This window comes from Brevundimonas sp. MYb52 (assembly GCF_002979535.1).
In the GTDB taxonomy this organism is placed as follows: Bacteria; Pseudomonadota; Alphaproteobacteria; order Caulobacterales; family Caulobacteraceae; genus Brevundimonas.
Genome location: NZ_PCPB01000001.1, coordinates 162681 through 220351 on the forward strand (window position 1 = coordinate 162681; position 57671 = coordinate 220351).

The 57671-nt window shown below is 63.2% G+C and carries 52 protein-coding genes and 3 pseudogenes (2 of these 55 cut by a window edge); 39 read left to right on the forward strand and 16 right to left on the reverse strand.

Annotation, left to right across the window (positions count from 1 at the left end; translation table 11 throughout):
- The 3 genes from CQ039_RS00900 to CQ039_RS00910 all read right to left on the reverse strand — a co-directional run.
- A protein-coding gene (locus tag CQ039_RS00900) for a TonB-dependent receptor (protein ID WP_105564802.1) crosses the window boundary here: on the reverse strand, positions 1–422 show its 5' portion. It extends 2536 nt beyond the left edge of the window; the window shows 422 of its 2958 coding nt (coding positions 1–422); its start codon is at positions 420–422; the stop codon falls past the left edge of the window.
- 93 nt (positions 423–515) lie between these two features.
- A complete protein-coding gene (locus CQ039_RS00905; RefSeq protein WP_105564803.1) occupies positions 516–1496 on the reverse strand; it encodes a FecR domain-containing protein in 981 nt (326 codons plus the stop codon).
- Positions 1497–1501: 5 nt separating this feature from the next.
- Positions 1502–1993, reverse strand: coding sequence for an RNA polymerase sigma factor (locus tag CQ039_RS00910; protein ID WP_105564809.1), 492 nt, complete (start codon positions 1991–1993; stop codon positions 1502–1504).
- Between the two features lie 476 nt (positions 1994–2469).
- Here CQ039_RS00910 and CQ039_RS00915 point away from each other — a divergent pair, with 476 nt between their 5' ends.
- Positions 2470–2712, forward strand: coding sequence for a response regulator transcription factor (locus tag CQ039_RS00915; RefSeq protein WP_105564804.1), 243 nt, complete (start codon positions 2470–2472; stop codon positions 2710–2712).
- A gap of 334 nt (positions 2713–3046) precedes the next feature.
- Here the strand turns inward: CQ039_RS00915 and CQ039_RS00920 are convergent, their stop codons facing one another.
- Positions 3047–3622 carry a hypothetical protein gene (locus CQ039_RS00920; protein ID WP_199183522.1) on the reverse strand — a complete coding sequence of 192 codons (576 nt, stop codon included), beginning with the start codon at positions 3620–3622 and terminating at the stop codon, positions 3047–3049.
- Between the two features lie 396 nt (positions 3623–4018).
- Between CQ039_RS00920 and CQ039_RS00925 the strand changes: the two genes are divergently transcribed.
- On the forward strand, positions 4019–4333 hold the full coding sequence (locus CQ039_RS00925; RefSeq protein WP_105564805.1) for a helix-turn-helix transcriptional regulator: 315 nt from the start codon (positions 4019–4021) through the stop codon (positions 4331–4333).
- A gap of 47 nt (positions 4334–4380) precedes the next feature.
- Complete coding sequence (locus CQ039_RS00930) at positions 4381–4710, forward strand: hypothetical protein (RefSeq protein ID WP_105564806.1); 330 nt, start codon at positions 4381–4383, stop codon at positions 4708–4710.
- A 471-nt stretch (positions 4711–5181) separates the two neighbouring features.
- On the opposite strand, the gene CQ039_RS00935 is transcribed toward CQ039_RS00930, so the two are convergent.
- Positions 5182–6399 carry a restriction endonuclease gene (locus CQ039_RS00935; RefSeq protein ID WP_146112119.1) on the reverse strand — a complete coding sequence of 406 codons (1218 nt, stop codon included), beginning with the start codon at positions 6397–6399 and terminating at the stop codon, positions 5182–5184.
- A 274-nt stretch (positions 6400–6673) separates the two neighbouring features.
- Here CQ039_RS00935 and CQ039_RS00940 point away from each other — a divergent pair, with 274 nt between their 5' ends.
- Together CQ039_RS00940 and CQ039_RS00945 are read left to right on the forward strand one after the other, a co-directional pair.
- Entirely contained in the window at positions 6674–9652 is a 2979-nt protein-coding gene (locus CQ039_RS00940) for an ATP-binding protein (protein ID WP_105568035.1), read from the forward strand.
- The gene (locus CQ039_RS00945) at positions 9649–11409 is read left to right on the forward strand and encodes a response regulator receiver domain (RefSeq protein WP_105562019.1); all 1761 of its coding nucleotides are present in this window, start codon (positions 9649–9651) and stop codon (positions 11407–11409) included. The genes CQ039_RS00940 and CQ039_RS00945 overlap by 4 nt, the downstream gene beginning before the upstream one ends.
- 38 nt (positions 11410–11447) lie before the next feature.
- Here the strand turns inward: CQ039_RS00945 and CQ039_RS00950 are convergent, their stop codons facing one another.
- A complete protein-coding gene (locus CQ039_RS00950) occupies positions 11448–11858 on the reverse strand; it encodes an OB-fold nucleic acid binding domain-containing protein (protein ID WP_105562020.1) in 411 nt (136 codons plus the stop codon).
- A 273-nt stretch (positions 11859–12131) separates the two neighbouring features.
- On the opposite strand from CQ039_RS00950, the gene CQ039_RS16485 reads away from it, so the two are divergent.
- The 5 genes from CQ039_RS16485 to CQ039_RS00975 all read left to right on the forward strand — a co-directional run bounded on the left by CQ039_RS16485 (position 12132) and on the right by CQ039_RS00975 (position 18717).
- Positions 12132–13157 (forward strand): hypothetical protein, encoded by a 1026-nt coding sequence (locus tag CQ039_RS16485; RefSeq protein ID WP_146112118.1) that lies wholly within the window; start codon positions 12132–12134, stop codon positions 13155–13157.
- A 12-nt stretch (positions 13158–13169) separates the two neighbouring features.
- The gene (locus CQ039_RS00960) at positions 13170–14666 is read left to right on the forward strand and encodes a DHA2 family efflux MFS transporter permease subunit (protein WP_105562022.1); all 1497 of its coding nucleotides are present in this window, start codon (positions 13170–13172) and stop codon (positions 14664–14666) included.
- A 194-nt stretch (positions 14667–14860) separates the two neighbouring features.
- Positions 14861–16753: a hypothetical protein gene (locus CQ039_RS16735; protein ID WP_105562023.1), complete on the forward strand. Its 1893-nt coding sequence runs from the start codon at positions 14861–14863 to the stop codon at positions 16751–16753.
- 312 nt (positions 16754–17065) lie between these two features.
- Positions 17066–18142 (forward strand): DNA polymerase IV, encoded by a 1077-nt coding sequence (dinB, locus tag CQ039_RS00970; protein ID WP_199183523.1) that lies wholly within the window; start codon positions 17066–17068, stop codon positions 18140–18142.
- A 5-nt stretch (positions 18143–18147) separates the two neighbouring features.
- On the forward strand, positions 18148–18717 hold the full coding sequence (locus tag CQ039_RS00975; RefSeq protein ID WP_105562025.1) for an alpha-ketoglutarate-dependent dioxygenase AlkB: 570 nt from the start codon (positions 18148–18150) through the stop codon (positions 18715–18717).
- Between the two features lie 9 nt (positions 18718–18726).
- On the opposite strand, the gene CQ039_RS00980 is transcribed toward CQ039_RS00975, so the two are convergent.
- Positions 18727–18972, reverse strand: a complete 246-nt coding sequence (locus tag CQ039_RS00980) for a hypothetical protein (RefSeq protein WP_233192715.1) — start codon at positions 18970–18972, stop codon at positions 18727–18729.
- A 44-nt stretch (positions 18973–19016) separates the two neighbouring features.
- Between CQ039_RS00980 and CQ039_RS00985 the strand changes: the two are divergent.
- From CQ039_RS00985 to CQ039_RS01005, 6 genes and pseudogenes are all read left to right on the forward strand, one after another.
- A pseudogene (locus tag CQ039_RS00985) lies at positions 19017–19169 on the forward strand (integrase); the annotation flags it as partial.
- Positions 19170–19816: 647 nt separating this feature from the next.
- Positions 19817–20230, forward strand: coding sequence for a helix-turn-helix domain-containing protein (locus tag CQ039_RS00990; RefSeq protein ID WP_158255961.1), 414 nt, complete (start codon positions 19817–19819; stop codon positions 20228–20230).
- A 16-nt stretch (positions 20231–20246) separates the two neighbouring features.
- Positions 20247–20408: pseudogene (locus tag CQ039_RS16930) on the forward strand (helix-turn-helix transcriptional regulator); the annotation flags it as partial.
- Positions 20409–20541: 133 nt separating this feature from the next.
- Positions 20542–20802: a hypothetical protein gene (locus CQ039_RS16740; protein ID WP_233190094.1), complete on the forward strand. Its 261-nt coding sequence runs from the start codon at positions 20542–20544 to the stop codon at positions 20800–20802.
- Positions 20803–20895: 93 nt separating this feature from the next.
- Positions 20896–21237: a hypothetical protein gene (locus CQ039_RS01000; RefSeq protein WP_105562028.1), complete on the forward strand. Its 342-nt coding sequence runs from the start codon at positions 20896–20898 to the stop codon at positions 21235–21237.
- Positions 21238–21355: 118 nt separating this feature from the next.
- Positions 21356–21673, forward strand: coding sequence for a hypothetical protein (locus CQ039_RS01005; protein ID WP_105562029.1), 318 nt, complete (start codon positions 21356–21358; stop codon positions 21671–21673).
- 43 nt (positions 21674–21716) lie between these two features.
- Here the strand turns inward: CQ039_RS01005 and CQ039_RS01010 are convergent, their stop codons facing one another.
- From CQ039_RS01010 to CQ039_RS01035, 6 genes are all read right to left on the reverse strand, one after another.
- Positions 21717–22961 carry a radical SAM protein gene (locus CQ039_RS01010; protein ID WP_105562030.1) on the reverse strand — a complete coding sequence of 415 codons (1245 nt, stop codon included), beginning with the start codon at positions 22959–22961 and terminating at the stop codon, positions 21717–21719.
- A 57-nt stretch (positions 22962–23018) separates the two neighbouring features.
- Positions 23019–23270 carry a hypothetical protein gene (locus tag CQ039_RS01015; RefSeq protein ID WP_105562031.1) on the reverse strand — a complete coding sequence of 84 codons (252 nt, stop codon included), beginning with the start codon at positions 23268–23270 and terminating at the stop codon, positions 23019–23021.
- Between the two features lie 73 nt (positions 23271–23343).
- Complete coding sequence (locus tag CQ039_RS01020; protein WP_105562032.1) at positions 23344–25515, reverse strand: peptidase domain-containing ABC transporter; 2172 nt, start codon at positions 25513–25515, stop codon at positions 23344–23346.
- Positions 25515–26831: an HlyD family secretion protein gene (locus CQ039_RS01025; protein WP_105562033.1), complete on the reverse strand. Its 1317-nt coding sequence runs from the start codon at positions 26829–26831 to the stop codon at positions 25515–25517. Before CQ039_RS01025 ends, CQ039_RS01020 begins: the two co-directional genes overlap by 1 nt.
- Complete coding sequence (locus tag CQ039_RS01030; RefSeq protein WP_105562034.1) at positions 26765–28276, reverse strand: hypothetical protein; 1512 nt, start codon at positions 28274–28276, stop codon at positions 26765–26767. The genes CQ039_RS01025 and CQ039_RS01030 overlap by 67 nt, the downstream gene beginning before the upstream one ends.
- A complete protein-coding gene (locus CQ039_RS01035; RefSeq protein ID WP_105562035.1) occupies positions 28269–29048 on the reverse strand; it encodes a helix-turn-helix domain-containing protein in 780 nt (259 codons plus the stop codon). Before CQ039_RS01035 ends, CQ039_RS01030 begins: the two co-directional genes overlap by 8 nt.
- 767 nt (positions 29049–29815) lie before the next feature.
- On the opposite strand from CQ039_RS01035, the gene CQ039_RS01045 reads away from it, so the two are divergent.
- From CQ039_RS01045 to CQ039_RS01065, 5 genes are all read left to right on the forward strand, one after another.
- On the forward strand, positions 29816–31918 hold the full coding sequence (locus CQ039_RS01045) for a TonB-dependent receptor (RefSeq protein WP_233190095.1): 2103 nt from the start codon (positions 29816–29818) through the stop codon (positions 31916–31918).
- Positions 31919–31996: 78 nt separating this feature from the next.
- Entirely contained in the window at positions 31997–32524 is a 528-nt protein-coding gene (locus tag CQ039_RS01050) for an RNA polymerase sigma factor (RefSeq protein WP_158255963.1), read from the forward strand.
- Between the two features lie 67 nt (positions 32525–32591).
- Positions 32592–33527, forward strand: a complete 936-nt coding sequence (locus tag CQ039_RS01055; RefSeq protein ID WP_105562039.1) for a FecR domain-containing protein — start codon at positions 32592–32594, stop codon at positions 33525–33527.
- A gap of 171 nt (positions 33528–33698) precedes the next feature.
- Complete coding sequence (locus tag CQ039_RS01060) at positions 33699–36917, forward strand: TonB-dependent receptor domain-containing protein (protein WP_233190097.1); 3219 nt, start codon at positions 33699–33701, stop codon at positions 36915–36917.
- A gap of 92 nt (positions 36918–37009) precedes the next feature.
- Positions 37010–37528: a hypothetical protein gene (locus tag CQ039_RS01065; RefSeq protein WP_105562041.1), complete on the forward strand. Its 519-nt coding sequence runs from the start codon at positions 37010–37012 to the stop codon at positions 37526–37528.
- A 1215-nt stretch (positions 37529–38743) separates the two neighbouring features.
- On the opposite strand, the gene CQ039_RS01070 is transcribed toward CQ039_RS01065, so the two are convergent.
- Positions 38744–38920 (reverse strand): DUF1328 domain-containing protein, encoded by a 177-nt coding sequence (locus tag CQ039_RS01070; RefSeq protein WP_105562042.1) that lies wholly within the window; start codon positions 38918–38920, stop codon positions 38744–38746.
- Positions 38921–39465: 545 nt separating this feature from the next.
- On the opposite strand from CQ039_RS01070, the gene CQ039_RS01075 reads away from it, so the two are divergent.
- A complete protein-coding gene (locus tag CQ039_RS01075; protein WP_158255964.1) occupies positions 39466–40842 on the forward strand; it encodes a recombinase family protein in 1377 nt (458 codons plus the stop codon).
- Positions 40839–42278, forward strand: a complete 1440-nt coding sequence (locus CQ039_RS01080) for a recombinase family protein (protein WP_105562044.1) — start codon at positions 40839–40841, stop codon at positions 42276–42278. Before CQ039_RS01075 ends, CQ039_RS01080 begins: the two co-directional genes overlap by 4 nt.
- Positions 42279–42970: 692 nt before the next feature.
- Here CQ039_RS01080 and CQ039_RS01085 read toward each other — a convergent pair.
- Positions 42971–43210: a hypothetical protein gene (locus CQ039_RS01085; protein WP_105568001.1), complete on the reverse strand. Its 240-nt coding sequence runs from the start codon at positions 43208–43210 to the stop codon at positions 42971–42973.
- Between the two features lie 68 nt (positions 43211–43278).
- Entirely contained in the window at positions 43279–43554 is a 276-nt protein-coding gene (locus tag CQ039_RS01090; protein ID WP_105562046.1) for a hypothetical protein, read from the reverse strand.
- A 166-nt stretch (positions 43555–43720) separates the two neighbouring features.
- Between CQ039_RS01090 and CQ039_RS16935 the strand changes: the two are divergent.
- The 16 genes and pseudogenes from CQ039_RS16935 to CQ039_RS01165 all read left to right on the forward strand — a co-directional run.
- Positions 43721–43873: pseudogene (locus CQ039_RS16935) on the forward strand (sigma factor-like helix-turn-helix DNA-binding protein); the annotation flags it as partial.
- Between the two features lie 109 nt (positions 43874–43982).
- Complete coding sequence (locus CQ039_RS16745; protein ID WP_233190098.1) at positions 43983–44240, forward strand: hypothetical protein; 258 nt, start codon at positions 43983–43985, stop codon at positions 44238–44240.
- Positions 44241–44384: 144 nt separating this feature from the next.
- Complete coding sequence (locus CQ039_RS01100; RefSeq protein ID WP_105689980.1) at positions 44385–44726, forward strand: hypothetical protein; 342 nt, start codon at positions 44385–44387, stop codon at positions 44724–44726.
- 12 nt (positions 44727–44738) lie between these two features.
- Entirely contained in the window at positions 44739–45185 is a 447-nt protein-coding gene (locus CQ039_RS01105) for a hypothetical protein (protein ID WP_105562049.1), read from the forward strand.
- Between the two features lie 37 nt (positions 45186–45222).
- A complete protein-coding gene (locus CQ039_RS01110; RefSeq protein WP_199183524.1) occupies positions 45223–45570 on the forward strand; it encodes a helix-turn-helix domain-containing protein in 348 nt (115 codons plus the stop codon).
- A gap of 121 nt (positions 45571–45691) precedes the next feature.
- A complete protein-coding gene (locus tag CQ039_RS01115) occupies positions 45692–46054 on the forward strand; it encodes a helix-turn-helix domain-containing protein (RefSeq protein WP_105562050.1) in 363 nt (120 codons plus the stop codon).
- A 128-nt stretch (positions 46055–46182) separates the two neighbouring features.
- On the forward strand, positions 46183–46503 hold the full coding sequence (locus CQ039_RS01120; protein WP_105562051.1) for a hypothetical protein: 321 nt from the start codon (positions 46183–46185) through the stop codon (positions 46501–46503).
- A gap of 438 nt (positions 46504–46941) precedes the next feature.
- Positions 46942–49464 carry a TonB-dependent receptor gene (locus CQ039_RS01125; RefSeq protein ID WP_105562052.1) on the forward strand — a complete coding sequence of 841 codons (2523 nt, stop codon included), beginning with the start codon at positions 46942–46944 and terminating at the stop codon, positions 49462–49464.
- An 11-nt stretch (positions 49465–49475) separates the two neighbouring features.
- On the forward strand, positions 49476–51167 hold the full coding sequence (locus tag CQ039_RS01130; protein WP_105562053.1) for an alkaline phosphatase: 1692 nt from the start codon (positions 49476–49478) through the stop codon (positions 51165–51167).
- Positions 51168–51250: 83 nt separating this feature from the next.
- Positions 51251–51913, forward strand: a complete 663-nt coding sequence (locus tag CQ039_RS01135) for an STN domain-containing protein (RefSeq protein WP_105562054.1) — start codon at positions 51251–51253, stop codon at positions 51911–51913.
- A gap of 81 nt (positions 51914–51994) precedes the next feature.
- The gene (locus CQ039_RS01140; protein WP_105562055.1) at positions 51995–52636 is read left to right on the forward strand and encodes a TonB family protein; all 642 of its coding nucleotides are present in this window, start codon (positions 51995–51997) and stop codon (positions 52634–52636) included.
- Positions 52637–52646: 10 nt separating this feature from the next.
- Complete coding sequence (locus CQ039_RS01145) at positions 52647–53192, forward strand: RNA polymerase sigma factor (protein ID WP_158255965.1); 546 nt, start codon at positions 52647–52649, stop codon at positions 53190–53192.
- A gap of 47 nt (positions 53193–53239) precedes the next feature.
- Positions 53240–54178, forward strand: a complete 939-nt coding sequence (locus CQ039_RS01150) for a FecR domain-containing protein (RefSeq protein ID WP_158255966.1) — start codon at positions 53240–53242, stop codon at positions 54176–54178.
- Between the two features lie 191 nt (positions 54179–54369).
- Positions 54370–55899, forward strand: coding sequence for a ShlB/FhaC/HecB family hemolysin secretion/activation protein (locus tag CQ039_RS01155; RefSeq protein ID WP_233190099.1), 1530 nt, complete (start codon positions 54370–54372; stop codon positions 55897–55899).
- On the forward strand, positions 55899–57626 hold the full coding sequence (locus tag CQ039_RS01160) for a DUF2341 domain-containing protein (RefSeq protein WP_233190100.1): 1728 nt from the start codon (positions 55899–55901) through the stop codon (positions 57624–57626). Before CQ039_RS01155 ends, CQ039_RS01160 begins: the two co-directional genes overlap by 1 nt.
- 14 nt (positions 57627–57640) lie before the next feature.
- On the forward strand, positions 57641–57671 hold the 5' portion of the coding sequence (locus CQ039_RS01165) for a biopolymer transporter ExbD (protein ID WP_105562059.1). The gene runs 380 nt beyond the window's last position; only the first 31 of its 411 coding nucleotides appear in the window; its start codon is at positions 57641–57643; its stop codon lies off the right edge, out of view.

Below are 57671 nucleotides of genomic sequence, written 5' to 3' on the forward strand. Positions count from 1 at the left end.
ATGGTGATTACAGGAGAGGGGCCGTCGCCCACGCCGCGGATCAGGCTGCCAGTAACGACGACGTCGTCCACCACCGTCAGTTCCTGGTCGTCGAGGACTTCGGCGCGCGCCGCCGGGTCGAAAAGGACATAGACGTTGGGCCGGGTCCGACGGAAGCTGAGCCCGGTATCACGCAGAAGGGCGGCCAGGCCAGCTTCGGCACCATACACGCCTTGTAGGCCCGGCGAGGTCCGACCTTCAACCAGGGCCGCCGGATAGAGGATCTGGAGCCGGCTCTGTTCGATGAAGACGGTCAGACTCCGGGCGAGCGGGCCAGCCGGCGCATCATAGCGTCGTACAGCCTCCGCGCCTTGGGCCCAGGCCGGCGCAGCGCATAAAATGAGCGCCGTTGAGAGTGCAGTCGTCCCCAAACCGATACGCATGATCTTCCCCGTTTTCTTCCCCCCACTCGATGCGGGACGGGCATAGACGCCGGGAAGGCGCGGACCCCCTAAGTCCGCGGACAGATTATTTCGTCAGGGCTGCGGTGCCTCGAGAATAATGCCGCCGTCGGCGCTTCTCACGGCGGTCACGCCGTAGAGATCTGACAGGGCGGCGATGAAGGCTTCCGTGTCGCCCGTGTCGAAGGCGCCGCTGACCGGGATGTGCGCGATGCCGGCGTCCTTGAGTTCGATCCTGCGAGTGCTGTAGCGGCTGACCTCGGCGACGGCTTCGCGGATCGGAGTACCGGTGAAGGTGAGACGACCCGTGGTCCAGCTGGTTTCCCGCGAGGCGTCGACCTGGCGGACTTCGGGGCGACGCTGGGCGGTGACGACCTGCTGACCCGGCGCCAGGGACCAGGCCGGCTTCGGCGTGTCTGAGGTTCCTACGTCGACGCGCCCCTCGATCAGAGTGACGCGCGCGCCCTGACCCAGTTTGCGGACGTCGAACTGTGTGCCGACGGCCGTGACGATGGTGTCGCCGGCGGTGACCACGAATGGCCTGCGAGGATCGCCCTCGACGTCGAAGAAGGCCTGACCTGAGACCAGGGTCACGGATCTGCGGTGGGCGCGTAGACGAACATCCATGCGGCTATTGGTGTCGAGGATGACTTTCGAGCCGTCCGCCAGGCGAAGCGTGTGCTGCTCGCCGACGGCGGTGGCGTAGCTGAGCGGGCGGTTCAGCGTCCAGGTCCCGATCAGAGCCAGGGCGGCGAGCGCCGCCGCTCCAGCTGCGAGCGGTTTCCAAAGTCGCGATACCATATGGCGCGCTCGCACCTGGGACGGCGCCTGGCCGAGGGCCTCCGCCGTGAGGGCGGCGATGTCCGGGTCGTCTACAAGCGCCCGGCTTGCATTCCACATCTTCTCGACCCGCTCATAGGCGTGTGCGTTGTCCGGGTCCTTGCGCCAGGCGAAGAAGTCCTGGACGTCCGATGTGGACACCCGCGTCTGGCCAAGCCGGGCGAACCAGGCCGCAGCTTCCCGCCGTCGAATGTCCCCTTCGTTTTCGACCGCCATCCTGCCTATCCGTCCAACTGCGCGACGCAGTGCTGCAACGCCTTCGACATGCGCCACTCAACCGCCTTGACGCTCAGCCCGCGAGCGGCGGCGATTTCAGGATAACTCATACCGGCAAAACGGCTCAGGACGAAAACTTCACGGTAGAGAGCCGGCATAGTCAGCACGACCTGCTTCATCATCAGGATCTCAGCCTGACTGGCCGCTTCGCTGAGTTCGGCGCCTTCGGTGATCGGTTCGGACGGGCCGCGCCTCTTGCGACGGCGGCTTTCGTCGCGAACCACGTTCATGGCGATCCGTAACAGGAAGGCTCGAGGGTGCCGGATCTGGTCGGCAGAATAGGGGGCGGCTCGAAGGTAGGTCTCCTGGACCGCGTCCGCAGCCTGTTCCGGATCGACGTGCGCCCGCAACCGGCCGTTGAGCCACCGCGCATACTGGCGGTAGAGGGCGTTCAGGCCCTCCAGCGCGTCACCTTTCAATTCGTTGGCGTCGCTCACGTCGATCTCCCGCCTCAAGGGCGGGCCGGGAATCCCGTACACCGAGTCAGCCGTGATCATCCGGGCGCAAGGCCTTCGCCCTGCGCCGCGTACGACGACAGCTACGCGCTTCCGCGTTTCTGAACCTGAGTCCGTAAAGGGGATTCCAAGCCCCTGCCGACGCTAAGGTCGACGTCGCAGAATGAATCAAACCGAATCCGGACGCAAGGCGAGGGGTCGGGCGTTGGAATTCTCGCGGAACGAGACCCGCTATTTGCCAACGGAGCGCCGCCTTGCCCCAAAGGGCCCCCGGCTCAAGCTCCGCGCCTGTTTCGCGGCGCCCGACCGCCCAGTCCTAGGCTGACGTCGTTCTAGGTTCAACCGGTGCGTAGGGGTGAAGACCTGCAGAGAAGTTGCGGTCAGACCGCAACTCTAAGGCGTAGAGAATCACCGTTTCTGACGTGTACGGACGATGCCAGCAGCTTGTGGAGGGAGGAATGAACGCCAACCTGAACAGCGAAGGCGGCTGGTGCGCTAAGCCCGACCTTAGCCCGCGTGAACTGGATTGCCTCAGATGGGCGAGCCAGGGCAAGAGTTCGACCGACATCGGGGCGATCCTGGGACTGTCGGCCCGAACGGTCGACAGCTACCTCGAGAAGGCGGCTTCCAAACTGGGGGTTCGAACGCGCATTGAAGCGGTCGTGGTCGGCGTGAGGCGAGGCCTTATCGCCGTGGATTGAGGGGAGGGAGCGGGCCAGGAACTTCTTTACGGAAGCCCGGGGTTTCGGTTCTTGCCGCCGCCGACGTCGAAGCGTCCCCTGGCTCAAAGCAATGACCTATCCGTTCCGGAACCCGCCGCCGTAACATTAGCCTTGGATGCTCGCTTCTGGCGAGTCTGAGGCACCAATGCTCCAGCCCTTCGACTGAACGCTAGTGAGCTCGGGCCAAGTCTGCGCGGTCGGGATACCGTGAAGTCCGGAACGCTGAGATGCCGTCGCGCCCGCTCGCGGCGCGCCGATGACACTGCCTGACTGGGGACAGTAAGCTTCGGAATGGCAAGCCGGACTCGCCGCTCTAGAAGTGGAACGTGTGGGTGCGGACGAGCTCGCCTCGGCGATACTCCTCAACGCCGGCTTCGCCGCTACGATTATCTAGCTCTATCAGCAGACCCACCTCGTACCCGCAGACGTGCTCGGGAAGTGTCTTTCCGTCCGCGCTCCACACGCCATCGTACGACGAGCGTGTCAGGGCAATCAAACGTCTGCGATCCGAGTCTTTCGCCTGGGCTGAGTGAACGGTTTTTTTCATCTCGACCGCGATGAGATTGTCCTTCCCAGGGATTTCTCCCCGGCTATGGACGATTAGATCGCAAGTGATGCTCATGATCTGAAGCTGATCGTCCATCAGCGTTTTGACTTGGCCTCCCTGCTTCCGATTGTATTCGGTGTCTGCGTAGTAGCCACCCCAGCCAGGTCGATTGAGCTCGCTTATGAGTTCGTGGGCGAGGTGGGCGCACAGATTCCGCTCGCTTACGTCATTGCGGATGCTTTGAGCTTCCCGCTTCAAGAATCTCCGGAACGCTAGGTCGAAGCCTTCCCAAAGCGCCTCCGGAGTCGGCGGCCCAAGATTTTCACGCATTTCACCCGACAAGCTCTAGACCTTCCCATGTCTCGCTAGGGCGTCATCTGCCGCTCTTGGGCTGCGCAGTTCAAGGTCTGCTTCGACAGTGGACACTAGGGCATTCCTCGGCGCCGCGCTCCAAGCGCGTGGCCGCTAGCTTCGCCCTCAGACGAGCGCGTAGAACTGGTGATGCGGCCATTGCCGATCGCGGAAGTGGGTAAAGCCTCCGCCGCATCTCGGCCGCAGGGTAGCGCGGCACGATTTCATCGCTGCCTGGTCGGAAGCGTCCGGAGTTCACTGTCCGCTCGGAAAAGAGCGGAGCAAGTCGCGCGCGAGAGAGAGAGAGAGGGAGACTCAAGAAATGATATTTAATCAGTTTACATAACTGATTTTATTTGCGCAGATGTCGTCCCTGGGAGGATCGCAATGAGCTTAGGAAATCGCGTGCGGATGGCGCGGCATCAGCGGGACTGGTCACAGTCCGATTTGGCCGATCGCGTGGGCACATCGCAGACCTGCGTCCATAACTGGGAGGCCGACAACACCTATCCCCGGCCGGCGAACCTGCAGGCGCTAGCTAGCGCGCTCGGCGTGCCGATCCTCTTTCTGGAGGAAGGGGAGGGCGGCATATCCATGGGGCAGACGGTCGACGAGATCCTGGCTGCGGCAAAGATCGAGCTCGCTCGGGTGCTTAAGACCAAACCCGGCAAGATCAAACTCAGCATGCGGGTGGAGTCGTGACCGCAGGCTTCGCATTCAATCTTCGTCATCGGTACTAGGAGCCAAGCATGGGAGACGTCGTTCAGTTTCGGGGGCGCCGGCTGGAAGCCAATCGCGCCGGGCGCGTACCGATCACGGTATGGGTCATCGACGACCATCAGCCGGAGCGCACGCGTTGGAGCGCTCAACTCGAGATCACGTACGCTGCCGGTTTCCGAGCGCTCAAAGGCTTCACGGACAAGAAGGCGCGCAGAGGCGGACGTCATAGGTTCAGCTGTTCGCCGGACCGCCTCAACGACTTTATCTGGGCTGTCGAACCACTGATCGAAGCCGAGAGGATCGGGGTCGAGGTCTCCGGCAAACGCGTGCGCGCGCGCTTGCGTCGAAAGCGGGCATAAGAGACGGGACTGCTCCGGTCTAAGTAGAACCGACAGCCCCTAGGGCAAGGACTTCTCAGGGCGTCGTCCGGCGAAGACGGCTGCCTGCAGCCCGCTGATGATGCGTCCTGCTTTGCGGAGCCTCGGCTCCGAGGCCGAAATGGGTTCGTCCAACTCCGTCCGCGCTTGCGTGATCACGGCTGTGGATTTGCCGGATCCGATGAGGTCGAGCCTGCTCAAACGTCCGTCCGCCGCGAGAAAACGGCGGTAGGCTCGCCGCCGGTAAAGCTTACGGATCGCAAAGTAGGGTACGACGGATCCATCCGGACGCCGCTTCTTTGACGCGCTCCCATTCGGCCTTCAGGACCCACTGTGCTTGGCGCCGACGACCGCCGTCTGCGCTGCTTTGCGATCCTAACATTGGGCCACGCCCACAGCACGCGTGCAGTGCGGTCGACGGAACTCCGCCTGTTAAATGGGCGGCCGGCGGGCCTATTCGTGCAGAATTTCCTCCGGACGTCTTCGCGCCTTCATCGCCTCGAAGTCGGCGTCCAAGGCTTCGAGAAAAGACAGCACCGAAGGATGGCCGGCCTCCTCGGCCAGGACGAAGGTGTTTTCAGCGACCGAATCGCCAGCAACGAGAAGGACAGGATACTCATCTTCGATGACTTCGCGTTGGACCGGTTCCGAAAAATAGCTTGTTGTGACGAACACGCCGAACCAGCCGCGTTTGAGCCTGGCGACTGTGCGCGCGATGTCTTTGCCGTCCACGCCCGACGTCGGCGCGATGCATTTCGCTTGGCCGTAGACGATCTGGCGCACAGCTCCGAACCCCTGGCCGATATCCAAACGAGCGATGAAGTCGGCCCCGCCGTCTCCGCTTCCCGGTGTGATCCAACCCTCGGTGAACCGCCCGGAGACGCCGCTGAGGAGCCGGCGTGTGATCGCGTAGGCCAGACCCTCGAACCTGGCTTTTCGCCCCTCATAGTATTCGTATACCTGCTGAAGGATCTTGGCGTTGCGCGAACCGGGCTCGGGCATCTGCTCTCGGGGCTTCACCACCCGAAGTTTCGATGAATGTCGTCGGTTACGCGGGATCGCCGACGGGCCGTTCGCGATCCAGTTTCGCCACGCGGCAGGTGCGAGAGCTTGTGTCTGTGCCGTTGTCAGACTCGGATCCCGGCGGGCATTGATCCAGCCCCAGTCGAACAACTCGTGCTCCGCCGATTGTGCCAGGACGGCGAAGTCGTAGACATAGTTCGCGAAAGACGCATTCCGGCGTGGATCGAACTGTGTGAGGCGCTCAACCCGCTCTATGACGCCGTACCCCTGGAAAGTGAGATAGCCCTTCTGGACGCCGTTCACTGTCGTTCGGCGATAAAAGACGATCGGGGTTGCTGCGGCCCGTTCTGCTGGCTCGATCGCGGAATGCACCGCGTAGGCTTCCAGAAGCGCCTTATTACCGGGAGCCGTGGCCGGATCCTGCCCCGGCGTCTTGGCGTCTCCGAAATAGCGGATGTGCCCGTTGTCGGCATCGAACACGTCATGCCAGGGGGTCTGGACCGATCCGACGCGATGAGGGCTGCTGGAAATCAGTATCGCCGGCCGGCGAAGGCCAGCTACCGTCTTCAGCGAAGCGATCGGGTTGATCCCGCGCTCGAGCAAGGCGCGGGGGCTTCCCTCAAGGTGGGTGGCGTGGAGATAGTTCACGAACCCGTCCACGGCGGGTGTCTCCGGACCTATGCGGTTCGAGTATCTTAGGATCTGCCGGATCTGAAAGTGCGCCAATGCGGGAACCTGTTCGCCGATTCTAACTCATGAACCCCGACTCTAAACGTCTACGAGCCTGGGGCGATAAGCTGCACGGTTGCGCGGCGAACACGAATCCGCAACGGTGCGTTGTGCAAGGCGGGCGGGCTTTCAGTGTTCCTAAACAGCGGATCAGTTCATGCTGCGACCTGCAACTTCGGGGCCGCTTGACACAATGATCGACCAGATTTCGTTTCAGACCGCGGCTCGAACGGTCGATCACCTCGGGCGGGAGCAGATCGCTGACGCCCCGACGGCCGTCTCGGAGCTCTGGAAGAATGCCTTCGACGCCTATGCGACGGACGTTGAACTGAACGTCTACGACGGTTCCGATCCCGTCGCCGCACTTCTCGACAACGGCCACGGTATGAACCGTGAGGATTTCGTGTCGCGCTGGCTCGTCGTGGGCACTCAGTCGAAAATCACCGCCGACACGACCAGCGCTGACGACCGGAACGGTCTGCGTCCCCGCCCGAGGCAGGGACAAAAGGGCATCGGGCGTTTGTCCTGCGCCAATCTCGGACCGCTGCTTCTGTTCGTATCGAAGCGCCGCAATCAGAAAATCGTCGCAGCCCTCGTCGACTGGAGACTTTTCGAGAACCCCTTTCTGACCTTGGGAGATATCCGTCTTCCGGTGACCGAGTTGGACAGCCTGCACGAACTGCTTCCGCAGCTTCCGGAGCTCGCTCGCCAACTTCTCCGCAACGTCGACGGGGACGGCGACGAGAACTATTCCAAGCGGGTGATCGCAGCCTGGTCATCATTCGACGCGCTTCACACCGCTGAGGTCAGAGACGGCTCCGCCGTGCGCGAAACCGCTCCGGCAGAAGCGATCCGTAGAGACCTGGCGCGGCTGCCTTTCAATGAACGGCACCTTGCCCAATGGCAGGTTTGGACCGGAGAGGCGGAACACGGAACGGCGCTCATCGTCGGCGGATTGACCCACGATCTCGCCGTGCATGTCCAGCATCAGATCCTGTCTCCCATCGGCCAGGACGCCAAAGATCGCCTGATCCAGACGCTCTCCAGCTTCGTCGATCCCTTCTATGACCCCTCATCCCATGAGCTGAACGCTGTCGATCCGCACTTTCACTACGCGGTGCGGACCTGGCGAGGAGATCGTTCGGAGTTGCTCCTGGGCACTGACAAGCAGTTTTCGTTGCGCGACATCGAGCCCTTGGAGCATCGGATCGAGGGGCGGTTGGGACCCGACGGCGTATTCCGGGGACGGGTGAAAGCCTTCGGTGAATGGCAGGAAGCCCGATGTGAGATCCGCCCGCCAGCCGACCTTCGGATCGGGGGACGCGCGGACGCCTACGTCGGTCCGATCGACATCGTCATCGCGTCGATGGAGTTCAGCAGCGCTAACACCACCCACACCCAGCAGGAGTTTACACGGTTCACGGACCTCGCGAAACGGTTCGCCGGGCTGATGATGTTCAGGGACGGCTTGAGGGTCATGCCGTTCGGCCGACCCGACAACGACTTCTTCGAGATCGAATCACGGCGCACCAAGAGCGCGGGCCGAGAGTTTTGGAACCACCGCCAGATGTTCGGCCGACTGGCGATCAGCCGGTATCAGAACCCCAATCTGAAGGATAAGGCAGGGCGCGAGGGACTGCTCGACAACACGGCCGCCAAGACGCTTAGGCGCTTGATCGAGAACATTCTTATGAAGTCTGCGCGGGAGTATTTCGGCTCCGCGTCGAGGCTGCGGGCTGACCTTCTTCCTGAAATCCGCAACACGAACGCCCGGGAAAAGGCCGCAGCAGCGCGCGAGAAGCTGCGCACGAAACACAGAAAGCAATTTCGCGAACGCCTGATGGCAAACCTGAAAGACGTCCCCAGCCTTGCCGGAGAGGTCCATCGGTTCTGTCGAGAGCTCCGCTTGGATCGCGAGCAGAGCGTGATCAACGCCCAGGTTGCGCTAGAAAGCTTCAACGATAGATTTCTGGAGCTCCACCTCGGGGTGGCGCCCCAGCCTCTGGGTTCTCTGGAAGAGGCTTACGGGGAGTATCGCCGCGAAATGGGTGGAATTCAGTCCGACCTGCGTTCGATCGCGGAGCGGGTTTATACCCACGTGGCGTCAGCGCTCCTGGCGGAGCCCGACGAAATCCTACGTCAGCAGATCCGACGAAACGGCATCCAGGTCAACGCGCGCATTCAAAGCTGGGAGAAGGAGATTCAGACTCTTCAGCGGCTCGAGTACGCCCGCATCGACAAAGTCATCGACGATCGCCGAGCGGCGTTCACGTCTTATGCGGAGGGGCTGCAGCAGCGCTTCGCGGACGGCGAACTCCAGTTGTCCGAGGCTTCAAAGCTCGTTGAAGAACTGCGGGCGAGAATCGATCGTGAGAACATGGAGATTCTGGTTCCGTACATCGGCGCATTGGAAAGCCTGCGCGACAGCATCGACCTTCAGAACCTCGCCACTGCGGGCATGGAAGAGCTGTCCGAGCTCCGCGTCGAACTCGATAGGCTGAACGCGCTGGCGCAACTCGGGATTGCGGTCGAGATCGTCGGCCACGAACTGCAGGACTACGACGACATCATCGGCGCAGGTCTGAGGAGCCTCCCACAAAGCGTGCAGGGCACGACGGCCGTGCGCGATATCACCTTCGGCTACGAGGGCATCACTGATCAGCTGCGGTTCCTGTCGCCGCTTCGCCTGGCAGGCCAACGCGTCGAACGATTGGTAACCGGCGAGGAGATCGTCGACTACGTGGCTAAGTTTTTCGATCTGACCCTGACGCGCAACCGCGTCTCGTTGCAGGCGACCGACGCATTCCTTCGCTTCCGGGTTTTTGACCAGCCGTCGCGATTGCTGCCGGTGTTCGTGAACCTGATCAACAACAGCATCTACTGGGTCGGGACCTCCCCGTCCGATGCGGAACGAACGATCAGGCTCGACGTCAGAGACCAGGTAGTCGTCGTCTCGGACAGTGGACCGGGCGTGGCGGCAGAGGATGTGCCGGATCTGTTCAATCTGTTCTTCACCCGCCGCCCGAGAGGCGGCCGTGGGGTCGGCTTGTATCTGAGCCGCGCCAACCTTTCGGCCGGCGGCCATAGGATCAACTACGTCACGGAGGGGGACCTGCGGTTGCTCGACGGCGCGAATTTCGCCATCGAGTTCAGAGGGGGCGAGTTCGAATGACTGAAGAGGAATACCGGGGGTTTCTCAAGGAGGCCTTCATTCATCCGCTGAGGTCGGTCCTGATCGTGGACGACGACTATCCGACCTTTGAGGACATGCTTGTCGAAGGTGAACCCAAGGGTGCGGCGGCGAAGAAGACGTGGCGCAAGGATCGCGAGCGTATCGGTCAGGTGCTGCAGGCCTTTCGTGATGCCGAGCCGCCGCTGATCGTCGACATTCACGATGGGCACAACGTCGGACAGTCCGACGAGACCAAGGTCGCCAAACATCTGCACCAGTCAGATCTGCTCATCTTGGATTTCTCGCTGAACCGAAACGACCCCGAGGACGGCACGAAAGCCATCGGCATCGTCCGCACGCTGTTCAGCAACGACCATTTCAACCTGGTGGTCGTCCACTCGTCCACCGATCAGACGACCGTGTTCAACGATCTGGTTTTCGGGCTTCTGAAACCGATCGGCGAGATCCTTTCGGACGAAGAGCGGACGGGCGTGACCGTTCGATTGGCCGAGTACGAAGACGACCACCCAACTTACCGCGCCGACGCGCTCAAGACGATCGGCAACGAGCACTACCTGGCGTTCCGTAACAGCGACGCCAAATGGCCGGTCCCCGCAAAAAATAATCCGCCCTCAGTCGGCGGATTCGAGCAGAAGGCGGCGGAAGCTGGCTTCGTCACGAAGCCTGATCAGTTTCTCCTGGCCAAATATCTCTTGGAACTCCGGGAGCGAGCCCTAGGCCCCAAGCTTGGTTCGAAGGTCTATCCCGGACTGGTCTGGTCCAAGAACGGGACTGCTTGGATCCGCTCGGATCTGGGGTTCGTCGCTTTCTCCGACAAACGCCAGAATCGCGATCTGTTGGCGGATCTCGTCCAAGCGCTTGAGAACTGGGGCCCGCCGCCGTCGCGTCTGTTTCTCGCGAAGCTCCGCGCTCAGGTGGATCGGGTCGGAGTCCCCGCCGAGTCCAAGGCGTTGGAGAACCTTCACGTGCTTGCGCGATGGTACAGCGAGCTCCTCGACGCTGATGACGCGGAGCGGGACAGCCGCGTTCAGGACGCTGTAGATCGCCACGCTGACCTATTGTTCAGGCAGGTTTCGCCGGGCGTCGGCACCTTCGCTTCCCGCGTCATCGCGGCCGACAAAATGGACACAGAGCGCGATCATTGCCTCCATTACTTCGGAGTCGACTTCAAGGACGCGGCTCAGGCGGCCCTGGCGACCGACGAGTACAACGCGTTCATCTGCTCAAGAACGCCGTCTCTGCGCCATCTCGAGACCGGCCACGTCTTCGAAGCGGAGGACCGCATCTGGGTCTGCCTGACCCCGATCTGCGATCTCGTTCCGGGCCGAAGGAAGAAAAGCTCCGACCGATTCGGAAAGATGGACGGCATTCTACCCTTCATGGCCGTACGCCTTCACCCGATCGGCGCACTCAAATCGAAACCGACGACCAACCGCTATATCTATTTGAAGTTGGGCGGCCAGTTGAAGGCTTTCGCGCTCGCGCTGAAGGAGGGGGAGAGCCCGCACTGGTTCAATCTCTACGCCCTCAATGAAGGTCGGTTCGAGTCCGGCGAGTTCAGCTACCGTCGCCTCGAGCTGAACGCGCACAACGACCTCGCCCCCAAGAAGGTCAGGGCCAAGATCGTGGGACAACTCCAGTATGAATATGCCCTCAATCTGATGCAGCGGTTGGGGTTCTCGATGAGCCGCGTCGGTCTCGATTTCATCAAGCGGTCGGCCGACGAAGAAGAGTAGCGGGCGACAGGCATCGCCGGAGCGCCCCTTTGTCGGCTTCAGCGGAAGTCCCGGGCCTTGACCTTGATGGCGTCGAGCGAGAGGTCTGGGGTGTAGATGTCGCGGGCTTTATGCGGGAACGGTGCACCCCAGGGATCCGGGAGGTTGCCATGATGGACCTCGTCGCCGCGACCGTGGGGCAGGGGGAAGGTTCCGCAGCTATGGCCGACAGAGGCCAGCAGATCCGATCCGTCGTGGAGTTTGGTCGCGACGATGTGGGCGATGTCGCCCTCGCGTTGGACCTTGCCGTCGACGACGAGCAGACTGGCGGACAACACGACACGGCGGTGCTGCTCGTACAGGCTCGGCCAGATGACGAGGTTCGCCACCCTGGTCTCGTCTTCTATGGTGATGAACATCACCCCCTTGGCGCTGCCGGGCTTCTGACGCACAAGGACCAGCGAGAGCATTTAGGGGGCGAGCCCTGCGCAATCCTCGCTCCACCGTTGGCCTGCAAGGCGATGTTTCCAGTGGTGTTTTTGTGCGCAGTTCGAAGCCTGTATCCGTTTCGCCAATTGGCTTGTCGGTTTACGCAGGGGTACAGGAGCTCGCTTGTTAGTCAGCCGGTTCCTTATTCGGCTCTCGCTCGGAGTGAGGCATTGCAAAGTCAGAGGGACTCGTAAAAAATAGCACAAACCGCGAACACTGTAGCGTTCCCTGCCACCTTCGCGGCGGAATCTAAGATGGAACTCAGCCAGCGTGTAGGCGAAGTGTTCACCGCGCCACCGCGCATTGAGCGGATCGCGGAATTTCTTGCTTTCGTCGAGCGAACCGGAGCTCCGCAGGATTGGCCAGCTCTGACGACCACAAAGCACCCTACGGGCGGTGCCCCCAAGATCCTGGCTCTGTTCTCGATTCCGAGTCGTCTGCGAGGTGGGCTCGAAAGCCGTACGCCGTGTTCGATCTGCTGCGACAGACATCCAAAGTTTTTCGAGGGCTATCTGACCTTCCTGCCGGAGGAAGGCACGCTACGGATGATGGGGAACCGATGCGGCAGACGGTATTTCGATGAGGGCACCTTTCAGGCCCAGGAGCGAGAATTTAACGCGCTCAAGGTCGAGTTGCGCGCTCGTTTGCTCCTTGCTGGCTGCCTCCCCACCGTCGGCCTGCTTTTGCAGGAATGCGACATAATCGGAGATCAGCTGCGCAGCCTGATTGTCCTCAAGGCCGCGGTGGTCGAGGCCCTCGGAGGACAAAGGATCAATGCACTCCTGAAGTCGCGTGAAGGCGATAATTTGATGCACAATCTGCCGACAGAAAGGGCAGATGACCGTGGCAATCGGGTGTGGGAACGGCGAATTGTGGCCTCGGCCCCCGGCGTCGGCGCCTTTGCGCATGCTGTAGGCTTCGTTCAGCAACTGCATCGCAATCGGTTCTTGCTCGAAGGTTTCCTCGCGCCTGTCTTGGCCGGTGGAGCGATTGACATGCTGACAAGACCTCAAGCGATTGCGGCCGCGGAGGCGCTGCGCGCGTTCAACGTCGATCTAACTCGCGCTCGCGTTGTCTTATCCGATTTGCAGAACTTGTTCTCATCGAAGAGTTGCCTAGCCATCTCGGCATGGGGGCAGCATAGCGAGACGAATCAAAAATTCTGGATCGAACGTGAAACGACCGGAATTAAGATCGGCCATGGTCTGAAACCGTTACACTCTGTGCGGCCCGACCACATTGTGGAACTTTCCGCCGAGGTTGCAGCAGCACTCGCATAGCGGAGCGCTATCATGTCCATTCGCGGCCCCTGCGACGCCGGTCAGGTGCAGGGCGCCCTTGCGCCCGTTCAATCTCTCACCGCGGCGCGCAAGCGTTGGGTTTTGATCGCCACGGTTCTGGGCTCCAGCCTGACATTCATCGACGGCTCAGCCTTGGGTGTGGCTTTGCCGGCCATCCAGCGCGATCTCGGAGCAGGTCCGGCCGCAGTCCAGTGGATCTCCAACGCCTATCTTCTGACGCTCGGTGCGCTGGTGCTAATCGGCGGCGCGGCGGGAGACCGGTTCGGCCGCCGCCGGGTTTTTCTGATCGGTGTGGGCGTCTTCGCACTCGCCTCCATGGTCTGCGGTTTGGCACCGACCGTCGAGGTGCTGATTGGCGGCCGAGCCTTGCAGGGCATCGGGGCGGCGCTGCTGACGCCTGGCGCGCTTGCCCTCATTGGTTCGGCCTTCCCGCCGGAGGAGCGCGGCAAAGCTTTCGGCGCCTGGGCGGGCGCCGGAGCCCTTTTCGGGATGGTCGGGCCGCTTGTCGGCGGCTGGCTGTCAGACCATGCAGACTGGCGTTTTATCTTCTGGATCAATGTTCCTCTGGCGGCCCTGACGATGGTCGTCGCCTGGCGCGCCATACCCGAGAGCCGGGATGTCAACGCTCGCGGTCTCGACTGGCGGGGTGCCCTTCTGGCCATGACCGGCCTTGCGGCCCTGACGTGGAGCTTGACCGCTGCGCCGGATCGGGGCTGGGGCGATCGCGCCGTCATCATCGGACTTGTCTATGGAGGCGCGGCCTTGGCTGGCTTCCTGCTGGTCGAGATACGTGAACGCTATCCCATGATGCCGCTCGCCCTGTTCCGGTCGTCGGTCTTCAGCGGCATGAACCTGCTGACCCTGCTGCTCTATTTCGCGCTGGGCGGGGCGATGTTCTTCCTGCCCTTCGACCTGATCCGGGTCCAGGGTTTCAGCGCTACGATGGCAGGGGCGGCCATGTTGCCCTTTGCGGTGATCATGGGCCTCTTCTCGGGGCTGGCGGGACGCCTCGCCGACCGGTTTGGGGCGCGGTTGTCGCTGGCTTTCGGGCCTGCCCTCGCCGGGATCGGTCTGTGCTTGCTGGCCCTGCCTCGGCCAGGCGCGGGCTATGTTGATGGACCTCTGGCGGGAATGACCGTGCTGGCGATCGGCATGACGCTCGCGGTCGGGCCGCTGACTGCGGCGGTCATGGGCGCGGTCGAACCGGCGCGCGCCGGAGTGGCCTCCGGCGTGAACAACGCCGTGGCGCGCATAGCGGGTCTGCTGGCCGTCGCCTTGTTGGGCGCGCTTGTGTCTTCAGTGTTCGTTGATCGGGTGGACGAGCCCGACGCCCGGATGGTGTTTGGAGAGGTGATGGCGGGTGGATCTGTACATTCAGGCGCCGTCGAAGCCTTCCACGCCTCCTTCCGCGTCGTGATGCTGGCCTGTGCGGCTTGCGCAGTAGCGGCCGGAATTGTCGGAGGCCTGACCGGACCGAAGCGGCGCTAGTCACGGCCGGGAGGTCGGTGTTCGGTGTCTGCTCTCAGGCGGCGAAGTAGTGATCGATTGTGGGTGAGACCAGCCCTTCCTTCCGGAAGGTGCTGACAAATCCCCGAAATTCTTCGCCAGCATTTAGGGTCTGGGGGCTCTGCATTCGTCTCTCCACCCGTCGCCTGTAAGGCGATGTTTCCAGTGGAGTTTTTGTGCGCAGTTCGAAGCTTGTCGTTTCCCCGCCGGTTGGCGAACCCGTTCAGAGAAGGAGAGGCCGCCCGCCGCTACCCGTCGTCGTCCATCCCGATGCTTTGTGGGAGGTTCATGATGACCCCCGGGACTTCCACGCCGCACTGGATCTCCAGATCCGCCGGCATGGAGAGAACGCTCATCGCCTGCACCGGGCCATCGTGGTCGCCGGCGGGCTGACAGACCGGACGACCCTCGCGGCCTGGCGGCGGGGACTGAAGGTCCCGCAGACCCCCGCCAGCCTGAAGGTTCTCGATATCATCGAGCATCGCTATCAGTTGGAGGCTGGCTATCTGCGGTCGCGGTTGCAACGGCGTCGCGCGCTCTCCGGCCTGGTTCCGCCCGAGGTGCAGTACGCGGAATCCCGTCGCCTCGCCTGGCACCTGCCGGACGACTTCGATGAAAGATTTGCCGGGGAGCAGGAGGAGATCCTGGCCTGGGTGCGCTCGACTATCCTGTCCGGCGGCACGGCTTATCATCGTTATCATTCAATGGTTTCGAAGCATCGGTTCGCGCTTCGCTTTGACGGAAGCGGACCGTCCGAACTGGCCGCCCCTACACAGCTCAGGGCTGAAATGGACGCCCTCCTGCGGTTCAAGTCGGCGACGCTCACGGACATCGGCTATCAGCGCTCCGGCGTATGGGGCGCGGAGACAGCGGCGCAGCGCGAGGAGCATCTGGCGCTGCTGTTCGGCGCCCTGGCAGCCCTGCCTGATGACGAGGTCAGCGGCTTGGGCGTGCCCCGAGGGGACCTGACCTTCGGGCTGCTCGTCCTGCCCTCGGTCTGGGACTGGTACGTGCAGTGGCGCGAGCGACGCCGGGGCTTCTTCACCGGTTGGGAGAGCGAAATGCTCCTGCTCGGCGCGGCCTTCTCGCGCAGCCAGACAGGGTGGCTGAGGCAGAGCCCGTGGCTGGCGGAGCGGTTGCGTCCCATTCCCGGCGTTGTCGCGCAGGAGGAGATCGATCGAATCTGTGGGGATTGGGACGGCGCCTGCGAGCAGGTGCATCGCCATGCCCTGGCCAGATCCAAGGAGATTGAGCGGGTCGCCAGGGTCCATCGGGATCCGTTCGAGCCCATCCTGCCCATTCTCGAAGCGGCGAGCCCTGTCGGGGAGTATCGCAAGATCACCGAGGAGATCCTGCGCCGCATGCCCGAAGAGAGGCGCTATCCCCGGGCCGCCGCGGAGGCGGTCCGGTCCTTCCTGATGTTGCGATTGGGCCTGCACCTCGGGGTCAGGCAGAAGAACCTGCGGCAACTCCTGCTGCGTCCGCGGGGGAGCGCGCCGACTCCGGAGAGGGAACTGGAGACCCGGCGGTGCGGCGAACTGCGCTGGAGCGAGAGGGAAGGCGGCTGGGAGGTCTTCATTCCCTGCGTGGCCTTCAAGAACTCCGGCTCGGCCTACTTTTCCAAACGCCCGTTCCGGCTTCTGTTGCCGGACCTCGGCGGATTGTATGGCTGGATCGACGCCTATGTGGGACGCCATCGACCGGCCTTGCTGAACGGCTCGCGCGATCCAGGCACCTTCTTCGTCAAGACCGTGAAGACCTCGAGCCGCGACGCTGCCTACAACCAGCACACCTTTTACAGCGCCTGGCGTCAGGTGATCCAGCGCTACGGGATCTACAACCCCTACACGGGGAGGGGGGCGATCCCGGGCCTGCTTCCCCACGGGCCGCACAATGTGAGGGACGTCCTGGCGACCCATGTGCTGAAGCTGACCGGTTCCTACGAGCAGGCCAGCTACGCCATCCAGGACACGCCGGCCACGGTCGCCGACCACTACGGTCGCTTCCTCCCGCAGGACAAGGCGGCGCTGGCGGCCCAGGTCCTGAACCGGGTCTGGGAGGCGGCTTAGATGAGCGGAGGGAGCCGGACGCGAGCGACGTTTTCAAGGGCCAGCCTCAAAAGGGGAATACGCGCCGTGGAGGAGGCCGGCCACACAGTTCATGCGGTCGAGTTCCCACCCGGGGGCGGCTTCACCTTGATCCTTGCCGCCGGAACTGAACAAGCCGAGGTCAATGAATGGGATGTCGCCCTGGGGATCACGGACGCGCAAGGACGCCCCTTGCCCCGGTGAGGCATGGGAGCTTCCCTATCTTCCAGCAACTGACGTCGTCAGGCGAAATAAGTTCCCGTTTTGTTCTTTCGCTGCTAGATGGCGCCTGTGATGGGAACGGAAGCACCTCGCAAGATCATCCATGTGGACATGGACGCCTTCTTCGCCTCGGTGGAGCAGAGGGACGATCCCGCCTTGCGCGGTCGTCCCGTCGCCGTAGGCCACGCCGCTTCGCGCGGCGTGGTCGCCGCCGCCAGCTATGAGGCGCGCCGCTTCGGCGTGCGGTCGGCCATGCCCTCGAGCACGGCCTTGCGGAAGTGCCCGGAACTGATCTTCACGCCGCTCCGGTTCGAGGTCTATCGCGCCGTCTCGGCGCAGATCCACGCCATCTTCGCCGACTACACCCATCTGATCGAACCCCTGTCGCTCGATGAGGCCTATCTCGACGTCACCGCCAATATCCGGGGACTGCCGGCGGCCTCGGCGACGGCGGAGGAGATACGCGCGCGCATCTTCGAGGAGACCGGCCTGACGGCCTCGGCCGGGATTTCCTACAATAAATTTCTGGCCAAGCTGGCCTCGGACCAGCGCAAGCCGAACGGCCAGTTCGTGGTCCCGCCCGGGCGAGGGGAGGCCTTTGTCGAAGCCCTGCCGGTCAAGCGTTTCCATGGCGTGGGGCCGGTCACGGCGGAGAAGATGAATCGCCTGGGCATAGAGACCGGCGCGGACCTGAGGCGTCAGTCCCTGGCCTTCCTGCAGCATCATTTCGGCAAGTCCGGCGCCTGGTACCATGGCGTGGCGCGGGGAGAGGATCATCGCCCGGTCAATCCGGATCGCGAGCGCAAGTCGAGCGGGTCGGAGACCACCTTCGCCAGCGACCTGGTTGATCCGGCGGCGATCGAATCCGGGCTGGACGAGATGGCCGACGATGTCTGGGCCTGGTGCGAGAAGGCCGGGTCGCTTGGCCGGACCGTGACGGTGAAGGTCAAATGGGCGGACTTCCAGCAATCGACCCGCAGCCGCTCCTTCAATGAGCCGGTCGCCTCCAAGGCGCGCCTGCGCGAGATCGCCCGCCTGCTGGTGCGATCCCTCTATCCGCCGACCCGGGGCGTACGCCTCGTCGGCGTGACCCTGTCCAATCTGGAGAAGGCTTCGCCGAAGCCTGCGTCCGGCGAACTGGCGCTGTGACAGCCATGCTCCAGGCGGATCTGTTCGGGCACGCGCCCCAGCCTGCCGTGCCTCAGGGCTTCGACTATTGGCCCGATGTTCTGTCGGCATGCGAGCAGGCAGGGGTGATCGAACAACTGCAGCGGCTGGAGTTCAGGCCTTATGAGCACATGGGCTACCAAGGCTTCCGACAGATCGCCGCCTTCGGACGCCGCTATGATCATGACCGACGTCGACTGGAGATGGCCGCGCCCTGGCCGGATTTCCTGAAGGGGCTTCTGGGGCGTCTGACCGGTCGGCTCGGCCTTGATGAAACGGCCTTCGTTCAGGCTCTCGTCAATGAATACGCCCCCGGCGCCGGGATCGGCTGGCATCGTGACAGGCCGGTCTACGGGGAGATCCTCGGCGTCTCCTTTCTCGCGCCCTGCGTCATGCGCCTACGCCGGAAGGACGGGACGGGATGGCGTCGGTCAGCCGCGCCGCTGGCGCCTGGATCGGCCTATCGGCTGTCAGGTGAGGCGCGCAGAGACTGGGAGCATTCGATCTCGCCGATGACGGCCCTGCGCTATTCCATCACCTTCAGGACCCTGGCCTGACCGGAGCGTCTAACGCGCCAGGATGTCGACGGCTTCGGGACAACGCTGGGCCAGGCGAGAGGCCCAGTCCGCAGAGATCGGGCGAGCCTGCCGGGCTTCCCGGGGACGCGCCAGGACGAGGGCGGCCGCCTCCCCGTGAGCGGGCCAGTCCATCAGGAGGCGTATGGCGGCCTCCCAGGCCGGGGTCAGGCGGGGCGCGTCGTTCTTCGGGCTGTGGCCGATGGTCCAGCGGCGGTTAAGCGGAGAGGGGCTCAAGGCGCCCTGTCTCGGTGAGGGTGAAGGGGGCGGGCGCGGCGGCCTCGCCCCTCCTGCACGATATGGGGTTCAACTCGGACTGGATCGAGAAGGGCCTAGCGCGCGAGGAGCGCTCGTCGCGAGGCGTATACAACAAGGCCGAGTTCGAGATGCAGCGCCGGCATATGGCCCAGGAGTGGTCCAACGCCGTGGATGCTTAGGAGCAGGGCGGGGATACTCGCCCGACCTTTCGATTCGGGAGGGCATGGCGGGTCGTTTTAATCCTGAGGCAGGAAGCAGATCGAGCGCTTCGAACTCGGCACGCGCTCGATCTGGGGAAGGCAAAGGTAGATTAACGTTCAGCTAATTCTTTCCTGCGCGAAATTTATGCGCGGGCTTCGTCTTCGCTGTTACTTATGTTCAGCGGTGTTCATTTGAGAGTAATCCGAGGGAGGCCAGTTGATAATTATCTCACAATAGTCGGTTCCCGGGCATGCGCCGCTCACGAAATCTAGCTCTTCAGGCATAAGGAGGCGTTGAACGAGCGAGGTTGCGAGGTTATTGCGTGGCGTTTTTCGCGTTTCTGCACGGTTATTTATCTTCGATTTCACAAGATTGTCTCCAACGGCGGAAGGAGATGGGAGGGGAAGAGATTTTCGTGATCGAGTATTTCGAAATTGCATGAGATTTTTGCAAATTTCTTGAACGGTCGGCCAGGGGCTTCACTCTTCGCGGCCCTGAAGCTGGGGCATTGGTATATTTTTCGCGATTGTCGGCACCCTGCTTCATAGCGCAGTTTCACTGTGGAATTTTCTTGGGCGGCGAACGCTATAGAATTCCGCGTGCGTGACACATGGTGAGCCTGATGCCTCGACTGAAGACAACTGATGAAATGGATGCCGGGATCGGCGCGGGTGTCCGGGCGCGACGCTTGGCTTTGGGCTGGAGCCAGGCCGAACTCGCGCGGCGCGTGGGGGTCACCTACCAACAGATCCAGAAGTATGAGGCCGGCTCGAACCGTGTATCGGCTGCTGTGTTGACAAAGGTGGCCGCAGCCCTGGGGTGCGAACTGGCAGCGCTCGTTCCTTGGGAAGTGTCCGCTTCGGAGAGATCGGATCTTCAAGCCTTGTATGCGGTCGCGAGCGCGTTACCGACAGAAAAGCTCAGTCTGTTGCTCGAGGTCGCGCTCACCTTCCAGCAAGCCCTGTCCGCTGATGGCCGAAAGGAGCGCGTAAAGGGCAGAAGAGCCGCGACGCCTCTGGACGGGGCGACGGGATAGCTTGTCGGTTCCTGCCATGAATGAAGTTGCAGAGAAGGTCGCGCGCCTGACACCTCAGGAAAGGCGATGCTTGGAAGGCGTGGCGGATCACCTCCAGGCCTCGCAGATCGCCCAGCGCATGGGGTTGGCGACCGCAACTGTGGAATCGCATCTGGCGCAGGTGCGAAAGAAACTGGGCGTCACGAGCAGCAGGGGGGGGGTCCAACTGATCCGCCAGGCAGGCTTCCTGCATACTCACTATGGGGATGGTTTTTCCCGGATCGAAATCGGGAGCCATGACGTGGCATCGGTTGGGTCGAGAGGAGCCGCTGATGCACAAGACGATCCCGCAAGAGACATTGCCGCTGTGGAGTTGGGAGGACCTTCATTTCCTCCTGGAGGAGGCCTGCGAACGGGCTCCGCATCAAGCCGCAGTCATGCATATGGCGCACGCTACGCGGACCACGGCGCAGAAGCTTCCTCCCCTGGAACTTCTGAGAGAGATCCTGGCCCTGGGCGCGCTGGCGCACAGCAGGGTTTCTTCTCAATCCCTCTCGTCCCACCCCGCGGCTTCGCGCTTCGGGTCGGTCTGATCCTCATCACCGCACTTTTGCTGGTGGTGATGCTGGCCGTACTCGCGTCGGTCCACGCGCTCCTCCAGTAGCCAAGAAACAGGAGCAATACCCATGTCTCGCACCGCATTCGGCCAGGAGCTCGCCCGTCGCCTTTATTCCACTGAGCACGCCCTTGATCAGGCGTTGTCGGAAGCCGCCCAACTCGTTGCAAGCATGACGACGGGCAGGGTGGACAACCGGATTTCAGCTGTCGTGGGCCAGGATGCCCTTGAGAACATCCTGGCGGCGATGAGCACGGTCGGCGCCGCACGGGCCGCGGTCGTCGCGGCGCACCATCAGATGAAGGCGGACGCCGACAGGATGCGTATAGACTGGCGTCTGGCTGGCCCCGAGGCCAAGCCTGAAGACGATCGTCCGATCAGGACGATAGCGCGCCTGAGCGCTGTCGCCTGAGGTCTCTGAGCTGACCGCTTCCCACACCATACTGGGCTATTGGGGGCTGGCTTTCGCCAGCCTCCTTTGGTGCATGGTTAAGGGTCGGAGGCCAGAACGTCTGGCGGCTGCGACGGTGATGGCCGCCTTCGCGGCGACCCATTTTGCCACGCCGTTCGAGATTGAAGGCTGGCGTGCAGGCGTGGCGGCGGTGGATGCGTCCGCCTTCGTTCTACTGCTTCTTCTGAGCAACCGTTTTGACCGGTGGTGGCTGATAGGCGCGGCGGCCGTCCAGCTTGTGACGGTCATGACCCACGTCGTCGGACTCGTCGAGCCGGATCTTTTTCTGCGTACCAATGTCCTGATCCGATGGATCATGGGGCTGGCGCTTCTCTGCCTGATGATGGTCGGGCCGTTCGAGTCAAAGTGGTTGTTCGCGTCGGACGCCCGTTCCTGAGGCGCCGCTGTTACGGCGTTTTTGGCGTGCGCGGATCAGCACCCTAGGCGGCGTATCCCGCAACAAAGGGGTCGTACTGGCCTGTCAAACGGGCGGCGATGTCCTCTGCCGGATATCCGTGCTGGATTAGGTAGGACACGACCCGCTCATAGAACATCTTCAATCCTTCGCAGAATATGGAGGGATTGTTGAACCGGTTGGCGGAGGACCATCTGTTCTCAAGGTCTCCGCCTCCGCAGATCGCGAGCCAGCGGCAACCGGTGCATTGGTCTGGCGGCGTCTGCAGGGCGGTATAGAGCTCTTCAAAACACGGATCGCGCAGGTAGGTCTCCAGCGAGGTGGATGCGAGATTTGCGACCGGGGCGGCCTGCTGCCAGGCGGCCGCGGGGATGTAGCTGTCGTCGACCTTTAGGTCCCCGTTGGAGTGGACGACGAGTACATGATTGGGCAGAATCTGAACCCTGTCGGCCGCCAGGCGCTCCATTGCGGCTTTGCCAGCCTCCGATACGTAGGCCTTCTGGAAGCGGCGCAGCAGGTTGGCGATTTCTCGGACCGAAAGATCACCTCTCGCGACCCAGGCATCGAAGATCGAGCACAGGATGTTTCCGTAATCCTGTGCGGTTTGATTGCCTGGAATGCCGTCGTCGTGACTGCAATCTGGAAGAAGATAGCCCTGGGTCGTGATGCCGAGGACGTCGACGAAGTAGTCCATTGCTTCACGATAGTTCTGGGAGGCGTCAAGCACAGTGAGGCTTCCAACGCGGCGGTTGAAGAAATCCAGATCGCCGCTGCGCAGTTGTGCGAGGCCGCGCTCGATGGTCGCGGTAGAGCCTTTGCCATTGTGGAATGGCCGATTGGGGTCATTCACCTCGGGTGGGCCGTCAACGCTGACGCCGATGGCGATCCGGTGGCGTAGAAGGACCTCGTTCCATTCTGGAGAGAAACGGGTTCCATTGGTTTGGATGGCCAGGTTCACCCGGCAGGTCGGGGTAGCAATCGCCTTGAATTGTTCGCACATCTGATCGAAATCGCCGATGCGCTGGAGCATGGGCTCCCCGCCATGGAACACGATATCGACTTCATTGACGTCGAGCGCGGCGACGCCAGCGCGAAGGAACTGGTCCAGTTGCTCGGCGACGCCGAGGGACGCCCGGGCAGGTCGCTCCCTGTAGCTCTGATCCCCGCCGAAAAAGTAATAGCAATACGAGCATGCGAGATTGCAGCGTTCCACGACCTTGAAGATCACCTGCAGGCGACGGACTTTCAGTTTTTGAGTGGACCAGGTCAATTTTCACTTCCGGAAGCAGGATGAAGGCGCCGCCACCGGTGGCGGCGCCTTGGTTGATTATTCCGCCGTCTGGACTTCTTGCTCTTTCTCAGCTTCGTGCTTCTGCGCGTAGCTCGAGAACATGCCTTGGGCGAAGCTGCCCGGACCGCTCTGCGCATAGCTCGAACCGAAGCCCATGGCGTGCTCGCCGGCGCCCGACACGAAATCGATCTCTTCGGCCGTCAGCAGACGCATGACCACGCCGTTGGGCGATTCCGAAGCGGCGGCGCCGTATTGATTTTCCAGTTCAGCGGCCAGGGATTTGCTCATTTGAGTTCTCCATACTCGGCGCATTATTGCGCAATTAGGAGATTGATGGGCTGAACTCTGTTCGTCTTACAGATCATGCGGATTGTTTTATTAAATCCTGCGGCTCACGTCGCGCGGAAGGCGCGGTGTCCTTCGCCAAGTTCTGTTCGCGCTCTACGAGCTCGCCGCGCCGCATTTCCAGTACGCGATCGGCGCGCGCTATGAGGGCGGGGCGATGAGCTACAGCGATACGTGTCATCGGAAGCCTGGAAACGAGTTCGACGATCCGGCTTTCCGTGGCTTCATCAAGATTGGCGGTTCCTTCATCGAGGAACAGGATGGAGGGGTTCCTGTAGAGGGCGCGGGCGAGGAGGACGCGCTGCTTTTGTCCGCCGGACAGAGAGGATCCCATGTCGCCGACCAGGGTAAGGTACTGCATCGGCATCGCTGCGATATCGTCGTGAATGCAGGCCGAAGCCGCAGCGATCTTGACCCGCGCCATATCCAGGTCCGGATCATAGAATGAAATGTTGTCGGCCAAGGTGCCTGACAACAGCCGGTCGTCCTGGGACACGAAACCGGCTTGCTCGCGCCAGCGACGCCAGATGTTGGGTGTGGCCAGACGATCCGATAGCACCACCTTTCCGGACGTCGGCTGAAGCAGGCCTGTCATGATTTTCATCAGCGTGGTCTTGCCGCCGCCCGACACTCCGGTGATCACGACAAATTCGCCTTCACGTACGGTGAGGCTGGTCGGGCTGATGATCTGTCGGCCGCCCTCGTCATAGGCGAACGCCACCTGGTCCAGGACGATGTCGCCTTTGGCGACGAAATCGTCGCCGCCCGATCGGTCGTCTTCGGCGCCAGCATGGGAAATATCCGAGAGCCGTTCGAGATGTAACTTCACCAGACGGAATGAGATGAAAGTCCCGATGAGAGCATTGGCGCGGTCGGTGAAGATCTGGCGATAGGCCAGAAAGGCCGTGAGCATGCCGATGGTGAAGCCTTCTCCAGTCAGCGCCATTCTTGCGCCGAAATAAAGGACGGCGACAAGCTGGAGCGCGCCGGTCAGGGACTGCGTGAACTGCAGGGCGACGTTGAAGCGGCCGAGCATGATGCTGCTGTTGGTGGCTCTTGCGAACAGGTTCCGCCATCCTCCCTCGCGCTCGGCTTCCCGGCCCATCAGGCGGATGATCGAGGCTGCGCGGACGGTCTCCATGAGATAGGTCTGCTCGCGCGCGACTTCGGCCAGCCGCGCCTCGGATGCACGGCGCATGGGGCCATAAAGGGCGGCGGCAAAGCATGCGGTCAGAACCGTTGCGCCCATGACGATCCATGCGAGCAGTGGCGCGTAGAAAAGCATGATGACGATGGCGACGACGCTCATAAAGCCGTCGATGCCGCTCGATAGCAATCCGCGGGCTAGGGTTTCCTGGACCGAGGCTGCGGAGGACAGGCGGGACATGATGTCGCCGACATGTCGTTTGTCGAAGAAAGAAGGCGGAAGCCGGAGCAGGTGGCGAACGACGTTGCCCAGTACTTGATAACTCATCGAGTTTATCAGCACTGACAGGGTCCAGCCCCGCATGGCCTCGACGACGGCCGTCGTCAGGGCGATGGCAGCAAAAGCTATAGCAATCAGCGCCAGCAGGGGGGCGTCGCTCTGGGCAAGGGCTCCGTCGATCACAAGTTGCAACTGGAACGGCGCGACGAAGACCAGCAGCTGCAGGATCGCCGAGAGCACGAGGAGTTGAAGGCCAGCGCCCGGCAATCCGCTCAACTTTGACCAGAGGTCCGATACCCGGACAGGGCGCCTGTCCGATATGGGCTTGAAGTCCGCTGCCGGTCGCAGTTCGAGGGCGACGCCGGTGAAACTGCGGGACAACTCGTCCCATGCGACGCGACGCCGTCCGATCGCGGGGTCGAGGATAATTACATGGTCTTTGCCCACGTCTTCCAGAACAACGAAGTGCGCCATGTTCCAGTGGATGACGGCAGGCAGGTGGACCTTGTCGAGCCCTTGCAGTTCGACCCGCAGGGCCCGGGACGAGAAGTTCAGTCTGTCAGCATAGTCGATCAACTGGCGCAGCGTCGCGCCTGTGATCGAGACGCTGAACCTCTGCCTCAGGCTATTGAGGTCGATATCATGCCCGTAGTGCCTGGCGACCATAGCTAGACAGGCCAGTCCGCATTCGGCGGCCTCGCTTGCAAGCACAGGCTGAACTTTCCGGCGCCTGCGAAAACGTGTCTCAAGGATGTCCAGCATCAGGCGCGTCTTCCCGCGTCGCGAATAGGGTCGGTCAACCACTGGATTAGGGTGCGCTTGCCGGTAACCACCGAAGCCCGTAGCGTCATGCCGGGCTGGACATTGGATCTTTGCCCGTAGGCCAAAATCTCCCGGGAACTCAGGCTTGCGCGCACCCTGTAGACGGGCTCGACTCCCTGTCCGGGAACTGGGGCTGAGGTGACCGTCGTGGGGGCTCCGGCAATGCTGGTGATGAAGCCCTCGCCGGAGCCGAAACGCTGATAGGGGAAGGCGTCGTACTGGAGGCGCACGGGCTGACCGGTCCGCATCATTCCGATCGACCTGACGGGTACCTGGAGCTCCGCCTCAAGACGGGCGTCCCGGGGCACCACGATCGCCAGGATCCGATCACTTGTGACCGGGTCGCCGGGGGAGGCCGAAAGCGCGGCGACACGGCCGTCCATGGGACTGGTCAGGACCCAGCGGTTCCTCGCGCCAATCTCGGCGCGTTGCTGCTGATATTGCGTATCGGCGCCGTCGAGTTCAGCCTGTCGCCGGAGTTCCGATTGTCGTCCGGCCTCGATGAGGCTGCGGGTCTGTTCGATTTCGCCGCCGAGGGTCAGTACATCGCTTTCCGCGTCGTCGAGGTCGGCCTGGGCCTGGATCACCGCCGTGGCTCGCTGGGCTCGCTCTCTTTCGGGTGCGAAGCCGTTGCCGGCGAGTTGCTCGATCCGGGCGAGGTCGCGTCCGGCAAGGGCGAGAGATTGCCGCCGTCCCTCCACTCTGCGGCGGGCACCCACGAGGCGGGCCTGCTGGGCGGCAAGCAGGGCGGTAAGTCTCGCGCGATCCGCTTCAAGAGTCTGGCGCTCCGCTTCGCTGCGACGCTGCACCGCCGCTTGCTCGCGTTCGAGGGAGGCGTTCGCTAAGGCCGACAATTCAGCGACCTGCATCGACGACGTCAGGATGGTGTCCGAAGCGACGATCTCGATCAGGGCTTCACCCCGGGCCACCACCTGCCCCTCCTCTACGAGCAGGCGTTCCACGCGTCCGCTCGCAGGTGACGCCAGGCGAGCCAGACCGGAGGAGGGGGTTATGACGCCAGGTACAAGTTCCCTGCGGGCGTAGGGGACGATGCAAGCCCCGGTGACAGCCGCCACGACAAGGGCCAGAAGGGTCGCCGTAAGGGTGCGGGTGCTGAGCGGAACGGCGAGGTTGACCTCTCCTTCGATCCGACGCTCGAGGGCGTGAGCCGCCTCCTGCCGGAAGAGCGTCATTGGGGCGCAACGCCGGAGTCCAGAACCTGGAAGCTGGCTTTCGGAGCCTCGAAGCGGGCGCATTTCAGGGCGATCCGGGCGTCGTTGGCGACAACCTCGATCTGGTCTTGCTGTTCGCAGGCGTTGCGGGCCGCCTCATAGGCCTGCAGCGAGGCGGAACGGACGTCAAAGCCGGCGACGGAGGCAATTCGCGCCTGACTCGGTAAGGTCGGACAGCGGGTATCGACATCGAGCGTCACACCGGATGGGTCATCGAAGTAGCCGTAGGAGCGTGACGTGCAGTTGGCGGCGAGCAGGGGCTGGAGGAGGGCCTTGCGATAGTCTTCGGCAGCGCCTTCATAAGTCACACGGGCCCCGGCGGCGTTCATGGCTTCGGCTAGCGCCTCCACCTTCCCGCCGAAGACGAACAGGCGCCATGTCGGGGCGTTCCAGCCCGAGGCCTCAAATACTGCTTCCATGGCTGGCCAGTCGTAGCCTTTCCCTGTCGTCGAAGCCGAGCGTCCGATAAGGGCGCGCCAGAACTCATAGTGGTCTGCACCATGACGGCGGAGGTCCAGATCCAGAAGCCAACTGGCGATTGCGCCGCAATCATAGTCTTCGACGCGGCCGCGCCCGATTTTCTCAAGGCCGCCATCGCCGACGGCCTCAAGGCAGCGGTTCAACCTCGCGCCGAGCAGCCAGTTGAACTCGACGGGGGAAAAGTCCTTCTCCTCCAGACTCATCAGACCGCCAACGTACTCAGCCGCGCCCTCATAGACCCAGACGGGCAGATTTGCGGACGCGGCCGTTTCGGACATGTTCCAGCGATGGAACAGTTCGTGGCGAAGGAGGGGGCGGACCTGGGTCCGGAGAACGTCCTCGTTCAACGCTGCCTCAAAGGCCGGACGAACTTCAAACAGGACTGTGCCGGATCGATCGACATGGGCGACGATGCCTGAGGGAGCGTTTGGCGTCACGGTTACGCCGATGAAACGGCTCACGGCAGAGGGCGAGCCAAGGCGACGTTCAAGGGATTGCAATGTGGAGGCAGATGCTGACCCGATCGCCTGCGCGATCGGCGAGTTTTTCGCCGAAAGCGTATCAGTCAGCGGCTCGTCAGTGCGGGGTATGACGACGTAGGAGCCATTGCGGCAAGCGGTGCGGGTGACGCCCCGGTCGGTGCGGATGTCGATCACGCTGGCGCCGAGGCATTCGGGGAGAACGGCCGGTGCATAGACGAACCAGGCCTGGTCGCCGACGTCGGCGACGATCGGGTACATCGCCTTTCGCGCCTCGAAGGGGACGTCGATCGTGAAGGCCTCCGGGTCGCCGTCGCGCAACAAGGCGATTTCCGTGCCATCGGTAATCTGTCGGGCGCTCCCATCCCGTTGGTCCGGAGCGTCAATTTCGTAGCGCAGGCGGACGCCGGAGCCGGACTGTGTCAGTTGAACGAGCGGCGTTTGGGCAGCGCAGGCCGAAAATGCGAGGGTGGTGATGGCCAGACCGGTGGAAACAAAAATCTTACGCACCTAGGGAGACCTTTTCGGACGGGGGCGATGAGGTTTGAGGCGAGGGCGGCTTCTGAAGTCGCCCGGGTGTCGTGCTCCAGCGCGCCTTAAAAGCGGCAGTGAAATGCGCCTGACTTGAGAACCCGGTTGCGAAGGCGATTTCGACGAGCGATGCGTGCTGTTGCTCGACCAGACTGCGAGCGACGTCCAAGCGTCGCCCGAGAACATAGGCAGCGGGCGTGGTGCCGTAATGGTCCGCGAAAAGGCGGGATAGCTGGCCTTGTGACAGACGGGTGGCGCGGCACAGGTCCTCGATTTTGAGAGATCCCGCCAGATGAGTGTCAATATGGGCGGTCAGTTGCTCTAGCGTCCGGCGATCGCGAGACGCGGATGCGCTGTCCGACCCTGCAGACGAGGCTTCCGCAGCCATGGCGATCAGCAAGCTTCCTCGCAACCGCAACTCCCGACGAGCCATCAGGTCAAGGTCTTCGTCGCGAGCGCGGCTGAGAAACCTGTCCAGTTCATCTCTCAGGGGCAGGGAACTCACGGCGCCCGACGTCAGTCGGGCGTTGATTCGGTCCGCCGGATCGTATGCTTCGGTCGCAAGCGGCAGGGTGCAGAGGACAATGTAGCGGTCGACCGGAATCGGCCGCGGAGCCTGTTCTTTTCTGAGATCGATGACCACGCCGCGCGGGTCGCGGCTGTGGGGCGCCAGGGCGATGACGAAATGAGTCGGAATCTGACGCCAGTCAAACGACCTGGATTCATCTAGTTCGACCAGCGCCAAAGCCACTTGCGCCCTCCCGAAGCACAACCAGTGCGAACAATTGCACAATCGTAAATGGCTCTGTCAAGCGATGTTACGCGAAAAGGGTCCGGCATCCGGATTGAAACGAAACCTCTTGAAATTCGAGCCGTATTGACAGTGGGCCTCCCTCGCGCGCCGGATCCAATCCGGCGCACGGTTCAGGGATGACGCCGGCTATCCCTGAATCGGGAGGGACCCGTTTCGATCCGCGACTCTGACGGGACGGGATGCGCCTCGACGGTGTCCGCCTTCACCTCAACGCTCCGGATCTGTGAATGCCTATGCTCTCTCGGTCCAGGACAAGGGGGATGGGTCGGAGGTCTTCAACTCCTTCGTCCAGAGGCGGCGCGTAGTCGACTAGACCGTGTTCCTTCGGCATTGCAGACGCAGTCGTTGGTGGATCGACCTCGGTCCACACTGGGTAGGCCTCGATGTCCTCGTCGCCGTAGGCGTTCACCTCGTGGGAGGCGTTCACGAGGATAGGCGGGCGAAAAACCTCCTATCGCGAAACATGGCGTCGCTTGGGCGTTCACACCCTTGCCCCATCCACTCTGGAACCCGGCGGCGCATGCTACGCGGGTTCGACCTTCGCCTCTTAACGTCGAAGCGCTGCTCTCTGGCTAGGCAGTTGCAACGGCCTGGCTTAGGCTTCGACCACTGGTTGTGGGAAATTGGCGAGGGAACGGATGTCGTGGCTGCCGCTAGCTGTCGCCGCCGCTATAGGGCCTGGCCTCCTCGCGGATGAATCTGTGATGATGGGCGACCGACCGTCCCAGTCTGCTGTTCAAACTCTCGACGAGCCCGTTCAGGTTGAGGACGTCGAGGTGTTCGGCCGTCGGGGCGCGGCCCTGACGCCCCCTGAAGTCGAACTCGACGGATCGGATATCGATGCCCTCGGCGCCTGGAGCATCGAAGAAGTGCTTCAGCGCATGGAAGAGACCCTGGGCCTTGGCGAAGGGGCCATGGTCCTGATCAATGGTCAGCCAACGCCCAATCTCTCAGCCTATACAGGTTTTCCGTCCGACGCTCTGGAGCGGACCGAGGTCCTGCCGCCGGAGGCGGCCGGGGTTTATGGCGCGGCGTCAGGCCAACGGGTGGTCAATCTGGTCCTGCAGTCCCACTTCTCAAGTTATGATGGCCGCCTCGCCGGATCGCGACCGACCCAGGGCGGGGCGTCTTCGGCGTCTGGCGATCTGCGCCGTTCCGCCATAGAGGGGCGAAACACGCATCAGGCCGGGTTTCGCCTGTCACGAGATACGGCGCTGCGTGCGGGGGAACGCGACCATTATCTCGCGACCGAAGGGCCGGGCGGAGCGTCCGTAACCCTGCGGCCAGCGTCGGATATGGCCATGATCAACCTCAACCTGACCCGTGGATTTGGGGACTGGTCCGGCGTTTTTACTGTGAGCGGCCAGACCCAGGACAGCCGTTCCGTCGTCCGCTCTGGAGGCGGCGGCGTCGAGACTGAACGGAGCTCCGACGCACTCGCGGCGACAGCGGGCTTCAGCGGAAGATCAAACGGGTGGTTCTTGCAGGGCAACCTCAGCGGGCGTGTGGCTCGCAGCGGCGAGAACGGCCTTCAAGGTCTGGCGAACCGCACCCGGACCTTCGGCCTGGCTGGATCCGCCCAAAGACCGTTCTTCGATCTGCCGACAGGCGCAGTGACGGCCAACCTGAGCGCCAACCTCATGATGAGCCGTTCGGAGGGGGATCGCGACGGACTTAGAATCGACGATCGGTTTCAATCGGCAGACGCGCGAGGGACGCTGGCGGTACCCCTGTCCAAGGCTGGCGTCGAATCGCTCCAGGGGCGGTTGATCGGTGACCTTGCGGCGACCTTTGGCGCGGGGGCGAGGCTGGACGGCGGAGAGGAGTTGAACGCCGGACTGACATGGACCCCGCGGCGAAGCTTGCGCCTGAATGGCGAGTGGGCGATTTCCCACGAGGGCGTGCCGGACGCGCTGAGAACCGAGCCGGAGTATTTCGGCCCGCCGATCGTGGTCTTCGACTTTCGGGCTGGCGAAGCAGTCGAGATTCTGCCCTTGCGGGGCGGCAATCCCGACCTGCAGCCGCCAGAGTCGGAGAGGTTGTCTGTGATGACGTCGCTCGGGCCCTTCACAACATGGGCTCTATCCGGAAATCTGGCCTACCAGCGTGCGCAGTCAACAAACGGCATAGGCGTCCTTCCTGGGCTCACGGAAGATGTGGAGGCGGCCTTTCCCGATCATATCCGCCGCGATTCAGACGGGCGACTTGTCAGCATCGACTATCGGCCGATGAATCTCGGTTCGACGTTGATCGAGAGCCTGAATACGGGCTTCAACTTCAATCTTCCACGTGCGGCGAATGTACCCAGGGACGAAGCGACGGTGTTGCGGATCGCCGTCAACCACAGCTTCCATCTCTCCAACCGGGTCCGCCTTCGCGCCGGTTTGCCTGAATTGGATCGCTTGAAGGGAGATGGCGGAGGTCTGTCGCGCCAGAGCGGGCGATTGACGATCGACGCGCGACGCGGGCGCTGGGGCGCCAATGTTTCTGCTCAACGGCAGGAAGGCTACCGAACCCGGCGGTTCGCCGGCCAGGATGACACTGAGGATCTTGTCATCGCTCCCTTCAGCACGCTCGATCTGAGGTTCAGCTTCCAGATGAACGCCAGCGGATCCAGGACCGGAGCAGTGGATGGATCGAGACGGCGAAAGAGCGGCGGGCTTCAGCTCAATCTCGATGTCGAGAACCTCTTCGACGCCCGTCGTGAAGCCCGTTTAGGCGACGGGGCAGCGGCCCCCGGTTACGGTCGCGATGTCCAGGATCCTTTGGGGCGTACGGTCCGGCTGACGTTGCAACGTCGCTTCTGAACCAGTGGGCCGGGTTGACGGACCGCACAAGCTGGGCTGAGAGTGCATCCTCGGCGAACGATGATCCGGGGAGGGGTCATGGTGAAGCGACCCCTGCAACCAGTGATCCGGGACGATCTGGACGCGGCCATACGATCCAGCGCCGACGGGCTGCGGGCCATTACGCGACGCGTTGACGGCGACGCCGCCGACCTGGCCCAGGACGCCTGTCTGAAGCTTGTGGAAACGGCAGGCCGGGAACCTGTGAAGGCCCCGGCCCATCTCTTGTACCGTCTGGCACGGAACCTGGTGATCGACCGACTTCGACATCGGGCGCTTACATCTCGTCTGATGAGGCCCGAAGAAAGCTACGACCAGCATCCCTGCGCGGCGCCCGATCCTGAGCGCGTCCTTCTAGCGAACGAGCGCCTTCGAAGAGCTCTGAAGGTGATCGACGCCATGCCGGATCGACGAAGGGAAGCCTTTCTGATGCACAGAATAGATGGCCTGAGCTACGTGGAAATCGCGCGCGCCATGGGGGTGGGGATCAAGGCGGTCGAAAAGCACCTTTCCAGCGCGATGCTGGAACTCACGCAGAAAATGCAGGCGGACGAATTCGACAGGTAGGGAATAGCGCTGTTCGTTCGTCTATGTTGGTATCCACCGGTCTCCCACGCCGTCAGCGCTTCGGCCCATGATTTCAGACGATGACATTCAGCAGGAGGCGGCCCGATGGTTCGCCGCCCAACGGCGAGGGCCTATGTCGCTGGACGAGCGGCAGGCTTTCGACGACTGGCGGTCGGATCCGATTCATCAGGCTGCATTGAACCGCATGCACGAGGTCTGGGGGGAACTGGCGGCGGTAGGCGAACTGGTCCCACGGACGAAGCGGCGGGGCGCCCGACGCCGCTCAGCCATCGCCGCGGTCCTAGTCCTTGGCCTGGCGGGAGGGGTGGCCGCGGGCGCCTTGTGGAAGTTTGACCAGCCGTCGACCCAGACTGGGATTGGCGAGCAGCGTAGTCAAGAATTGCCCGACGGCAGCATCGTCGCCCTGAACGTCGTGACCCGGGCCCGCTATGACATCGATTCCCGCAAGCGTGTGGTTCATCTCAACGAGGGGGAGGCGACATTCGTGGTCCACAAGGATCCGGAGCGTCCCTTCCTCGTCAAGGCTGGCGGCTATGAGGTGAGGGCGGTCGGGACTGCATTCAACGTTCGCAGCCGCGGCCGAAGTCTGGAGGTCGCTGTCAAGGAAGGCGTCGTCGAGGTTCGGCGGCTGACAGGCGAGGGCAAGCCTGTGCGTCTCCGCGCGGGGCAGCGTCTTCAGGTGGGCGACACCGTCGCCACGGCGCAGGGATCGCTGAAGATTTCCACCATCTCCACGAGCGCTGTTGATGAGTGGCGACAGCGTGTCCTGACCTACGAGGACGCGCCCGTCGATCAGGTGATCCAGGACGTCAACCGCTTCTACGAGCGACCTATCGCCGTTGATCCCAGGCTGGGACGTCGTCGTGTGACGCTCAGGCTGGTGATCGATGACCGTGCCGATACGGTCAAGCGGCTGGCGTCCCTGCTGAACGCCGACCTTCGCGACGGTGGACGCGAGGATCGACTCAAGCCTGTCGCCTGAATTATCGGGACGTTCGAAAAAAAATGTCGGCGAGAGGTAGGGTTTTCGCTGGCTGGATCGTCAATCCCTCCAAAACAATGATCTCTTGGGAGGGAGAGGCCTATGGCGTCACGGTCTTCGCATGTCCGTTTTTCGCGTTTGCGTATGTTGGCGGGAGTTGGTTGCGCGGCCTTGCTGATTGCGACGATCCCGCTCGGCGCTTCGGCGCAGTCAGCGGTGGCGTCGTTCAACATCCGGTCCGCTCCCCTGTCGCAAAGCCTGCTGGAGTTCGGACGCCAGGCGGGGATTTCCATCGCTGCAGACCAGAGCCTCACCGCCGGACTGCGCGGCCGGGCTGTCTCCGGGGATCTGCCGGTCGGCCAGGCCTTGAACCAGCTCTTGGCGGGCACAGGCCTCAGCGCTGAATTCGCCGGCCCTAGCGCTGTGCGCCTGGTCAGGGCGGGGCAGGGGGATTCCGGGGGAAACGACCTTCTGCCGGTCGGCCAGGATCCGAGCGGCCAGGAAGCGACGACCGTCGAGGACATCGTCGTCACCGCCCAGAAGCGTGAGCAGTCGATCCAGGACGTGCCGATCGCTGTCTCAGCCTTTTCGGCCGAGAACCTGGATGCGATGAAGATCGAGGGCGGGTCAGAACTGTTCCGGGCTATCCCGAACGTGACCTTCTCAAAGGGCAACTTCAGCATGTACAACTTCTCGATCCGCGGGATCGGGACCAAGGCTGTATCGGCGTCGTCCGATCCGGCGGTGGCGGTCAGCTTCAATAACACCCCCCTGATCCGTAATCGTCTTTTCGAGCAGGAATACCTGGACGTAAACCGGGTCGAGGTGCTGCGCGGACCTCAGGGAACCCTCTATGGCCGGAACGCCACGGCGGGGGTCGTCAACATGTTTCCCAATCTGCCGGGACCGGATTTCGACGCCATGCTGAAGGCGGAAGCCGGCAACTACGGCTCGACCCGCGGCCAGATGATGATCAACATTCCGCTGACTGAAACCTTCTGGGTTCGGGGGGCGGCCAGCCTGACCAAGCGCGACGGCTTTGACTACAACAGCTTCAACGACACCGACGTCAACGGCCGCGATCTCTACTCCGTCCGCCTGTCGGCGGCCTGGGAGCCGAGCGACAGGTTCCGCTCTAATCTTGTATGGGAGCATTTTGGCGAAGACGACAATCGTTCTCGCACGGGCAAGCAATTGTGTACGACTGATCCGGGCCCCGCACAGGTCGGCAACCACACATTGACCAGTTCATTCCTGCGGGGAGTTCTGAGCCAGGGCTGTCTGCCCGGCAGTCTGTTCGAAGATGCTGCCTATGGCACGCCCAACGGCGTCAGCATGGGTCAGATCTGGGCGGCGGGGAACGTCACCTACGGCTACCGGGGCGTCGGCATAAACCGAGTCTCCGTGCCCGGAATCGCTCGGGGAACCAATCCCTATGCCGGCGTGACCCAGTCGACCGACCTTCGTGAAATCTCCACCAGCTATGATCCGAAATTCCGGGCCAAGAATGACGTCTATCAGTTAAATCTGGAATTCGATCTGTCGCCGTCATTGACGTTCGTGTCGCAGACGACCTATGCGAATGATGATTTCTGGTCGACCCAGGATTACATGAGGTATGTGTCGAACGAGATATTCACTCGAAGCGACTATACTGACTACACGAATATCTATGGTCAAATTGCGCCGATCCATGAATCGCTCTTCAATGCGGCGCCTGGCGGCGTATACACCGATCCTCAGCTCGGTCCGTCCAGCAGGATGCTGGCGGTTGATCTGAGCAAGTCGAAGAATGAGCAGTTCTTTCAGGAGTTTCGACTGCAGTCGAAATTTGATGGAAGGTTCAATTTCAATATTGGTGCAAATTACCTGAAGTTCGACACGAAGGACGATTACTACGTATTCAACAACGTTTTCACTCTGATAGCCGAATATTGGTACAACAGGATACCCATTCCTGGCGGGCCTCCTTTGAACGAAGGGATGTCCATTCCCTGCGTCGATGGAAGCCAGAATGAATGCGTTTACGTCGATCGTTCCTCAATCGAGGATATCGTCGGCGACGGCCACAACTATTTCCGAAGCAAGAATGAGGTGACGACCGAGTCCTACGGAATTTTCGGCGAGGCCTATGTGGATCTTTCCGACTCCTTCCGGCTGACTGCCGGTCTCCGCTACACAGACGACAGCAAGACCACGACCCCCTATCCCACCCAACTGCTGCTGGGTACGAAGGATAGTCTGGGTTACGGCCACCTGACTGGCGGGTCCATCGCCAGGGGCTTCGAGGCCCTTCCAGACATCGAACAGAATTGGGGCGAGATGACAGGGCGGCTGGTCCTGGACTGGAAGCCGTCCGATAATCTGATGGCCTACGCCTCCTTTGCTCGGGGATACAAGGGTGGGGGATCCAATCCGCCTCGGGCCGGCATTGATCCTCTCGTGGTTCAGTATCTGCCACAATCAACTACTTTTGAGCCCGAGTTCCTTAACGCCTTCGAGATCGGTGTGAAGAGTTCTTTGTTGGATCGTCGCTTGCGATTGAACGCCACCGCCTTCTACTATGATTACACGGACTATCAGGTCTCGCAGATCGTCGATCGCATCTCGTTGAACGAGAATTTCGACGCTGAGAGCATGGGGCTTGAGCTGGAGGTCGCCTATCAGGTGACGCCGCGGTTCAGGATCGACGGCAACTTCGGCTATCTGAAAACGCGGATCGGAGACGGCGAAGGCTCTATCGACGTCATGAACCGGACGCAGGGGAACAAGGACTGGATGGTCCTTCGTCCCTGGGTGCAGGTGCCGTCCAACTGTGTCGCGCCCACGGCAATCGTCGAGAAGATCGTCAGCAGCTTCTATGGCGACGCCTTGAACCAGCTTGCATTGCAGGTCTTGTGCGGGGGCTCCAAGAACTATGGGTCCTTCGATCCGGGCTTTGTCGGCGGCACGCCGTTCTGGGCCCTCTACGGCGTCACCTACAACCCGTTGACGGATGCGCCCAACAGTGGTCGTGGCTTCATGGCGGACCTCGGTGGGAACGAGTTGCCAAACTCGCCGCGATGGACGGCCAGCATCGGGGCTGAGTATGTTTGGAATATTGGAAGTTCAACTGTCACTATGAGGGGGGACTACTATAGGCAGGCTGAGAGTTATTTCAGGGTTTACAACACTGACTATGACCGTCTCGAATCCTGGGGAAACTTGAACCTGTCTGTTTCCGTTGAGGATGCTGTTCGTGGTGTCACTGTGAGCGCCTATGTGAAAAACGTCTTCGACGACGATCCCATAGTCGATGCGTTTACAAACAGCGACGACACGATGTTAACGACGAATGTATTCACGCTTGATCCAAGAGTCTTTGGCATTTCAGTTAGTAAGGTTTTCTAAAATAATAGTTGACTCTATGACATCAAAATCTATGGTTGTATTCACTAGAAAGTTGATTTTCTAGTTTTCATAGACGAAAAGGGGTATGGATTATGAATAAGATGCTTGTTGTAGCTTCGTCCATCGCTGCCATGTCTTTGTTTGGTGTCGCCTCGGCCAGCGCGGCAGACTTCGCGACGGCGCCGGGCACTTATCGCGCCCAAGGCAATCTTGGGTTGTATCAATCGATTCCGGGCGTTTCATGCTTCGTCAGCATGGACATCGTGGTCACCGCAGCTGGCGTCGCCACGGCTAACAACGTCACCTTCAGCCCCGGTCATCCGCTGTGCGGTTCCGTCATCCGGCCGTTGACCACGACCTGGCCCATCCACAAGGTTTCCAAGGGCGTGGATGAGGGGGGCATTTCCATGGATGTCTCCGTACAGGCGGGTGCCGGTACCTGTACCGGCAACCTTGCTCCGCTCAGGCTCTACTGGGGCACCAAGGGGCCGAACCGCATCGAGACGGACCCGGTCGCCTTCGTGGCGGGCACGCCCTCGCCTTGCCAGGTCACGGGCACCCTCGATGTCACCCCGACCGGCGGAACGGCCGGCGAGTTCCGTATGCAGTAGGGACGGACCTCTTTCAGGCGTATCCTCATACGCCGCTCTTCCGGCCGGGCGTTCGTCGCCCGGCCACCTGATCTCCTCTCACGTGTTTCCTGCAAGGACTGGGCAGGGCGCTAGTCGTCCAGCCCCTTTTTGCATTCCTCAGCCTGACCTAGCGGTTCCGGCGGCTGCCGAGCCGTAAGTCGCGGTCCTTACCCAAGCTGGTTCAGGAGTTGAAATGATGAGATTATTCGCAGTCGTGCTAGGCGCTATCTTGGTGTTCGCGGCGTCAGGGCCGGCGGCGGCGCAGACCTTGTCCGGAACGGCGTCAGGGTCTGGCGCGGTCGAAATCGATCCACTGTCAGGAGGGCTTCCAGGGGTGACCTGCCTCATCTCGGCAAGTGGATCTGTCTATCCGGGCGTTGCGCCCATCAATCAGGCCGACGTGGATCCCGGACATCCGTTGTGCGGAACCATTGAACCCTGGGGGGCGTGGATGATCATGCCCATACCGTCGAACTACAGCGATGTTGAGTTCTATCTCGGTTTTGACGCGCCGGGCCTCGGAACCCGTTGCTACGGGCTGGCGACGGCCGCCCTGAGCGGTGGAGTCTTGACGTTTTCGAACGTTAGCCTCCCGGCTGTCTTGGGCGTGAATTCTTGCTACCTGGATGGGAGCATCAATCTTGGTCTGAGCCTCTAGCTTGGCGCAGTGGTAACCAAACGGGTAGCCTGCCACGCACAAAGGTTTCGGTCGTGTACAAGAAGGCAGAAACCTTCGCGTTTATCAGCCACTGCTAGGTTACGAGAAGCTCGAGAGTGTAGTGCGCTATCTTGGCATCGAGGTAGATGACGCTTTGGAGATGTCAGAGCTGATCGGTCTGTGACGTGTTCGCCGGGCCCGTTTTGCGCCCGGCGAGCATTGCCGAAGGGACGAAAGCGCAGCCTTTCCCTGAGTGCCAAGGGTCTCCTTTACGTCTGTGAGCCAATGTCCGCTCGTGGCGCTTCTGCGACCAGGTCGCACCAGTTATTCTTGATCCTTGCTGTCGGCGGGTGCGTCCGGGCAGCGAAGGCGCAAACGAATGATCGTGCCCTGTTCTGAAACGGCAAGGCTCAGAGGAATTTCGTCCCGAGCGCAAAGCCGCTGAACCTCCGTTGCCGAACACGTGGTCGGGCCCGGCCAAGAAAAAGGCCCCGGCGACGACGGGGGGCTCTTCGACGATGCGACTGACCAGGGCGTCAGATTCGCGGACCGCGTCCGCGCATGCCTCCGACGACCAGCGAGACCACAAACAGAATGACGGCGATGATGGCGATGAATTTCGCGATCTCGAACGACATGCCCGAAATGCCGCCGAAGCCGAGTACAGCCGCGACTAGGGCGACGATGAAGAAGATGATGGCCCAACGAAGCATAGAACAGTCCTCTGGAGATTGTTGAAGGAGGTGAATTTCGACGCCTCCATGCCGATCATTCGACCTCCGACCAACGTCCCGTGGACTCGACCGTTCCGTCCTTGGCGAACGGCGTCGGCGGTTCAGAAATTCCGTGCTTAACATTCTCCTGCAGTCGGCCAGGGTCAAGGAACTGACCCGCGTCCTCGCCGCCTTGAGCGAAGAGAGAAATGCAGGCGTGCGGCCGAGCGGAGAGCTTCTGCCTTGTCGTCGCAGCCACGAGCACAGATCGTCGGACGCCCGCCGTTGCGAAGGCCGGAAGGACTCATTCAAGGCAAGGTGCCCGGAGCGCGTTTGTCTAGGTTGAGCCGTCTGGTGCGTGAGTCGACCGACGCGGTTCGCCCAGCGGCGCTGAGGTCGCCCATGTTTTGCATCGACCAAAGCTCCCGCAGCCCGGGTGGTATTTTCGAGTTCGACTATGACTGCATGTAAAAGGGGAGCGGTTAGGGTGTTCGCCCTTCAGAATCGTCTCCTATCCTTTGACGGATGGAGTGGCTCGAATGGGCATGTGCCAGACTGCGGAGTATTCGGCCCATGTAGATGCATGGGTGGTACGGCGAATCCGGCCCGCAGCGATGGAGGCCAGGCCGGAGCAGGTTGATCGTCGTGCGGCCATATATCTCAGGGTTTCCACGGGGCGACAGCCCGCTTCGCTGGCGCTGCAGCGGAGCGCGCTCGAACGCTATGCCGCGAGCCAAGCCTTCGACATCGTTGCAGTCTACGAAGACGTCGGGAAGAGCGGCGTGACGTTGGAAAGGCGGTCCGGCCTGAGCCGGCTTCTCTTCGACGTGGTTATGGGAAATGCGAACTTCGCCCATGTCCTGGTTCAGGATATCAGCCGGTGGGGCCGATTTCAGGATCCGGACGAGGCTGCACACTATGAGTTCGTCTGTCGAAATCACGGCGTCTTGGTCACCTACTGCCGTGATCTGGTGTCAGTCGGACCTCCGGGTCAACTCGCCAAGCAGGTCAAGCGAGTGATGGCGGCAGACTATGTCCGCCAGATTTCGGACAGGACGCGTAGAGGAAAGCGCCGGGCTGCGGAGGCGGGCCGCGCTCCGGGCGCCTGGCCTCGGTATCTGGTGGACCGTCAAATCATTGAGCCTGACGGACTGCTGGGGCGTGTTCTGAGGTGCGGAGACTTTCGCTCTCATCCGCTGCAAGCTTTGCGCCTTATACCCGCGACCGGCGAGCGAGCTCAGGTTGTAGGACGCATTTTTCGAATGTTCATCGAAGGCGGCAAGTCGATGGCGGATATCGCAGCGACCTTGTCGGAGGAGGGGGTGTTCTGGACGGATGGGTCGCACTGGACCCGCCGGCGCATTTCCAGGATTCTTCGCGACCCGCTTTCCAAAGGGCTGCAACATTACGGCCGTTCACGAACCGTACTAGGCGTTCGTGGCGTGGAGATGGACAGGGGCCGCTGGGGCGAAGTCCAGGTCTTTGAGGGGATCGTGTCTGCAGAAACCTTCGAGACTGCCCAGGCGCGATTCAGGACGCTTGGCGGCAGAAGCGCTCATACCGACGAAGAAATGGTCTCAGGGCTTCGAGCCTTGCTGGAGAAGGAGGGGCGGCTCTCGGTCGCTATGATCGACGCCTGCCCGGGCATTCCCAGCGCCAGGCGATACATATCGCGTTTTGGTACGCTGGCGGCAGCTGGGCGTCTGGTGGGGTACGAGAGGTCGCGGGTCAGCCGGGGCGCAGCGCCGGACGGCAGCCCGCTTTCTCATGAGGCCATTCTGGAGGGATTGCGACGACTCCAGAACGAGAATGGAAGAATTAATGTCTCCCTGATTCAGGCCGATCGCCGCCTGCCGTCAATCTCCGTGATCACCAAGGCGTTTGGCACAGTCACGGCCGCCTATCATGCGGCGGGTCTATGATGGACGAAGAAAAACCCTTCGAAATGGATGACCTTCCGGCCAAGCTGAGACGCCATTTCGGGCGAGACGCTGACGGCGCCGTCGTCCTGCCTGCGGACCATTCACATGCTGAGCGCGGACCTGCTCACGCTGCCCAGTACCTGCGCATGTCGACAGACCACCAGCGCTACTCCCTGGGCAACCAGCGCGCCTATATCGCGAGCTTCGCGGAGAGCCGCGGGATCGAGATCGTCCGTACCTACGAGGATGCAGGGAAAAGCGGAGTGACCGTAGAACGGCGGTCAGGTCTCCAGCGACTTCTCTCGGACGTTCTTTCAGGCGAGGCTCCATTCTCGACCATACTCGTTTTCGACGTCAGCCGCTGGGGCCGGTTCCAGGATGCCGATGAGGCGGCGCATTATGAATACCTATGTCGAGAAGCTGGGCTTTCGGTGGTCTATTGCGCCGAGCTCTTCGCCGACGACACCTTCGGCTCCGTTTTCAAGCAGCTCAAAAGAGTCATGGCTGGGGAGTACAGCCGGGATCTGTCCGCGAAGGTTCGCGCCGGCCGCTGGGCGAAGGCGGCCCGGGGGCGCGCGTTAGGGGGCAGCGCCGTGTACGGTTTTCAGCGGCAGATCGTGAACGCGGACGGGAGTGCGGGCGCGATCCTTCCGGATGGACAGCGGAAATCGCGGCTCGATCAGGAAGTCCGCTATGTCTGGGGGCCGCCTGAAGAGCGTGTGGTCATACAGCGGATTTTTGAGCTCTTCGTACATGAGGCCCGCAGTCAGTCGGGTATCGCGAGGTTCCTCACTCATCAGGGCGTGATGTGGCGTGACGGAACGCCCTGGAACGGCGATCGCGTACAGAAAATACTCAAACGGGAACTCGTTGTCGGCTTTCAGGCCTATGGGAAGTCCAAAGTCGAGCTCGGGAAGCGAACGATCTATGTCGACCGCTCGCAATGGACCTATGTCCGGGTCATGGATCCTATTGTCGACATCGACACCTTCGTCGCGGCGCAGGAGCGGATGGGCGCTCTGAAACGAGGTCGGGGCAAGACGGAGGAAGAGATGGTCCGCGAATTGCGGCGCTTGCTGGCGAGCCGCAGGCCCACCCTCGAAGCCATTCGGGAGGCTGAAAACATGGCTTCGCCAACCGTTTACCGTAGTCACTTCGGCTCAATTAGAGCGGCCTACGAGCGGGCGGGTTATCAGTATTCCGGCTTTCGTCGAGGGGTGAACCCGAACGGCACGCCGCTTGATCGGGATCAGACGATCGAAGCGTTGCAGGCTCTCCACAAACAGCATGGGCGTATCTCTCTTAAGCTGATCAAGGCGACGCCTGGAATGCCAGGAGACGGCCGGATAAGGGCATTGTTCGGGTCCATTGCCGAAGCCTATGAGGCTGCGGGTCTCCCCGTGGGGCCTCGCGTGGGACGTCGTCGGCCCTGCTGAGTGGGGGGGCGAGAAACGACTACGCCACTGGACGATTGAGGGTTCCTGTAAGACGCCTTGCCTCGCATCCGGCGTCCTCCCGTCGCGAGCTCGCCGTAGGCGTCGGACAAGCTTTGCTTTAAATACAATTCGCGGTGGCGACCGACCTCGCCCCCGTAGACGGTCCGACGCGTCTCTCGCCGAGCGGGTCGGACCGTCGCCTTTGGGTGCGGGCTCCAGAACGCCTGATGCGGGGCGTCGATCGATGGTGTTCGGGGCCTGGACAGGTCACACTGGGCCCCATGGAATCAGGACTCAAGTTTGAACCAGGTTGGTCGGGCCGCGGGCGCGGCAAGGGCGGCTTCGAGGTCTATCGCGGTAAGGGGCGGCATGCGCGCCGGTTGCAACCCTCCGCCTCCGGCGGCGTCATCTTCGGCCTCTTTATGGCCTGGCTCCGCGGTAGGGCTTGACGTCCGCGCCTGAACAGCGGAGCGAAAATTTGATCTGGTATGGGGGAACCTTGGGGAGGCCCCTAGTTGATGGCCTGATCGCCGGATGAAGATCGGACGATTGAGGTCAGGTTCATCGCTTAGAAATAAGTGAAGCCCAGCCCGCAATGAAAGCCCGCCGCGCACCCCGAGAGGGGGCGACGCCGGGCTTTCGCTGTTTCTGGCGCCGCCGTCGTCGTCAGCTCGGGCTGCGCCGGTTCACTCCTATGCGAGACCTTGAAGGTAGGCTTGGATGTTCTCGAGCGCGGCGACATCGGCTCCGTCGCCGCGGCCGCCCAATTCGACGTTGGGAATGATGACCCCCAGCATGCTGACGATTTCGGCGATCGACTGAGGAGTATGGTCGAGGATCAGGCGTTCGAGCTTTTCAAGGACGTCATGATCGTCCTCGGTGTCGGTGCTTGTACGATAAGCTTCAACTGTCTCGTGGAACGCAACCACCATCGCCAAACCCCATAGAGGGAGGGCGCTGACCGCCAATCGGCCAGCTGGCCGTCCATATCGGTCCCGCCTCAATCGACTGGATCGAACCTTGTAATGCTCGGTCTAGTTGTGATTCTGGTCAAGGGTGCACGTTCACGGACCCCTTGCGGCTTAGGGGCGGCGAGAGCGGCCTGCTCGACGGCCTCGACCCGAATGAGGACGTCGCTCCAGGCCAGGGTCAGCTTCTCTACGACCTCGACCGACGGGGCGTCGAAATCAACCTTGGCGAAGGCGTCGTTCATCCAGGCCAGGACCTGGAGAGCAAGGTCCGCGCGCAGGCGAACGGCCGCCGCATCGTCAGTCATGGAAGCCCCCGCTAGCCGGTCGCGCCTACGAGAGGTTGCAGCGACGGCGGGTCTTCTAATGGGGGTAGTGAGGCTTTGTCCAGTCGAACGCTGTTCGGCGTTAACTGTCTTGTAGACGACCGGCGAAGTGTGGATTAGCTCGGATGGCCTAGGGGAGTTTACAAAGATGCCGGATCGTCTGAGCGCGAGGCAGCGAGAGTGTCTTCTGCTCACCCGGCATCATGGAACCAAGGCGATCGCCCACATGATGGGGATCTCGGAGTCCACCGCGAAGAAGCATATTCACGAGGCCTGTCAGCGGCTTGGCGTGAACACGCGCAAGGCCGCTCTGGCGATCCTGGAACGAAACGTACCAGGGGGTACGACACACCCCATGGCGGGGCTGGACGCCCCCGGCTCAGTTGCACCGGTCAACAAGGAGACGGGGCATGGCGAGCCGGACGAGCGAACCGCCGCAGTGGGACTGGGCGCAACTGGAGGCGGCCCTGAAGTTCATGGGCGCGGACAGGAGCGATCCTCTGCATCAATATCTGCTGGACGGTTTGCGGGAGCCGGAAGTCATGGCGTCGCCGGAGACCTTCCTGAAGGAGCTTCTTTCGGTGGCGGCGCTTCTGGCGGCGCGCGGGCAGGATATCGCCCGCCGCCAGGCCATCCACTGGTCCGACTTGCCCTCGTCATCGTGTTGATCGCCGTGAGCGCGCTGCTTTTCAGCGCGGTCGCAGGCGTCGTGATCGGCGATCAGACTCGCATTCAGGCGGTCGATCGCTCCCGCTAAACCCTCCTCGGTCATCGAGGACTATTCCCCCGCATGCGGGGAGGAGCGCTGAGCTATGAGCAAAGATGCCTTTGGAGTGGAACTCGCCCGTCAGCTTTATGCGGCTGAACGCGCCCTCGACATGGCGATCGCAGAGACCAACGACCTGGCGTCGCTGATGACGCGTGGGCGTATCCGGCACAGGATTTCCGCCATGGTGGGGCAGTCGGCGCTGGAAGACATCGGCGCCCTGGTCGCCGGTCTGACGGCGTCGCGCAACAAGATCGTCAGCGCGCATGGCGCCTTGAAGCGCGACGCTCAAGACCTGGGCATAGGCTGGCATGCGGCGGGCCCTGAGCTTAAACCTGCTGAGGACGGGCCGGTCGTCAAGACCGGGCGACTGCAGGTCGTGGCCTGACGAGGGGCGAACTTGAGCGGATTGGTCAGCTTTCTGGCGCTGTGGGGCGCGTGCCTGGGGCTGACCGCCCTGTGTTGGCGCATGGGGGGAGAGCCGGAACGGCGAGCGGCGGGCATGCTGCTCGCCGCCTATGCTGTTTCCCTCGTTCTGGGCGGGGTGCGCATCGAGGGCGTGAAGCTCGCGGTCGTGGCTGCGGACGTCTTACTTGCGGCGGGCCTTGTCTGGCTTTCCCTCTCCTACAGGCGCTGGTGGCTGCTGGTGGCGGCGGCGAACGCGGTCCTTGTGGTGATCGCCCACGTCACAGTTTTCTTGGAACCGAGCATTCATCAGCGCGCCTATATCGCCTATCGGATGCTGCCGGGGCTGGCTATTCCGCTTGCGGCCGGCTTTGGGGCCTGGGAGCGATGGCTCGCTGGAGAACCCGCGAGCGCCGGTTGGTTGCGGATGCGGCCGGCCTAGCCTAGCGTCCCCGCACAATTGGCGGGAGGATCCTGGGTTGAAGCGATCGACGACCGAATTCGACAAGGATCTGGGCAGCCGCGTGCGTGCGGTGCGCACGGCGATGAGGATGACCCAGTCGGAACTAGGCCAGGCGGTGGGTCTGACGTTTCAGCAGATCCAGAAGTACGAGCAGGGGAGCAACCGCATCTCGGCCAGCATGTTGCTGCAACTCAGTCAGGCTCTTAAAGCCGATTTCAGCGCTCTGGTCGCGCCGGACGGCGGCAGGCCAGCGGAGACGGTCAGGTCAATCCAGGAAGAGCAACTGCTGTCGGACTTTACGAGGCTGGATGCAGACCGCCGGCGACTGGTGCTGGATCTCGCGAGGACCCTGGGCGAGCCCTGAACCTTGCCGCTGTTCGTTTCGGCCCGTCCCGGTTCGTCCCAGCGGGCTTTCTAGCTCGGTTGCGCCGACGCGTTCCGTGACCTAGCGTCGCGCGCTGGGCGGATGGGGCTTGAAGCGATCAATGATCGAATTCGACAAGAATCTTGGCGCTGCGGTACGCAGCGCTCGCAAGGCCAGGGGGGTGAAGCAGCCGGACCTGGCAAGCGCGGTTGGACTGAAGCATCAGCAGATTCAGAAGTACGAACAGGGCGTCAATCGCATCTCGGCTGGCATGTTGCTGCAGCTGGGGCAGGCCTTGAGCGTCGATTTCAGCCCCCTGGTCGCGCCGGAGGGAGGCGATCCCGTCGCGGCGGTCCTGTCGCAGGATGAACTGAGGTTGCTTGCTGACTTCAATCAATTGGGCACCAAGCGTCGCAGCGTGGTTCTGGATCTGTTGAATACCTTGGTCGAGGTTGAGAAGGGCGGAGCTGAAACGCTGACGTAAACGACGGCCCCGGATCTGGGGAGCGCCTGCCACGCTGCATGACCCCATCATCATCGGCGCCAGAGGGGATTTCCCTCGTTCAAGCAGTAGGGCTTGTTGCATGGCTGACATCACCCTGGAGGATTGGCTTGTCGATTAGCATCGTGTCGCACCAGACCATCAGCCGCATCGTCGGCTTCGCTGCAGGCCAGGCGGATCTCGTGCCGGTAGGCTGGTCTTCCAACGACCTCTACCGGAAGCTCAGGGAAATCAACGAGCGGACCTTCCTGGCACGCTACCCGCAGGCCGAGCTCGAGGCTGGTTCCAGCGAGCCGGATATTCCCGGAGACGCCGCTGACTTCACCAAGCTGGTCCGGGCGCTTGGTGACTACGAACACAATTCCGACTTGTCCGGTGAGCGTCAATTGGCGGCGCTGCTGGTTTCGCTCATGTCGCGGGACGACCGATAATATTTATGAAGTACCGTTTCGCATGGTATCCTGCACCAATTGGTGCGCCCTGCTAAATGCAATTGCAAATTTGGGTCTTGGCGTTGTCAATACATCTTGAAAGATGTCTGTATCACGAACTTTTTACATAAGTAAATTTTCGCATTGTTTTCAAAATACTCGAAATCTGCCGGTCTTCGGGCCGGTTGTGGCTGGTGGAAAATTGAAAAAATGATGCAAAAACAAATCAATAGACGATTTTTGTGCCATCGAGTGGGAATAAGGGGCCGTGTGGGCGCGGCTTGTCCGCGTCTTCCATTCTCGTGAAATGAATATTGTTTGTCCCCGGAGAAGCGGTCGCTGAACTGATGCGTCAGCTTCACTGTGGATTTGCGTAGGCGTCGCGGGTCCGACACTGACGCCCACTACGCCACCCCCCATAGCTTCAAGGGGGATGTGATGACGAAATCCGTGGCGAACAAGGCTGGGCTGTTGGCGGGCGCAGCGGTGCTGAGCCTGATGGCGGGCGGCGCGGCCCAGGCGCAGAGCGCGGCCCAGGACCACGTCTCGACGGTGGACGACATCATCGTCACCGCCCAACTTCGTGCGCAGGACCCCATCGAGGTGCCCTTCGCCCTGACGGCCTATAGCGGTCAGTTCCTCGAGAACCTGGGCGTTCAGGAGTTCGAACAGCTGTCGGCCTTCGTGCCGGGCTTCCTGGTGCAGAACCAGTCGCCGAACAATCCGGGCTTTGTGATGCGCGGCATCACCTCGGACTCGGGCGCGGCCACGGCCGAGCCGCGCGTTTCCGTGTTTCAGGACGGGGTGTCGATCTCCAAGTCGCGTGGCTCCTATGTCGAACTGTTCGATCTGGAGCGGGTCGAGATCGCCAAGGGGCCGCAGTCGACCCTCTATGGTCGCGGCGCCCTGATCGGGGCGGTCAATCTGGTGCAGAACCGCGCTCGTCCGGGCCAGTTCGACGCCGAGATGCGGGCCGAGGTCGGCGACTATGGCTATCGCGCGGTCGAGGGCTTCGTGAACGCCCCGGTGGGTGATGATCTGGCCCTGCGTCTGGCCACGCGCATGAAGACGCGCGACGGCTCGGTCGAGAACCTGCTGGGCGGCGAGGACTACAATGGCATCGAGACCAAGGCCTTCCGCCTGTCCGGCGCCTGGACGCCCAGCGACACCCTGCGCGCCGACCTGATTGCCAACTACCAAACCGATGACGCCACCGGCACCTCGTTCAAGTCCATCGCCTATGATCCGGCTGACCCGACGACGGGCGCGGTACTGGGCGGCCGTGCGCCGTGGGAGGGCGCCGCCCTGACGCCGGGCGCCGCCTTCGACGGGGGCAAGAGCCTGGGTCTGGACCGCAAGGTCTGGGGCGTGACGGGGCTGGTGAAGTGGACTCTGACACCGTCGCTGTCGCTGAACTCGACCACGGCCTATCGCCAGTTCGATTCCTATGAAACCTTCGACGCCGACGGTCTGTCGCTGCCGTTGCTGACGGCGGCGGAAGAAGCCTATGGCGAGCAGTGGAGCCAGGAGTTCCGCCTGAACTGGGACAATGGCGGGCGCCTGTCGGGCTTCGCCGGGGCCGGCTGGTTCCGCGAGGAGGGCTACCAGCGCACCCCGACCCAGTTTGATGAACGCATCGCCCTGGCCCAGTTGGCCGGACTGCTGGACGGCTCGCCCACGGCGGTCGGCCACAACACCTTGCCGATCTCGGCCTATCCGACGGTGGCGACGCAGTTCCTGCAAGCCACATTGACGCCGCTGGGGGCAGGGGCCCTGGCCGCGCCGATCGCGGGCAACCTGAAGTCGGCGCACATCGAGATACCGATCAACAGCGCCGAACTGACCTCCTACGACCTGTTCGCCGACCTGACCTTCAAGGCCACCGACCGCCTCGAGTTCGCGGGCGGGGTTCGCTACACCCGCGACGACAAGACCACCGGCTACGCCAGTTCGGTCGCCAACGGCCGTTCCATCGCCGGCGGGCTGCTGGCCGTGCTGCAAGGCGCCGTGCCGCCGGCACAGGTTCCAGCTCTGCTGGGCGGTCTGGCTAATCCCAACGCCGTCAACCTGCCGGCTTCGGTCCTGCCGCTGTTCGGCCTGACGGCGCAGCCGACCGCCAACAACGGCGACTTCGTCTATGGCGATCATGAGGACGACGGCTTCACCTGGCGCCTGACCGCCCGCTATGCCCTGTCGGACGAGGCCAGCCTCTACGCCAACTATGCGCGGGGCCGCAGACCTGAGGTGCTGAGCGTTAGCGGCCCGTCTGCCCCGCTGGGCGCGCCGACCTTCAACGTCATCGAGGCCGAGACGGTCGACAGCTTCGAGGTCGGGGCCAAGGCGGCGCTGATGGACGGTCGCCTGCGTCTGGATGGCGCGGTCTTCCACTACGCCTACGACAACTTCCAAACCACGATTCAGGAAGGCACCCGCTTCATCACCACCAATGCGGGCGAGGCCAGCGCCTATGGCTTCGAAGGGCAGGTCTTCTGGGCCGCCGCCGACAACTTCGATCTGTTCGGCACCTACGGCTACAACCACTCGCGCTTTGAGGCGGGCCTGTATGACGGCAACCGTTTCCGCCTGTCGCCCGACAACATGGCTTCGATCGGCGCCATTTGGCGCCTGCCGGTCGCAGGCGGCACGGTCGAGGTGCAGCCGACCTATACCTGGCAGTCCAAGGTCTTCTTCGACGACAACAACGACATTCCGACCCTGCAGACCCAGAACTTCGTCGCCGACCTGACCCAGGACGAATACCAGGACGCCTATGGCCTGCTGAACCTGCGGGTTCGCTACGCCCCGGCCTCGGGGAGCTGGGGCGTCGAGGCCTTCGGCGAGAACCTTCTGGACGAAGAATACATCAAGGACGCCGGCAATACGGGCGACGCGCTCGGCTTGCCGACCTTCATCGCCGGACGCCCCGCCAGCTATGGCGTGGCCTTTACCGTTCGCTACTGAGGGTCGGGCGCATGACCATGAACCGTCGCGGCCTGCTGGGCCTGTTCGGGGCCGGGGCGGCTGTCAGCGCGACGCCGGCGATGGCGGAGGCGGCCTCGGTCGCCTTCCTCCACGGCGTCGCCTCGGGCGATCCGGGCACGGACCGGGTGATCCTTTGGACTCGCGTCACGGCGGGGGAGGGGTTCAGCGGCCCGGTTTCCGTGGCGTGGCGCGTTCTGGAAGGCGAGGGCGACCAAGTCGTCGCTTCGGGCCGTTTCGAGACGGGGCTAGAGCGCGACTATACGGTCAAGATCGACGCGGCGGGCCTGCGTCCCGGTCGCGACTACCGCTACGACTTCGCCGTGGGCGAGACTCGCTCTCCGATGGGCCGCACCCGCACCCTGGCGGCCGAGGGCGTGACGCCGGTCAATCTGGCGGTGGTCTCGTGCCAGCTCTATCCGGGCGGTCTGTTCAACGCCTATGAGGCCATCGCCGCCCTGTCGTCGCTGGACGCCGTGGTTCACTTGGGCGACTACATCTACGAATACGGGGCCGAGGCCGACGCCTACGGCATGGTCACTGGCGCCGCGTTGAACCGTCTGCCCGAGCCGCGTCATGAGATCGTGACCCTGGCCGACTATCGGACCCGTCACGCCCAGTACAAGACCGACGCCGACCTGCAGGCGGCCCACGCGCGCGCGCCCTTCATCTGCGTCTGGGACGACCATGAGACCGCCAACGACGCCTGGCTGCACGGCGCCGAAAACCACCAGCCCGAAACCGAAGGCGACTTCGCCGTGCGCAAGGCGGCGGCGCTGAAGGCCTATTATGAGTGGATGCCGATCCGCGAGGCGGCGCCCGGCGCGCTGAAGGAGGCCATCTACCGCAGCTTCCACTTCGGCGACCTGGCCAGCCTGATGATGGTCGAGACGCGGCTGACGGGACGCACCGAGCCGCTGGACTACAGCAAGGATCTGACCGCCAAGGACGGCCCGAACGGCGAGCCGGTGCTGGATCTCGACGCCTTCCGCACCAAGCTGAACGATCCGGCGCGCGATCTCATGGGGCCGGAACAGCGCGCCTGGCTGACGCGTGAACTGTCGGCGTCCAAGGCGGCGGGCCGTCCGTGGCAGGTGCTGGGCAATCAGGTCGTAACCGCGCGCGTGGCCGGTCCCGACGTGTCGCGGACCATGACGCCTGAACAGATCGAGGGCCTGATGGCCCAGGTGCCCGAGGCCTTCCGCGAACAGTTCGAGCAGGCCCTCTTCCTGTTCAAGATGGGGCTGCCGTTCAACCTCGACGCCTGGGACGGCTATCCGGCGGGGCGCGAGCGGCTCTATGCCGCCTTCGCTGAGGCCGGAGTCCAGCCCATTGTCCTGGCAGGCGACAGTCATGCCTTCTGGGTCAACGAGCTGAAGGACGCCGCCGGCGTCCGTCGCGCCCTCGAATTCGGAACCAGCGCCGTCTCCAGCCCCTCGATCGGCGACGCTATCGGCGGCTTCCCTCTGGGCGAGGCCCTGATGCGGGCCAATGACGAGGTCGTCTTCTGCGACCAATCGGCCAAGGGTTTCATTCTCCTCGCCCTGACTGCCGACAAGGCCGAGGCGACCTTGATGCAAATTTCCACCATCTTCGCAAAACCCTTTGAAATTAAACGACTGAAGCGTTTTGCTGTGGAGATCGACGGCGGGCTGATCGAAGTTGCGGAGGCCGAGAAGGCTTAGACGGCCGCAGGGGCGCTTCCCTTGCCATGATCGGAAGGCTGTGCTGATCCCGCGCTAACGGCGGCGAAGGGGACGGGACATAGATGTCGAAAGGCCTGAAGCGTCGGCTGGCGATCCTTGCCGTCATGGCTGCTCTGGCGATCGCCGGCGTGGCGCAGGCGCGACCGCAGGAGGCGCGGCGATTTGAACTTCAGGCCCAGCCGTTGGACCAGGCGCTGGCGGCCTTCTCGGTCTCGACCGGCTTGCAGATGCTCTACGACAGTTCGCTGGCGGCGGGACGGCGGTCGTCGCCGGTGTCGGGGGCGATGCAGCCGAGGGAGGCTTTGGCCCTGATGCTGGCGGGCACCGGCCTGACGGCGCGGTTCACCGCGGGCGGAGCCGTGGTCATCTACGCCGGATCGACCTCAGCGGTGACGCTGAATCCGATCACCGCGACCGCGGCGCCGGTCATCGGCCGGTTGGGCGCGAACGCCGAGGCGCGGGCCTATGCCGAGGCAGTGCAGCGGCAGACGGTCGAGGCCCTGCGTCAGGACGCCGTGCTGTCGGGCGGCGACTATGCCCTTAGTGTGCGTCTGTGGGTGGCCGAGGACGGGGCGGCGCGTCGGATCGAGATTTTGAACGGCTCGGGCGAGGGCGCGCGCGACGCCGGCTTCCTGGCTCTGGCTTCAAGCCTGCGGTTTCCGGTTCCGCCGCCGGACCTGCCGCAGCCGATGCGGATCGAGTTTCGCGTCCGTCAGCGTCACTGACATACCAGCGTCACCGTTCTGTCGCTGGTGACGGTTTAGGGAGGCGGGGTTCCAGCGGCTCTGACGGCTCGGCTCCCATCCATGACGCGAAACTGGCTTCTTGGCGCGATGACGTCGGCGGCCCTGCATGGCGGGGCGGCGGCTGTACTGCTGGCGTCGTCGGCGATCCCGCAGGGCGTCACGGCGCCGGAGGCCCAGCCGCACGCGGTCAATGTCGAGCTGATCGACACGGCTCGCCGAGAGGCCGGCGACAGCGACCGCACAGAAGTGTCCTCAAACGCGGCCGAGACCGCCAGCCCGACCGCTAAAGCGCCGACCTCGCCCATGACCGGCGAGGCCAAGGCGGCACCCGCCCAGACGGCGAGCGGCGGTGCGGCGGCCATGCCGGCGACTGCGCCCGACCCTGGCGCCGTGTCTGACTATTACCGGCGGGTCGAAAGTCATCTGGCGCGGTTTCACGCCTATCCGGCGTCCCTGGCCGGCCCGCGTCCGACCGGGGTGGTGCGGGTCGGCCTGATCGTTCAGCGTGATGGACGGGTCATGGACGCCTGGATCGAGACGAGCTCGGGGGTCGTGCCTCTGGATGAGGCGGCCTTGCAGACCTTGCGGCGCGCCGAGCCTCTGCCGGGCCTGCCCGCGACCCTGCCGGGCGCGATCGATCTGATCGTGCCGCTGCGCTACGCCGCCTCGACCAGGGGCGGCGGCGTGCGGGTCGGCGAATGAGAGCGTGGTCGTGGTGACGGAAGCCGCCGCCCGTCTGCGCGGGCATCTGGTCGAGAAGTACGAGACCCTGCTGAGCGGCCTCAGCGCGCGGCTGGGCTCGCGCGAGATGGCGCGCGACGCGCTGCAGGACGCCTATGTGAAGCTGTCGAGCAACGGGCCGCAGGACGAGGTGCGGCATCCGACGGCCTATCTGTTCCGCATGGCGCTGAACATCGCCGCCAATGCGCGGCGCCGCGACCGGCGGCTGCTGGGCTTTGACGAGGTCTCGGCCCTGCTGGACGTGCCGGACGAGAGCCCGGACCCGGCGACGGTGGCTGAGGCGCGCTCGGACCTGGCCACGGTCAAGGCGGCGATGGCGCGGATGCCGGCGCGGCGTCTGGCCATCTGCACCGCCGCCTGGCTGGACGGGTTGTCGACAGCCGAGATCGCCGAGCAGAACGGCGTGGCCCAGCGGACGGTGCAGCACGAACTGAAACTGGCGACCGAGGCCTTGCAGAAGAATTTGGCTCAACCCAAGGTCATATCCTTGCGCCGTTCCGACGGTGGCGTGTCATGAATTACAGGGGCGCCTCAGAGGCCGGACATGAGCGGCGAGATCAGGACGTGAGCGACGCGGTCGTCGAACAGGCCCAGGCCTGGGTGCGTCGCCTGATGTCAGGCGAGGCGACGCAGGACGACGCCCTGGATCTGGCGGTCTGGCGTCAGGCGGATGCGCGTCATGAGCGGGCCTTCGTTCAGGCGGCGCGTCTGCACAAGGCGGCGCGACAAGCGGCGTCCGACCTGCGCGACGAGCAGGCGACCCGGCCAACGACGGCCCGGCGCGGTCTGAGCCGTCGCATGGTGGTGGGCGGGGCCATCGCCGCCTCGGCCGCCGGGGTGGCCATCATCGCGGAACGGTCGGGGACGACGCGTTTTGCGCCACCGCCCGCTGACTTCACCACGGAAAAGGGCGAGACGCGGCGCGTCGAACTGGCGCCGGGCGTCTCGGTCGAGCTGAACACCCTGACGCGGATCGCCCTGCGACCGGCGGCGGGCGAGGGCGCCTTTGAACTGCTGACGGGGGAGGCGGTCGTGACCATCGACCGCCCAGACGCCCCCCTGTCGATCTTCGCCCAGGACGGCGAGACCACGGCGTCGCAGGCGCGACTGGCGCTGCGCTGTCTGGAGGGCGAGGTGCGGGTGTCCTGTCTGGAAGGCGCGGCGCATGTGCGCTCGGCGGGGCAGGCGGCGGCGCTGCCGGCGCAACACAGCGTCACCTATGACCAGAAGCAGATGCAGGCCCCCACGGCCATCGACCCGGAGGCCGAGGCGGCCTGGCGGCGCGGCCTGCTGGTCTTCCGCGATCAGCGCCTGGGCGACGTGATCGAGGAGATCAATCGCTATCGCACGGGCCGCATCGTCATCGCCGATCCACGCCTGAGAAACCGCCGCGTCAACGGCGCCTTCCACACCGATCGTATTGATCAGGTCATTGATCAGATGCGGCTGGCCTATGGGGTTCGCGCCACGCGCCTGCCTGGCGATGTTGTCCTCGTGGCCTGACGAAATCGAACATAAGCGACTGAGAAACGTCGCGAAATCTTCACGCTAAATCTTTGCGCCTGTGTCGGGCGCACGTGTCTCTCCCCTGACGACCAAGTGCGGGGCGTCGGTCGCCTCAGCGGCCGTCGCGTCACGGGGGATTGATGCTGGATTACAAGAGACATTGCGCGCTGAGAGGCGCGGCGAGCGCCTTGGCGCTGGCCGCTGTTCTGGCTGTTCACGCCGCGCCCGCGAGGGCGCAGGACGACGCCAGCTTCGAGGTTCGCGCCTTTCAGGTGAAGGGCAATACGGTCCTGCCGCCCGAGGCGGTGGAACGGGCGGTCTATCCCTTCATGGGGCCGGGCCGGACCTCGGACGACGTGGAGGCGGCGCGCGCCGCCTTGCAGGCTGTCTATGAGGCGCGCGGCTTCGTCGCCGTGTCCGTCTTCATTCCCGAGCAGTCGGTCGAAGGCGGCGTCCTGATGCTGGAGGTGACCGAGCAGGCCATCGGTCAGGTGCTGGTCGAGGGCGCGAGGAGGCCCGACGCCGTGCGCGCTCAGGCCCCGTCGCTGACGCCCGGCCAGACGCCGAACCTGCCGGAGTTCCAGCGCGACGTGGTGGCGCTGAACCAGAACCCGTCGCGACGCGTGACGCCGGAACTGCGCGCAGGCGTGGCGCCCGGCACGCTGGATGTGGTGCTGGCGGTCGAGGAAAGCTCGCCCTGGCACGGCTCGCTGGAACTGAACAACTATTCCAGCGCCGCGACGACCCAACTGCGGACGGCGGCGACCCTGCGTCACGACAACATGTGGGGGCGCGGCGACAGCCTCAGCCTGTCGGCCCAGACGGCGCCCGAGCGGACCACGGACGGCACGGTCTATTCCGGCAACTATCTGATGCGCCTGGGCGTCGGCACGCAGCTGCTGGCCTATGCTGTCCATTCCGACAGCGACATCGCCGTGGTCGGCGGCACCAATGTCATCGGCAAGGGCGATCTGGCGGGCCTGCGTCTGATCCGCGCCCTAGGCGGCGGCGACGGCTTTTATCATTCGCTGACGCTCGGCTTCGACTGGAAGAGCTTCAAGGAAGACGTGATCCTGGGCTCGGACCGGGCCGCGGCGCCGATCGAGTATTTCCCGCTGATGGCCTCGTGGCGCGGCGACTGGAGCGGTGAGGCGCGGCGCAGCGACCTGACCTTCAGCGGCGTCCTGGGCGTGCGCGGTCTGGGCGACGACAAGTGGGCCTTTGACGCCAAGCGCTACAACGCCCGCCCCAGCTTCTTCACGGTCAAGGTCGACGCCTCGCATACCGAAGAACTGGTCCACGACCTGCAGTTGATGGCCAAGCTGTCGGCTCAATGGACCGATCGCCCGCTGATCTCCAACGAGCAGTTCGGCATCGGCGGTTCGAACACGGTCCGCGCCTATCGCGAGAGCGAGGCCATGGGCGACTACGGCCTGGCCACGCAACTGGAGCTGCGTTCGCCGTCGCTGCTGGCCGACTGGCCGGGCGTGGATGAATTGCGCCTCTACGGTTTCTGGGACGCCGGCTTCGTCGGCATCCACGACCCGCTGCCGGGTCAGAAGGGCGAGAACCTTCTGATGAGCGTCGGCGTCGGCGGGCGGCTGCGCCTCTTCCAATACCTCAACGGGGCCGTCGATGTCGGCACGCCCCTGATCACCATGCCGGGCCGCGATGCGGGCCTGGTTTCCGTTCGCTTCCGCATCTGGGGGGAATTCTGATGGCTTTGACGATGACCAAGAAGGGGCTGCTCGGCGGCCTCGCCGCCGCCGTGCTGATCGGGGCTGCGGCTCCGGCCGCCGCCGCGGGCTGGTGGCAGGCGGACTACGCCTATCGCACGAAAATCAACCTGAACGCCCAGGTCGCCGGCGTGACCGGCGAGGTGGCCCGCGCCCCCGTCCTGATCCGTCTGCACACGGGCAATTTCGACTTCGCTGACGTGAAGGCCGACGGCTCGGACCTGCGCTTTGTGGCGGGCGACGACCGCACGCCTCTGGCCTTCCACATCGAGAAGTGGGCGCCCGCCGAGCAGCAGGCTCTGGTCTGGGTCGACGTGTCGAACCTGAAGCCGGGCGCCGCCGCGGCCATCTACGCCTACTACGGCAACGAGAAGGCTGAAGCCGGTCAGAACGCCGCCGGGACCTTCGGCGCCGACTACAGGCTGGTCTGGCACTTCGACGGCGCGGGCGCGCCGCAGGACGCCACCTCCAACGGCCTGAACGGCGTCGGCGGCGAGGTCCGCAACTCTGGCGGTCTGATCGGCCAGAGCCTGACGCTGGACGGCGCCGCCGCCGTGTCGGTTCCGGCCGAGGCCTTTGCACAAGGGCCGGTCTCGGTCAGCTTCTGGGTCAAGCCCGGCTCGGACGGTCAACTGCTGGGTCTGTCGGGCCTCAGCCTGATCTCGGAAGGCGCGACCCTGTTCCTCGACGCTGCCGGTCAGCGCAGCGCAGGCGCTGCGCTTCCGACTGGAACCTGGGCCCATGTCGCCCTCGTCAACGACGGTCAGAAAACGAGCCTGTTCGTCAACGGCCAGCCGGCCGGCGAGGTCGCGGGCGCATTGTCGGCAGGTCCCGCCGTTCTGGGTCAGGGCTTCACCGGCGAGATCGACGAGTTCCGCGTGGCGGGCGTGGCCCTGCCGCAGGCGGCCTTCCAACTGGCGGCCGCCAGCGAGGGGCAGGGCGCCAAGCTGCTGACCTTCGACACGGCCGAGCAGACCGAGAGCGGCGGCCACAACTATTTCGGCATCCTGTTCAAGGCCCTGACGGTCGACGCCTGGGTGGTGATCATCATCCTGGGCTTCATGCTGGCCCTGGCGATTTGGGTCATGATCACCAAGGGGCTGATGCTGGGGCGCACCACGCGCGCCAACGAAGAGTTCCTGGACGTCTATCGCCAGTCGGCCCGCGCCTCGAACGGCCATGACGGCCTTGGCGCCCTGCCGCCGGCCCTGACTGAGCATTCGCCGCTGGCGCGCCTCTATCAGATCGGTCGTCAGGAACTCGGCCAGCGTCTGGCCGAGGGCAAGGCGTCGGGCAGCCGGTTCGCCATCCGTCCGCAGTCGATCGCCGCCATCCGCTCGGCGCTGGACGCCGGTCAGGTGCGCGAGAGCCAGAAACTGAACAAGTGGATGGTGCTGCTGACCATCGCCATCTCCGGCGGTCCCTTCATCGGCCTGCTGGGCACGGTTCTGGGCGTCATGATCACCTTCGCCTCGGTGGCGGCGGCGGGCGAGGTCAACATCAACGCCATCGCCCCCGGCATCGCCGCGGCCCTGCTGGCCACCGTCGCCGGTCTGGCCGTCGCGATCCCGGCCCTGTTTGGCTACAACTACCTGCTGAGCCGGGTCGAGGACGTCACCGCCGACAATCAGATCTTCGTCGACGAGCTGGAAAAGCGCATCGCCGAAACCTGGCAGGACGCCCCTGTCGCCGCCCTCGCGGCGGAATAGGGGAGCGCTGATCCATGCAGGTTCAGGGCAAGAAACCCTATAACG

What these genes read in the sequence shown, in the direction of transcription:
- CQ039_RS01000 (WP_105562028.1), top strand. Translation starts at nt 20,896, where the DNA reads ATGTCTCGCACCGCATTCGGCCAGGAGCTCGCCCGTCGCCTTTATTCC.
- CQ039_RS01005 (WP_105562029.1), top strand. Translation starts at nt 21,356, where the DNA reads ATGGCCGCCTTCGCGGCGACCCATTTTGCCACGCCGTTCGAGATTGAA.
- CQ039_RS00960 (WP_105562022.1), top strand. Translation starts at nt 13,170, where the DNA reads ATGTCCATTCGCGGCCCCTGCGACGCCGGTCAGGTGCAGGGCGCCCTT.
- CQ039_RS01015 (WP_105562031.1), bottom strand. Translation starts at nt 23,270, where the DNA reads ATGAGCAAATCCCTGGCCGCTGAACTGGAAAATCAATACGGCGCCGCC.
- CQ039_RS01045 (WP_233190095.1), top strand. Translation starts at nt 29,816, where the DNA reads ATGATGGGCGACCGACCGTCCCAGTCTGCTGTTCAAACTCTCGACGAG.
- dinB (WP_199183523.1), top strand. Translation starts at nt 17,066, where the DNA reads ATGGGAACGGAAGCACCTCGCAAGATCATCCATGTGGACATGGACGCC.
- CQ039_RS01025 (WP_105562033.1), bottom strand. Translation starts at nt 26,831, where the DNA reads ATGCGCCCGCTTCGAGGCTCCGAAAGCCAGCTTCCAGGTTCTGGACTC.
- CQ039_RS00945 (WP_105562019.1), top strand. Translation starts at nt 9,649, where the DNA reads ATGACTGAAGAGGAATACCGGGGGTTTCTCAAGGAGGCCTTCATTCAT.
- CQ039_RS16745 (WP_233190098.1), top strand. Translation starts at nt 43,983, where the DNA reads ATGGCGAGCCGGACGAGCGAACCGCCGCAGTGGGACTGGGCGCAACTG.
- CQ039_RS00990 (WP_158255961.1), top strand. Translation starts at nt 19,817, where the DNA reads ATGCCTCGACTGAAGACAACTGATGAAATGGATGCCGGGATCGGCGCG.
- CQ039_RS00940 (WP_105568035.1), top strand. Translation starts at nt 6,674, where the DNA reads ATGATCGACCAGATTTCGTTTCAGACCGCGGCTCGAACGGTCGATCAC.
- CQ039_RS01090 (WP_105562046.1), bottom strand. Translation starts at nt 43,554, where the DNA reads ATGACTGACGATGCGGCGGCCGTTCGCCTGCGCGCGGACCTTGCTCTC.
- CQ039_RS01130 (WP_105562053.1), top strand. Translation starts at nt 49,476, where the DNA reads ATGACCATGAACCGTCGCGGCCTGCTGGGCCTGTTCGGGGCCGGGGCG.
- CQ039_RS01050 (WP_158255963.1), top strand. Translation starts at nt 31,997, where the DNA reads ATGGTGAAGCGACCCCTGCAACCAGTGATCCGGGACGATCTGGACGCG.
- CQ039_RS01135 (WP_105562054.1), top strand. Translation starts at nt 51,251, where the DNA reads ATGTCGAAAGGCCTGAAGCGTCGGCTGGCGATCCTTGCCGTCATGGCT.
- CQ039_RS01100 (WP_105689980.1), top strand. Translation starts at nt 44,385, where the DNA reads ATGAGCAAAGATGCCTTTGGAGTGGAACTCGCCCGTCAGCTTTATGCG.
- CQ039_RS00915 (WP_105564804.1), top strand. Translation starts at nt 2,470, where the DNA reads ATGAACGCCAACCTGAACAGCGAAGGCGGCTGGTGCGCTAAGCCCGAC.
- CQ039_RS01140 (WP_105562055.1), top strand. Translation starts at nt 51,995, where the DNA reads ATGACGCGAAACTGGCTTCTTGGCGCGATGACGTCGGCGGCCCTGCAT.
- CQ039_RS01055 (WP_105562039.1), top strand. Translation starts at nt 32,592, where the DNA reads ATGATTTCAGACGATGACATTCAGCAGGAGGCGGCCCGATGGTTCGCC.
- CQ039_RS01020 (WP_105562032.1), bottom strand. Translation starts at nt 25,515, where the DNA reads ATGCTGGACATCCTTGAGACACGTTTTCGCAGGCGCCGGAAAGTTCAG.
- CQ039_RS01160 (WP_233190100.1), top strand. Translation starts at nt 55,899, where the DNA reads ATGGCTTTGACGATGACCAAGAAGGGGCTGCTCGGCGGCCTCGCCGCC.
- CQ039_RS16485 (WP_146112118.1), top strand. Translation starts at nt 12,132, where the DNA reads ATGGAACTCAGCCAGCGTGTAGGCGAAGTGTTCACCGCGCCACCGCGC.
- CQ039_RS16740 (WP_233190094.1), top strand. Translation starts at nt 20,542, where the DNA reads ATGCACAAGACGATCCCGCAAGAGACATTGCCGCTGTGGAGTTGGGAG.
- CQ039_RS00925 (WP_105564805.1), top strand. Translation starts at nt 4,019, where the DNA reads ATGAGCTTAGGAAATCGCGTGCGGATGGCGCGGCATCAGCGGGACTGG.
- CQ039_RS00950 (WP_105562020.1), bottom strand. Translation starts at nt 11,858, where the DNA reads ATGCTCTCGCTGGTCCTTGTGCGTCAGAAGCCCGGCAGCGCCAAGGGG.
- CQ039_RS01085 (WP_105568001.1), bottom strand. Translation starts at nt 43,210, where the DNA reads ATGGTGGTTGCGTTCCACGAGACAGTTGAAGCTTATCGTACAAGCACC.
- CQ039_RS00905 (WP_105564803.1), bottom strand. Translation starts at nt 1,496, where the DNA reads ATGGCGGTCGAAAACGAAGGGGACATTCGACGGCGGGAAGCTGCGGCC.
- CQ039_RS00930 (WP_105564806.1), top strand. Translation starts at nt 4,381, where the DNA reads ATGGGAGACGTCGTTCAGTTTCGGGGGCGCCGGCTGGAAGCCAATCGC.
- CQ039_RS01080 (WP_105562044.1), top strand. Translation starts at nt 40,839, where the DNA reads ATGATGGACGAAGAAAAACCCTTCGAAATGGATGACCTTCCGGCCAAG.
- CQ039_RS01115 (WP_105562050.1), top strand. Translation starts at nt 45,692, where the DNA reads ATGATCGAATTCGACAAGAATCTTGGCGCTGCGGTACGCAGCGCTCGC.
- CQ039_RS01065 (WP_105562041.1), top strand. Translation starts at nt 37,010, where the DNA reads ATGAATAAGATGCTTGTTGTAGCTTCGTCCATCGCTGCCATGTCTTTG.
- CQ039_RS00975 (WP_105562025.1), top strand. Translation starts at nt 18,148, where the DNA reads ATGCTCCAGGCGGATCTGTTCGGGCACGCGCCCCAGCCTGCCGTGCCT.
- CQ039_RS01125 (WP_105562052.1), top strand. Translation starts at nt 46,942, where the DNA reads ATGACGAAATCCGTGGCGAACAAGGCTGGGCTGTTGGCGGGCGCAGCG.
- CQ039_RS01075 (WP_158255964.1), top strand. Translation starts at nt 39,466, where the DNA reads ATGTGCCAGACTGCGGAGTATTCGGCCCATGTAGATGCATGGGTGGTA.
- CQ039_RS01070 (WP_105562042.1), bottom strand. Translation starts at nt 38,920, where the DNA reads ATGCTTCGTTGGGCCATCATCTTCTTCATCGTCGCCCTAGTCGCGGCT.